Source organism: Shinella sp., assembly GCF_052438155.1.
In the GTDB taxonomy this organism is placed as follows: Bacteria; Pseudomonadota; Alphaproteobacteria; order Rhizobiales; family Rhizobiaceae; genus Shinella.
This window is the reverse complement of the sequence record NZ_JBQVPI010000010.1, coordinates 107,363-162,302: the sequence shown is the minus strand read 5'-3', so window position 1 is coordinate 162,302 and position 54,940 is coordinate 107,363. Positions and strand designations below refer to the sequence as shown.

The 54,940-nt window shown below is 63.8% G+C and carries 54 protein-coding genes (2 of these 54 cut by a window edge); 23 read left to right on the top strand and 31 right to left on the bottom strand.

The window, feature by feature from the left end; genetic code table 11:
* From ACT6VE_RS19390 to dnaJ, 3 genes are all read left to right on the top strand, one after another.
* A protein-coding gene (locus ACT6VE_RS19390; RefSeq protein WP_444800150.1) for a transglycosylase domain-containing protein crosses the window boundary here: on the top strand, nucleotides 1-1,355 show its 3' portion. Its footprint begins 877 nt before the window's first position; the window shows 1,355 of its 2,232 coding nt (coding positions 878-2,232); its start codon lies beyond the left edge, outside the window; its stop codon occupies nucleotides 1,353-1,355.
* A gap of 249 nt (nucleotides 1,356-1,604) precedes the next feature.
* A complete protein-coding gene (dnaK, locus tag ACT6VE_RS19385; protein WP_444800149.1) occupies nucleotides 1,605-3,515 on the top strand; it encodes a molecular chaperone DnaK in 1,911 nt (636 codons plus the stop codon).
* Nucleotides 3,516-3,750: 235 nt separating this feature from the next.
* Entirely contained in the window at nucleotides 3,751-4,878 is a 1,128-nt protein-coding gene (gene dnaJ, locus ACT6VE_RS19380) for a molecular chaperone DnaJ (RefSeq protein WP_444800148.1), read from the top strand.
* Between the two features lie 72 nt (nucleotides 4,879-4,950).
* Here dnaJ and ACT6VE_RS19375 read toward each other — a convergent pair whose 3' ends face one another.
* Together ACT6VE_RS19375 and ACT6VE_RS19370 are read right to left on the bottom strand one after the other, a co-directional pair.
* Nucleotides 4,951-5,823 carry a methylated-DNA--[protein]-cysteine S-methyltransferase gene (locus ACT6VE_RS19375; protein WP_069060433.1) on the bottom strand — a complete coding sequence of 291 codons (873 nt, stop codon included), beginning with the start codon at nucleotides 5,821-5,823 and terminating at the stop codon, nucleotides 4,951-4,953.
* 69 nt (nucleotides 5,824-5,892) lie between these two features.
* Nucleotides 5,893-6,393, bottom strand: coding sequence for a DUF2244 domain-containing protein (locus tag ACT6VE_RS19370; RefSeq protein ID WP_444800147.1), 501 nt, complete (start codon nucleotides 6,391-6,393; stop codon nucleotides 5,893-5,895).
* A gap of 75 nt (nucleotides 6,394-6,468) precedes the next feature.
* On the opposite strand from ACT6VE_RS19370, the gene nth reads away from it, so the two are divergent.
* Nucleotides 6,469-7,224, top strand: coding sequence for an endonuclease III (gene nth / locus ACT6VE_RS19365; protein ID WP_444800146.1), 756 nt, complete (start codon nucleotides 6,469-6,471; stop codon nucleotides 7,222-7,224).
* Here the strand turns inward: nth and ACT6VE_RS19360 are convergent.
* A complete protein-coding gene (locus ACT6VE_RS19360) occupies nucleotides 7,214-7,789 on the bottom strand; it encodes a TetR/AcrR family transcriptional regulator (protein ID WP_444800145.1) in 576 nt (191 codons plus the stop codon). The genes nth and ACT6VE_RS19360 overlap by 11 nt on opposite strands.
* Nucleotides 7,790-7,926: 137 nt before the next feature.
* On the opposite strand from ACT6VE_RS19360, the gene ACT6VE_RS19355 reads away from it, so the two are divergent.
* A complete protein-coding gene (locus tag ACT6VE_RS19355; protein WP_444800144.1) occupies nucleotides 7,927-8,352 on the top strand; it encodes a VOC family protein in 426 nt (141 codons plus the stop codon).
* Here ACT6VE_RS19355 and ACT6VE_RS19350 read toward each other — a convergent pair.
* Nucleotides 8,335-9,060: a sulfate transporter family protein gene (locus ACT6VE_RS19350; protein WP_444800143.1), complete on the bottom strand. Its 726-nt coding sequence runs from the start codon at nucleotides 9,058-9,060 to the stop codon at nucleotides 8,335-8,337. The two genes, ACT6VE_RS19355 and ACT6VE_RS19350, sit on opposite strands and share 18 nt — an antisense overlap.
* Nucleotides 9,061-9,316: 256 nt before the next feature.
* Here ACT6VE_RS19350 and ACT6VE_RS19345 point away from each other — a divergent pair, with 256 nt between their 5' ends.
* On the top strand, nucleotides 9,317-11,347 hold the full coding sequence (locus ACT6VE_RS19345) for a HAMP domain-containing methyl-accepting chemotaxis protein (protein ID WP_444800142.1): 2,031 nt from the start codon (nucleotides 9,317-9,319) through the stop codon (nucleotides 11,345-11,347).
* A 132-nt stretch (nucleotides 11,348-11,479) separates the two neighbouring features.
* Here ACT6VE_RS19345 and ACT6VE_RS19340 read toward each other — a convergent pair whose 3' ends face one another.
* A complete protein-coding gene (locus ACT6VE_RS19340; protein ID WP_444800141.1) occupies nucleotides 11,480-12,541 on the bottom strand; it encodes a lysine-2,3-aminomutase-like protein in 1,062 nt (353 codons plus the stop codon).
* A complete protein-coding gene (epmA, locus tag ACT6VE_RS19335) occupies nucleotides 12,538-13,602 on the bottom strand; it encodes an EF-P lysine aminoacylase EpmA (protein WP_444800140.1) in 1,065 nt (354 codons plus the stop codon). The genes ACT6VE_RS19340 and epmA overlap by 4 nt, the downstream gene beginning before the upstream one ends.
* 152 nt (nucleotides 13,603-13,754) lie before the next feature.
* On the opposite strand from epmA, the gene efp reads away from it, so the two are divergent.
* A complete protein-coding gene (efp, locus tag ACT6VE_RS19330) occupies nucleotides 13,755-14,324 on the top strand; it encodes an elongation factor P (RefSeq protein WP_444800139.1) in 570 nt (189 codons plus the stop codon).
* A gap of 123 nt (nucleotides 14,325-14,447) precedes the next feature.
* Complete coding sequence (locus ACT6VE_RS19325; RefSeq protein ID WP_444800138.1) at nucleotides 14,448-15,440, top strand: adenosine kinase; 993 nt, start codon at nucleotides 14,448-14,450, stop codon at nucleotides 15,438-15,440.
* Here ACT6VE_RS19325 and ACT6VE_RS19320 read toward each other — a convergent pair.
* Nucleotides 15,433-15,972: an SH3 domain-containing protein gene (locus ACT6VE_RS19320; RefSeq protein WP_444800137.1), complete on the bottom strand. Its 540-nt coding sequence runs from the start codon at nucleotides 15,970-15,972 to the stop codon at nucleotides 15,433-15,435. The two genes, ACT6VE_RS19325 and ACT6VE_RS19320, sit on opposite strands and share 8 nt — an antisense overlap.
* Nucleotides 15,973-16,153: 181 nt before the next feature.
* On the opposite strand from ACT6VE_RS19320, the gene ACT6VE_RS19315 reads away from it, so the two are divergent.
* A complete protein-coding gene (locus tag ACT6VE_RS19315; protein WP_444800136.1) occupies nucleotides 16,154-17,158 on the top strand; it encodes a 2-hydroxyacid dehydrogenase in 1,005 nt (334 codons plus the stop codon).
* 45 nt (nucleotides 17,159-17,203) lie between these two features.
* On the opposite strand, the gene ACT6VE_RS19310 is transcribed toward ACT6VE_RS19315, so the two are convergent.
* The 3 genes from ACT6VE_RS19310 to recF are packed head-to-tail and all read right to left on the bottom strand — an operon-like array spanning nucleotide 17,204 to nucleotide 19,562.
* The gene (locus tag ACT6VE_RS19310) at nucleotides 17,204-17,677 is read right to left on the bottom strand and encodes a GNAT family N-acetyltransferase (protein ID WP_444800135.1); all 474 of its coding nucleotides are present in this window, start codon (nucleotides 17,675-17,677) and stop codon (nucleotides 17,204-17,206) included.
* A complete protein-coding gene (moeB, locus tag ACT6VE_RS19305) occupies nucleotides 17,674-18,441 on the bottom strand; it encodes a molybdopterin-synthase adenylyltransferase MoeB (RefSeq protein ID WP_444800134.1) in 768 nt (255 codons plus the stop codon). The genes ACT6VE_RS19310 and moeB overlap by 4 nt, the downstream gene beginning before the upstream one ends.
* The gene (gene recF / locus ACT6VE_RS19300) at nucleotides 18,438-19,562 is read right to left on the bottom strand and encodes a DNA replication/repair protein RecF (protein WP_444800133.1); all 1,125 of its coding nucleotides are present in this window, start codon (nucleotides 19,560-19,562) and stop codon (nucleotides 18,438-18,440) included. The genes moeB and recF overlap by 4 nt, the downstream gene beginning before the upstream one ends.
* A 252-nt stretch (nucleotides 19,563-19,814) precedes the next feature.
* Between recF and ACT6VE_RS19295 the strand changes: the two genes are divergently transcribed.
* Nucleotides 19,815-20,492 (top strand): HAD family hydrolase, encoded by a 678-nt coding sequence (locus ACT6VE_RS19295; RefSeq protein WP_444800132.1) that lies wholly within the window; start codon nucleotides 19,815-19,817, stop codon nucleotides 20,490-20,492.
* A 25-nt stretch (nucleotides 20,493-20,517) separates the two neighbouring features.
* On the opposite strand, the gene ACT6VE_RS19290 is transcribed toward ACT6VE_RS19295, so the two are convergent.
* The 6 genes from ACT6VE_RS19290 to mepA form a co-directional block, all read right to left on the bottom strand.
* Nucleotides 20,518-21,153, bottom strand: a complete 636-nt coding sequence (locus ACT6VE_RS19290) for a 2,3-bisphosphoglycerate-dependent phosphoglycerate mutase (protein ID WP_444800131.1) — start codon at nucleotides 21,151-21,153, stop codon at nucleotides 20,518-20,520.
* 26 nt (nucleotides 21,154-21,179) lie between these two features.
* Complete coding sequence (gene dapB, locus ACT6VE_RS19285) at nucleotides 21,180-21,998, bottom strand: 4-hydroxy-tetrahydrodipicolinate reductase (RefSeq protein WP_444800130.1); 819 nt, start codon at nucleotides 21,996-21,998, stop codon at nucleotides 21,180-21,182.
* A gap of 98 nt (nucleotides 21,999-22,096) precedes the next feature.
* Nucleotides 22,097-23,890 (bottom strand): ABC transporter ATP-binding protein, encoded by a 1,794-nt coding sequence (locus ACT6VE_RS19280; protein ID WP_444800129.1) that lies wholly within the window; start codon nucleotides 23,888-23,890, stop codon nucleotides 22,097-22,099.
* A gap of 114 nt (nucleotides 23,891-24,004) precedes the next feature.
* Nucleotides 24,005-25,030, bottom strand: coding sequence for a glucokinase (locus ACT6VE_RS19275; protein ID WP_444800128.1), 1,026 nt, complete (start codon nucleotides 25,028-25,030; stop codon nucleotides 24,005-24,007).
* 63 nt (nucleotides 25,031-25,093) lie between these two features.
* Nucleotides 25,094-25,474 (bottom strand): methylglyoxal synthase, encoded by a 381-nt coding sequence (locus tag ACT6VE_RS19270; protein WP_444800127.1) that lies wholly within the window; start codon nucleotides 25,472-25,474, stop codon nucleotides 25,094-25,096.
* Nucleotides 25,475-25,557: 83 nt separating this feature from the next.
* Complete coding sequence (gene mepA / locus ACT6VE_RS19265; protein WP_444800126.1) at nucleotides 25,558-26,625, bottom strand: penicillin-insensitive murein endopeptidase; 1,068 nt, start codon at nucleotides 26,623-26,625, stop codon at nucleotides 25,558-25,560.
* 180 nt (nucleotides 26,626-26,805) lie between these two features.
* Between mepA and ACT6VE_RS19260 the strand changes: the two genes are divergently transcribed.
* The 5 genes from ACT6VE_RS19260 (at nucleotide 26,806) to ACT6VE_RS19240 (ending at nucleotide 33,720) form a co-directional block, all read left to right on the top strand.
* Entirely contained in the window at nucleotides 26,806-28,656 is a 1,851-nt protein-coding gene (locus ACT6VE_RS19260; RefSeq protein WP_444800125.1) for an extracellular solute-binding protein, read from the top strand.
* A gap of 235 nt (nucleotides 28,657-28,891) precedes the next feature.
* Complete coding sequence (locus tag ACT6VE_RS19255) at nucleotides 28,892-29,968, top strand: microcin C ABC transporter permease YejB (protein WP_444800124.1); 1,077 nt, start codon at nucleotides 28,892-28,894, stop codon at nucleotides 29,966-29,968.
* Nucleotides 29,968-31,107: an ABC transporter permease gene (locus tag ACT6VE_RS19250; RefSeq protein WP_444800123.1), complete on the top strand. Its 1,140-nt coding sequence runs from the start codon at nucleotides 29,968-29,970 to the stop codon at nucleotides 31,105-31,107. Before ACT6VE_RS19255 ends, ACT6VE_RS19250 begins: the two co-directional genes overlap by 1 nt.
* Nucleotides 31,104-32,738 carry an ABC transporter ATP-binding protein gene (locus tag ACT6VE_RS19245; protein ID WP_444800122.1) on the top strand — a complete coding sequence of 545 codons (1,635 nt, stop codon included), beginning with the start codon at nucleotides 31,104-31,106 and terminating at the stop codon, nucleotides 32,736-32,738. The genes ACT6VE_RS19250 and ACT6VE_RS19245 overlap by 4 nt, the downstream gene beginning before the upstream one ends.
* A gap of 25 nt (nucleotides 32,739-32,763) precedes the next feature.
* Nucleotides 32,764-33,720, top strand: coding sequence for a 2-hydroxyacid dehydrogenase (locus tag ACT6VE_RS19240; RefSeq protein WP_444800121.1), 957 nt, complete (start codon nucleotides 32,764-32,766; stop codon nucleotides 33,718-33,720).
* A gap of 59 nt (nucleotides 33,721-33,779) precedes the next feature.
* Here the strand turns inward: ACT6VE_RS19240 and ACT6VE_RS19235 are convergent, their stop codons facing one another.
* The 3 genes from ACT6VE_RS19235 to ACT6VE_RS19225 form a co-directional block, all read right to left on the bottom strand.
* Entirely contained in the window at nucleotides 33,780-34,634 is an 855-nt protein-coding gene (locus tag ACT6VE_RS19235; protein ID WP_444800120.1) for a C40 family peptidase, read from the bottom strand.
* Between the two features lie 24 nt (nucleotides 34,635-34,658).
* Nucleotides 34,659-35,009 (bottom strand): MarR family transcriptional regulator, encoded by a 351-nt coding sequence (locus tag ACT6VE_RS19230; RefSeq protein WP_444800119.1) that lies wholly within the window; start codon nucleotides 35,007-35,009, stop codon nucleotides 34,659-34,661.
* A gap of 123 nt (nucleotides 35,010-35,132) precedes the next feature.
* Nucleotides 35,133-36,524 carry a leucyl aminopeptidase family protein gene (locus tag ACT6VE_RS19225; protein WP_444800198.1) on the bottom strand — a complete coding sequence of 464 codons (1,392 nt, stop codon included), beginning with the start codon at nucleotides 36,522-36,524 and terminating at the stop codon, nucleotides 35,133-35,135.
* Between the two features lie 158 nt (nucleotides 36,525-36,682).
* On the opposite strand from ACT6VE_RS19225, the gene ACT6VE_RS19220 reads away from it, so the two are divergent.
* Nucleotides 36,683-37,498, top strand: a complete 816-nt coding sequence (locus ACT6VE_RS19220; protein ID WP_444800118.1) for a tetratricopeptide repeat protein — start codon at nucleotides 36,683-36,685, stop codon at nucleotides 37,496-37,498.
* A 77-nt stretch (nucleotides 37,499-37,575) separates the two neighbouring features.
* On the opposite strand, the gene ACT6VE_RS19215 is transcribed toward ACT6VE_RS19220, so the two are convergent.
* From ACT6VE_RS19215 to ACT6VE_RS19175, 9 genes are all read right to left on the bottom strand, one after another.
* Nucleotides 37,576-38,502 (bottom strand): type II secretion system F family protein, encoded by a 927-nt coding sequence (locus ACT6VE_RS19215; RefSeq protein ID WP_444800197.1) that lies wholly within the window; start codon nucleotides 38,500-38,502, stop codon nucleotides 37,576-37,578.
* Nucleotides 38,503-38,569: 67 nt separating this feature from the next.
* The gene (locus tag ACT6VE_RS19210; protein ID WP_444800117.1) at nucleotides 38,570-39,580 is read right to left on the bottom strand and encodes a type II secretion system F family protein; all 1,011 of its coding nucleotides are present in this window, start codon (nucleotides 39,578-39,580) and stop codon (nucleotides 38,570-38,572) included.
* An 18-nt stretch (nucleotides 39,581-39,598) separates the two neighbouring features.
* Nucleotides 39,599-41,071 carry a CpaF family protein gene (locus ACT6VE_RS19205; protein WP_444800116.1) on the bottom strand — a complete coding sequence of 491 codons (1,473 nt, stop codon included), beginning with the start codon at nucleotides 41,069-41,071 and terminating at the stop codon, nucleotides 39,599-39,601.
* 27 nt (nucleotides 41,072-41,098) lie between these two features.
* A complete protein-coding gene (locus ACT6VE_RS19200; protein WP_444800115.1) occupies nucleotides 41,099-42,382 on the bottom strand; it encodes an AAA family ATPase in 1,284 nt (427 codons plus the stop codon).
* Nucleotides 42,383-42,440: 58 nt separating this feature from the next.
* Nucleotides 42,441-43,112, bottom strand: a complete 672-nt coding sequence (locus ACT6VE_RS19195) for a CpaD family pilus assembly protein (RefSeq protein ID WP_444800114.1) — start codon at nucleotides 43,110-43,112, stop codon at nucleotides 42,441-42,443.
* A 59-nt stretch (nucleotides 43,113-43,171) separates the two neighbouring features.
* Nucleotides 43,172-44,710 (bottom strand): type II and III secretion system protein family protein, encoded by a 1,539-nt coding sequence (locus tag ACT6VE_RS19190; RefSeq protein ID WP_444800113.1) that lies wholly within the window; start codon nucleotides 44,708-44,710, stop codon nucleotides 43,172-43,174.
* Between the two features lie 22 nt (nucleotides 44,711-44,732).
* Nucleotides 44,733-45,542, bottom strand: coding sequence for a Flp pilus assembly protein CpaB (cpaB, locus tag ACT6VE_RS19185; RefSeq protein ID WP_444800112.1), 810 nt, complete (start codon nucleotides 45,540-45,542; stop codon nucleotides 44,733-44,735).
* 193 nt (nucleotides 45,543-45,735) lie between these two features.
* On the bottom strand, nucleotides 45,736-46,248 hold the full coding sequence (locus ACT6VE_RS19180; protein ID WP_444800111.1) for an A24 family peptidase: 513 nt from the start codon (nucleotides 46,246-46,248) through the stop codon (nucleotides 45,736-45,738).
* A 98-nt stretch (nucleotides 46,249-46,346) separates the two neighbouring features.
* Nucleotides 46,347-46,526: a Flp family type IVb pilin gene (locus ACT6VE_RS19175; RefSeq protein WP_444800110.1), complete on the bottom strand. Its 180-nt coding sequence runs from the start codon at nucleotides 46,524-46,526 to the stop codon at nucleotides 46,347-46,349.
* A gap of 428 nt (nucleotides 46,527-46,954) precedes the next feature.
* Here ACT6VE_RS19175 and ACT6VE_RS19170 point away from each other — a divergent pair, with 428 nt between their 5' ends.
* From ACT6VE_RS19170 to ACT6VE_RS19140, 7 genes are all read left to right on the top strand, one after another.
* Complete coding sequence (locus ACT6VE_RS19170; protein ID WP_150130056.1) at nucleotides 46,955-47,284, top strand: pilus assembly protein N-terminal domain-containing protein; 330 nt, start codon at nucleotides 46,955-46,957, stop codon at nucleotides 47,282-47,284.
* Between the two features lie 123 nt (nucleotides 47,285-47,407).
* Nucleotides 47,408-48,016, top strand: coding sequence for a TadE/TadG family type IV pilus assembly protein (locus ACT6VE_RS19165; protein WP_444800109.1), 609 nt, complete (start codon nucleotides 47,408-47,410; stop codon nucleotides 48,014-48,016).
* A complete protein-coding gene (locus tag ACT6VE_RS19160) occupies nucleotides 48,016-48,621 on the top strand; it encodes a TadE/TadG family type IV pilus assembly protein (protein WP_444800108.1) in 606 nt (201 codons plus the stop codon). Before ACT6VE_RS19165 ends, ACT6VE_RS19160 begins: the two co-directional genes overlap by 1 nt.
* 101 nt (nucleotides 48,622-48,722) lie before the next feature.
* Nucleotides 48,723-49,952, top strand: a complete 1,230-nt coding sequence (locus ACT6VE_RS19155; RefSeq protein ID WP_444800107.1) for a phosphopentomutase — start codon at nucleotides 48,723-48,725, stop codon at nucleotides 49,950-49,952.
* Nucleotides 49,953-49,960: 8 nt separating this feature from the next.
* Nucleotides 49,961-50,917 (top strand): adenosine deaminase, encoded by a 957-nt coding sequence (locus tag ACT6VE_RS19150; RefSeq protein ID WP_444800196.1) that lies wholly within the window; start codon nucleotides 49,961-49,963, stop codon nucleotides 50,915-50,917.
* A gap of 105 nt (nucleotides 50,918-51,022) precedes the next feature.
* Nucleotides 51,023-51,652, top strand: coding sequence for a uracil phosphoribosyltransferase (gene upp, locus ACT6VE_RS19145; RefSeq protein ID WP_160857956.1), 630 nt, complete (start codon nucleotides 51,023-51,025; stop codon nucleotides 51,650-51,652).
* Between the two features lie 124 nt (nucleotides 51,653-51,776).
* The gene (locus ACT6VE_RS19140; RefSeq protein ID WP_444800106.1) at nucleotides 51,777-52,313 is read left to right on the top strand and encodes a TIGR02281 family clan AA aspartic protease; all 537 of its coding nucleotides are present in this window, start codon (nucleotides 51,777-51,779) and stop codon (nucleotides 52,311-52,313) included.
* Here ACT6VE_RS19140 and deoA read toward each other — a convergent pair.
* The 3 genes in view from deoA to ACT6VE_RS19125 are tightly spaced (at most 1 nt apart) and all read right to left on the bottom strand, a layout consistent with a single transcriptional unit that may run on beyond the window.
* On the bottom strand, nucleotides 52,303-53,616 hold the full coding sequence (gene deoA, locus ACT6VE_RS19135; protein ID WP_444800105.1) for a thymidine phosphorylase: 1,314 nt from the start codon (nucleotides 53,614-53,616) through the stop codon (nucleotides 52,303-52,305). The two genes, ACT6VE_RS19140 and deoA, sit on opposite strands and share 11 nt — an antisense overlap.
* Nucleotide 53,617: 1 nt before the next feature.
* The gene (deoC, locus tag ACT6VE_RS19130) at nucleotides 53,618-54,376 is read right to left on the bottom strand and encodes a deoxyribose-phosphate aldolase (RefSeq protein WP_444800104.1); all 759 of its coding nucleotides are present in this window, start codon (nucleotides 54,374-54,376) and stop codon (nucleotides 53,618-53,620) included.
* A protein-coding gene (locus ACT6VE_RS19125; RefSeq protein ID WP_444800103.1) for a purine-nucleoside phosphorylase crosses the window boundary here: on the bottom strand, nucleotides 54,369-54,940 show its 3' portion. 241 nt of this gene lie beyond the right edge of the window; the window shows 572 of its 813 coding nt (coding positions 242-813); its start codon lies beyond the right edge, outside the window — the gene reads right to left on this strand; it ends in the stop codon at nucleotides 54,369-54,371. Before ACT6VE_RS19125 ends, deoC begins: the two co-directional genes overlap by 8 nt.

Here is a 54,940-nt window from a genome sequence, read left to right as displayed (position 1 = left end):
GCGCCATGCGGGAAGAAGGTTTCGTCACCGACACCGAAATCACCACCGCGATGTCGCAGACGCCGGCGCGCGCGAAAAGCTACTGGTCCGGCGCGCAGCACTATGCCGCCGACATGGTGATGGCGCAGCTTCCCGGCATGATCGGCGATATTACCGAAGACCTCATCATCGACACGACGATCGACCTCGATCTCGAAAAGAAGGCCGACGAGACGATCTCCGCGATGATCGACAAGGAAGGCGCCAAGTCGAACGCCTCGCAGGCCGCCCTCGTTTCGATCGACGGCACGGGCGCCATCCGTGCGCTGGTCGGCGGCCGCGACTATGCCGAAAGCCAGTTCGACCGCGCCTCCAAGGCCAAGCGCCAGCCGGGCTCCGCCTTCAAGCCCTTCGTCTATGCCGCAGCACTGGAAGCCGGCCGCTCGCCGCTTTCCGTGCGCAACGATGCGCCGGTGAAGATCGGCAAGTGGACGCCGGAAAACTACGACCAGAAATATCGCGGCGAAGTCACGTTGTCCTCCGCGCTTGCCAATTCGCTGAACACGATCGCCGCCCAGCTCGTCATGGAAGTGGGGCCGGACGAGGTCATAAAACTTGCGCGCCGGCTCGGCATCGAATCGGAGATGCAGTCGAATGCCTCGATCGCGCTCGGCACGTCCGAAGTGACGCTGGTCGAGCTGACGGCCGCCTATGCGCCCTTCATGAATGGCGGCTACAAGGCGACGCCGCACATCATCCGCCGCATTTCGACGGCCGAGGGCCGGGTGCTCTACGAAAACACCTACGACAACCCGCCCCGGGTGCTGGAGCCGAACATCGTTTCCCAGATGAACGGCATGATGATGCGCGTCATCACCGACGGCACCGGCAAGAACGCCCGCATTCCCGGCTGGCCGGCGGCTGGAAAATCCGGCACGACGCAATCCTTCCGCGACGCGCTCTTCGTCGGCTTTACCAGCAATCTGACGACCGGCGTGTGGTTCGGCAATGACGACGGCAAGTCGATGAAGAAGGTGACGGGCGGCGGGCTTCCCGCAAAGGCCTGGAGCCAGTTCATGATCGCTGCCCATGCCGGCCTCAACCCGTCGCCGCTGTTCGGCACGGCCGGCGGCGACCAGCCGGTGGTGGAGGGAACGCAGCCGGTGCCGGAAGAGGGCGGCGACCAGCTGTTCGACATCATCTCCCGCACGCTCGGCACCGATGGCGGCAACACCCGCGACGGGCAGGCCGTCGCCGCCGAACAGACCGGCGCGGTGCCCCTCGACGACGGTCTCGTTCCCCCCGCCGACGTGGGCGAGCAGCGGCAGACCGGCACGCGGCGCACGACCTTGCTTGACGTGCTTCTGGGTGGCTGAGAGCCTGTGCCCGCTTGACGCCCGTGAGCAAGGTCACCACATTACGTGCAGGAGTAAGTTTTCCATCTCAGACGCACTGATTTTGCGAGCTTTCTGGCTCGGCAATGTCTTGCAGTCGCCTAGAGTGCTCCTTATATACGCCGCAAGGCTTCGGGCTCACGTTCGAGCTTTCGAGAAGACCATACCATTAGGGGCTGCCAACAGAATGCCTGAATGGGTTCCGGCAGTTCGCTTCAAGGAGAGAATGACATGGCTAAAGTAATCGGTATCGACCTCGGGACGACCAATTCCTGCGTATCCGTCATGGACGGCAAGGACGCGAAGGTCATTGAAAATGCCGAAGGCGCGCGCACGACCCCGTCGATCGTCGCCTTCAACGATGATGGCGAGCGCCTGACCGGCCAGCCGGCGAAGCGCCAGGCCGTCACCAACCCGGAAAACACCCTGTTCGCAGTGAAGCGCCTCATCGGCCGCCGCTACGACGACAAGCTCGTCGAGAAGGACAAGGGTCTCGTTCCCTACACCATCGTCAAGGGCGACAATGGCGACGCCTGGGTCCAGGCCCAGGGCACCGGCTATTCCCCCTCGCAGATTTCCGCGATGATCCTTCAGAAGATGAAGGAAACCGCCGAATCCTATCTTGGCGAAAAAGTTACCCAGGCCGTCATAACGGTTCCGGCCTACTTCAACGACGCGCAGCGCCAGGCAACCAAGGATGCCGGCAGGATCGCCGGTCTTGAAGTTCTGCGCATCATCAACGAGCCGACGGCTGCGGCGCTTGCCTATGGCCTCGACAAGAAGGACGGCAAGACCATCGCCGTCTACGACCTTGGCGGTGGCACGTTCGACATCTCGGTCCTGGAAATCGGCGACGGCGTCTTCGAAGTGAAGTCGACCAACGGCGACACCTTCCTCGGCGGTGAAGATTTTGACATGCGCCTGGTCGAGTACCTGGCGGCCGAGTTCAAGAAGGACCAGGGCATCGACCTGAAGAACGACAAGCTCGCCCTTCAGCGCCTCAAGGAAGCTGCCGAAAAGGCCAAGATCGAGCTGTCCTCCTCGCAGCAGACCGAAATCAACCTGCCGTTCATCACGGCGGACGCTTCTGGTCCGAAGCACCTGACGATGAAGCTGACGCGCGCCAAGTTCGAAGCGCTCGTCGACGACCTCGTCCAGCGCACCGTTGCTCCGTGCAAGGCAGCCCTCAAGGATGCCGGCGTCACGGCGGCCGAGATCGACGAAGTCGTTCTGGTCGGCGGCATGAGCCGCATGCCGAAGGTGCAGGAAGTCGTCAAGCAGCTGTTCGGCAAGGAGCCGCACAAGGGCGTCAACCCGGATGAAGTGGTCGCCATGGGCGCCGCCATCCAGGCCGGCGTTCTGCAGGGCGACGTCAAGGACGTTCTGCTTCTCGACGTGACCCCGCTGTCGCTCGGCATCGAAACGCTGGGTGGCGTCTTCACCCGTCTGATCGAGCGCAACACGACGATCCCGACGAAGAAGTCGCAGACCTTCTCGACTGCCGAAGACAACCAGTCGGCCGTGACGATCCGCGTCTCGCAGGGCGAGCGTGAAATGGCGGCAGACAACAAGCTGCTCGGCCAGTTCGACCTCGTCGGCATTCCGCCGGCACCGCGCGGCATGCCGCAGATCGAAGTCACCTTCGACATCGACGCCAACGGCATCGTGCAGGTTTCGGCCAAGGACAAGGGCACCGGCAAGGAGCACCAGATCCGCATCCAGGCCTCTGGTGGCCTCTCCGACGCCGACATCGAGAAGATGGTGAAGGACGCCGAAGCCAACGCCGAGAACGACAAGAAGCGCCGTGAGGGCGTCGAGGCGAAGAACCAGGCCGAAAGCCTCGTGCATTCGTCGGAAAAGTCGCTCAAGGAATATGGCGACAAGGTCACGGCAGACGACCGCAAGGCCATCGAGGACGCAATTGCCGCCCTCAAGGCCGCGATCGAAACTTCCGAGCCGGACGCAGACGACATCAAGGCCAAGACCAACACGCTCATGGAAGCCTCCATGAAGCTCGGTCAGGCGATCTACGAGGCCCAGCAGGCCGAAGAGGCTGCCTCCTCGGGTGACGCCGGCGACAACGTCGTCGATGCCGACTACGAGGAAGTCAAGGACGAGGACGACCGCAAGAAGTCGGCCTGAGCCTCCTGAAAAGCCGGCCGCCGCAAGCGGCCGGTGTAACGGATAGCAAAAGGGCGGAAGTCAGCGCGAAGGGAACAAGGCCAAGATGATCACGCCCGTTCTAAGCGGTGACGATGTCCTGGCCTTTCCTTCGCCCCGGCTTCCGCCCTTTTGCGTGTGCGCTTTTCAAGCGCAGGCCAAGGCAAGCTTGCTCATCCATAACGACAAGACCAGTCCATGAAACGGACCTGACCGAATGGCAAAAGCTGATTTTTACGAGACGCTGGGTGTCTCCAAGACCGCCGACGAGAAGGAGCTGAAGAGCGCCTTCCGCAAGATGGCGATGAAATATCACCCGGACAAGAATCCGGGCGATGCCACTGCAGAGCAGACGTTCAAGCAGGTCAACGAAGCCTATGAGACGCTGAAGGACCCGCAGAAACGCGCGGCCTACGACCGTTACGGCCACGCTGCCTTCGAGCAGGGCGGCATGGGCGGCGGCGGCGGTGCTGGTTTCCAGGGCGGCGGCTTCTCCGACATCTTCGAAGACATTTTTGGCGAGATGATGGGCGGTGGTCGCCAGCGGCGTTCCGCCGGCGGGCGCGAGCGCGGCGGCGACCTGCGCTACAACATGGAAATCTCGCTGGAAGAGGCCTATGCCGGCAAGACGGCGCAGATCCGCGTGCCGACGTCGATTACCTGCGACGTCTGTACCGGAACGGGCGCAAAGCCCGGCACGAGCCCGAAAACCTGCGCCACCTGCCAGGGCTCCGGCCGCGTGCGGGCAGCCCAGGGCTTCTTCTCGATCGAACGCACCTGCCCGACCTGCCACGGCCGCGGCCAGACGATCAGCGACCCCTGCACCAAGTGCCACGGCCATGGCCGCGTCACGGAAGAGCGCTCGCTGTCGGTCAACATCCCCGCCGGCATCGAGGACGGCACGCGCATCCGGCTCTCCGGCGAAGGCGAGGCGGGCGCGCGTGGTGGTCCCGCGGGCGATCTCTACATCTTCCTGTCGGTGAAGCCGCACGAGTTCTTCCAGCGCGACGGGGCGGATCTCTACTGCACCGTGCCGATCTCGATGACGACGGCAGCCCTCGGCGGCACGTTCGACGTGGCGACGCTTGACAGCACGAAGTCCCGTGTCACCGTGCCGGAAGGCACGCAGGCCGGAAAGCAGTTCCGGCTGAAGGGCAAGGGCATGCCGGTTCTGCGTTCCGCGCAGGTCGGTGATCTCTATATCCAGATCCAGATCGAGACGCCGCAGAAGCTGACCAAGCGCCAGCGCGAACTGCTCAAGGAATTCGAGGAGATTTCCTCGAAGGACAACAACCCGGAATCCGCTGGCTTTTTCGCGCGGATGAAGGAGTTCTTCGAAGGCTGATGTCTTCGGAGCATTCAAACGAAAGCCGGGGTGGCAACACCCCGGCTTTTTTCATGTTTGCCGATGCCATCGTCAGGCCTTGCCTGATTCCCAGCCCAGCATGGCGCGCTTGCGCGTCAGGCCCCAATGGTAGCCGGTGAGGGCTCCGCTCTTGCCAAGCGCGCGGTGGCACGGCACCACGAAGGAAATGGGGTTGCGCCCGACGGCGGCACCCACGGCGCGCGAGGCGGTCGGCTGGCCGAGCTTTTGGGCGATCGACGAATAGGTGACGGCGCAGCCCATCGGAATGCGCAGCAGCGCCTCCCAGACCCGGACCTGGAAATCCGAGCCGATCAGCACGACGCGCAACGGTTCTTCCGCATTCCAGCGTTCCGGATCGAAGATACGCTCCGCATAGGGGGCCGTTGCCTCGCTGTCCTCGACATAGATGGCGTTCGGCCAGCGCGAGGACATGTCCTCGAAGGCGTCCATGCCGTCCGCCTCGTCGGTGAAGGCGAGGCCGGCAAGGCCGCGATCGGTGATCATGACGAGCGCGCCGCCGAAGGGCGAGGGGTGCAGGCCGTAGCGGATCGTAAGACCCGCGCCGCGCGCCTTCCACTCGCCGGGCGACATGGCCTCGTGCGTGACGAACAGATCGTGCAGCCGGCTCGGGCCGGAGAGGCCGACCTCGAAACTCGTTTCGAGCAGCGGCAGGTCCTCCTGGCGCAGCAGGCGCTTGGCATGATCGAGCGTCACGGCCTGCAGGAACGCCTTCGGCGAAAGTCCGGCCCAGCGCGTAAACGTCTTCTGCAATTGCGTCGGTGACTGATCGAGTCGGCCGGCAATGTCTTCCAGACCCGGCTGGTCGCGATAGTCCTCAGTGATCATCTCGATGACCCGGCGGACGGTCGCATAGTCGTCGCCCTCGGGCGTGATGTCGGTTTGCAAAGTCGCGGCAATGTTCATTGGTCTTCTCCTGTGCCGCCAGAAAAGCACGCCTGGGGCATGCTCGCCACCCGATTCCTGCCGGACTCACTAGTAGCCGCGTTTGACCCGGGCAAGCGCGCCGGAAAAGGCGGAGGCGAAGCGTTCGCGATCGTCAAGGGGCAGGAACGTACCGACATCGGTCTCGCGGCCGTCGCCGCTGACATGCATGGCGGTGATGCCGATCTTCGGCTTGCGCGAGACAAGGAAGCGCGCCCAGAACGGATTGAAGACGTGTTCGGTCTCGCGGCCCGACGGGCTGATCTTGCGGATGGAGATGTTGGTGCGCGAGAGCGACACGACCTCGCGCGCCTTTGCCGCCCGGTTGTTCAGCCAGAAGGCGCCGAACAGGATGCCGAAATCGAGGCCGAAGAACAGCATGACGGGCCAGGCGCCGGAAATCAGGAAGACGGCCATATGGGCAAGGGTGAGCGCGCCCGCGATGATGAAGAATATGCGGTGTCCATTCCGCCCCAGCGAGCGATAGGGGTGGAGTTCCGCGGAGAAGACCGGCAGGTCGTTCATCGTCATGTCGGCGTTGCCTTGCGTCATGACTGACGATTATAGAGCATGTTGCGCAAAAGTGTGCAGCGGTTTTGCGATAACAACATGCGGCGATAGAGCATCATGGACAACGGGAAGATCAAAAAGAAAGCGCCGCCCCGCCGCAAGGCACCGGCGCGGCCGAAGAGCCTCTATTCGCAGGACGAGCTGAAGGAGATTTTCCGGCGCTTCTCCATCCAGCGGCCTGAGCCGAAGGGCGAGCTGGAACACGTCAATCCGTTCACGCTGGTCGTCGCCGTGGCACTCTCCGCGCAGGCGACGGATGCCGGCGTCAACAAGGCGACGCGCGCGCTCTTTGCCATTGCCGACACGCCGGAAAAGATGCTGGCTCTCGGCGAAGAGAAGGTTCGCGACTACGTCAAGACGATCGGGCTCTACCGCAACAAGGCGAAGAACGTCATCGCGCTCAGCCAGATGCTGATCGAGCGCTTCGGCGGCGAGGTGCCGCGCACGCGGGAAGAGCTCATTATGTTGCCGGGCGTCGGCCGCAAGACGGCGAATGTCGTGCTCTCCATGGCCTTCGGGCAGGCGACGATGGCAGTCGACACACATATCTTCCGCATCGCCAACCGCCTGCTGCTGGCGCCCGGCAAAACGCCGGACGAGGTGGAGGATCGGCTGATCCGCCTCATCCCTGACGAATACCTCTACCATGCGCACCATTGGCTGATCCTGCACGGACGCTACTGTTGCAAGGCGCGCAAGCCGGAATGCGAGCGCTGCGTCATTGCCGATCTCTGTCGGTCGCCGGAAAAGTCCTGCGACGTGCCGGCGCCCCTGGTGGAGCTCCCGGCGCAGCTCTACGGCCCTACGCCCTGACGAGGCCGTCGAGCAGGTCGGCGATCGCGCTTTCATAGATCGTGCGGTCCGCCCCCGCCTCGATGGCGATCGCCGCGCGGTCGAAGGCGGCGGAGAGCATTTCCGTCAGCGCCTGGAGTGTTGCGGTATTTGCTCCTGCTCCAAGGAAGTCCGATAGGCCTGCCTTCAGCGTCGCTTCGGCATTCTGCCGGTCGATCGCAACGACGCTTTCCAGCCCGAGCACCGCCGGCGCTTCGAGCAGGAGCAGGCGTGTGCGGCCAGGCTTGATCATGGCGTCGAAATAGGCCGATGCACCGAGAAGGAGTGCCTCCCGCGGTGAGGTGCTCCGCACCGCTCCCTCTTCGATGTGGGCCGCCACGGCTTCGCCTTCGCGTTCAAGCACCGCACGAAAAAGCGCTCTCTTGTCCTCGAAATGATGGTAGAGCGCGCCGCGTGTCACGCCCGCTTCCGCCACGATGTCGGGCGTGGCGGTCTCCGCATAGCCCTTTTCCACGAAAAGTCGTCGCGCCGCCTCGATCAAAGCGAGGCGTGTTGCCTCGGTGCGTTCCTTGTTGCTGCGTGCCATTCTTTCTCTTTACATACAAACTGAACGTATGTTAAATGATAAAACATACAAACTGCATGTTTGTTTTGAAGGCAATTCCAGCAAAGGTGTGAAGCAGTTTTGCGTTTGGACTTGCAGGAAACAAGAAAGGGAAAGAGATGAAAACCACCGCCTACTATCCCGTGATCATGACAGACGACGTGGCCGGCACCGCCGCCTTCTACGAGACCCATTTCAAGTTCGAAGCCCTCTTCGACAGCGGTTGGTACATCCATCTCCAGTCCAGGGAAGACGAGAAGGTGACGCTCGCCGTGCTCGACGGCGCGCATTCGACGATCCCGGCGGTCGGTCGCGGCAAGGTCTCAGGCCTGCTGTTGAACTTCGAGGTGGAGGATGTCGATGCCGTCTACGACGCTCTGCGCGCCGCGCGCCTCCCGATCCTGCTCGATCTCCGCGACGAGGATTTCGGCCAGCGCCATTTCATCACGGCTGATCCCAACGGCGTGCTGATCGATGTCATCAAGCCGATCCCGCCGAAGGGCGAGTATGTCGCGCTCTACGAAGCGTCAGTTCTGCCGCAGTGAGAAGCCCGGATCCTTGCGGCTCAAGGCCTTGTGGAGATGCACCATGAGGCCGGCGGCGAAGAGCGGCGTCAACAGGTTGACGATGGGGATGGCGAGGAACGCCGCGACGAGCAGGCCGGCCAGAAGAACCGTGGAGGCGTGTTTGGCCCGAAACAGCCGCGCTTCCGCAGGGGTACGATAGCGCATCGCCGCGAACTCGAAAAATTCCCGGCCGAGCAGGTAGCCGTTGACCAGGAAGAAGGCGACGAGATTGACGCCTGGAATGAACAACAGGAACAGTGCGATGAGGTTGCCGAGGATGACGATACCGAGGAATTTGATCGATCCCGCAATCGCCTGGCCCAGTGGCAACGCCGTACCCGGCGCTTCCGTGGGATAATCGCGCTTCTCGATGACGTCCGCGACATCGTCGAGGAAGAGGCCGGCGATAAGCGCCGTCACCGGCGCCAGCAGGAGGGCAAGGCCAAGCGCCAGGCCGAGGCTGGCGATGATGCCGAAGACGAAGGTGAGCCAGCCGGCCCATTCCGGCAGATCGGGCATCACCGCACCCTGCAGCCACGGCCACGCGAAGGCGACAAAACTCTCCCGCAGGCCGAACCAGATAGCAACGAGGGCGAGAAGCGTGAGCCCGATGACCTTCCAGAAGACGCCCCGCGTCTCCGGGGCGAAGAGATTGCCAAGCGAGAGCCGGGCAGCGTTGAAGATCATCGGAAACTCCTTTTCGCCTACAGCGCCGCGCGTCATTGATGACGGCAAAGGTCGCTCTCGTGCTTTTGACTCCGTGCATACCCCCGTAAACCGATTCCGATTTACGGGGGTATGCGGCAGGCATGTAGGGTGTGGAAAAGCGCCCGGCAAGGCAGGAGGTCACGACCGGCTATTAAGCCTGCGTTAAACGACCGCGCCTAGACTCGCCCGCACACGCACGAAGCTGTGTCGCGCCCAAGAAAATCAGGGAACTGTCATGCGCAATGTCCGGATCAGCAGGCTTCTGCCTGCGCTCTTCGTCCTCATGGTTGTCCTGGGCGCGCTGCAAGGCATCGTTGCCTTCCGCTCGCTCTCGACGATGACCGGCCATATCGAGCGTATCGGCGCGGAACGCATGCCGCAGATGAGCAGCATCCTGCAACTCAGCCACGCCTTTTCCGAACTTCACGCGACCTATTCCGAACACCTGCTGTCGATGGATCCGGACGAGATCGGCCGCATCGAGGCGCGCATCAAGGAGCGTGCCGACGCCTTCGCCGGCATGGTCGATAGTTACGCCGCCGCCAACAGCGGCGACCCGGCGACGGCCACCGAGATCGATGGCATCAAGGCGACGCTGAAGACCTATATCGACGAATCCGCAAAACTCATCCAGTTCTCGGCCATTGGCGCCAAGGGGCCGGCGCTGGAGGCCTACAAGGGCCCGATGCAGGCGAGCGCCGACGCGATCACCGCCTCGCTCAACGATCTCGTCGCCAGCACCCAGAAGGTGACGGAAGAGACGATCCTTTCGGCGCGCGGCGAGGAAGGCTCCGCCTTCGCGCTAACCTGGGCGTCGCTCGCCGTCACGATGGGCATTGCGATCGCCGCGATCTTCCTCGTCAACCGCCGCGTGGTAAAACCGCTCAACGGCCTTGCCGGCGCAATGAAGCGGCTGGCCGAGGGCGATACCGCCGTCGCCATTCCGCATGCCGACCGCAAGGACGAGATCGGCGAGATGGCCGGCACCGTCGCCGTCTTCCGTGACAATGCCGCCGATCGCCAGCGCCTGGAACGCCGCAGCGAGGACGACCGCCATCGGGCGGACGGCGAGCGCCAGGCCCGCGAGGCGGAGCGCACCCGCGACAGCGGCCGCGTGCAGGAGGCCGTTGCGAGCCTTGCCGACGCGCTTGGCAAGCTTGCTGCCGGCGACATGACCTGCCGCATCGAGCAGCCTTTCGATGGCGATCTCGATCGACTGCGCGAGGACTTCAACGCGTCCGTCTCGCGCCTTAGCGACGCGCTGCGCGAAGTCGGCGAGAATGCCCGGGCGATCGACGCCGGTGCGAGCCAGATCCGGGCCGCCGCCGATGACCTGTCGCGACGCACCGAGCAACAGGCGGCCTCGGTCGAGCAAACTGCAGCTGCACTCGAAGAGATCACCACGACCGTCAAGGATTCGACCAAGCGGGCGGAAGAGGCCGGCGCACTCGTTGGCCGCACACGCTCGGGCGCCGAAAAATCCGGCGAGATCGTGCGCCGCGCCGTTTCGGCCATGCAGGAAATCCAGAAATCGTCGAGCGAGATCACCAGCATCATCGGTGTCATCGACGATATCGCCTTCCAGACGAACCTGCTTGCGCTGAATGCCGGCGTGGAAGCGGCGCGCGCGGGCGAGGCCGGCAAGGGCTTTGCCGTCGTTGCACAGGAGGTGCGCGAGCTTGCCCAGCGCTCGGCCAAGGCCGCCAAGGAAATCAAGACGCTGATCAACACGTCCGGCGAACAGGTGCGCACCGGCGTGTCGCTCGTCGGCGATACGGGCCGCTCGCTCCAGACCATCGTCACCGAGGTGCAGGAGATCAACAGCCACGTGCAGGCGATCGTCGAGGCCGCGCGCGAACAATCGACCGGCCTCCAGGAAATCAACACCGCCGTCAACGCGATGGATCAGGGCACCCAGAAGAATGCCGCAATGGTCGAGGAAACGACGGCGGCAAGCCACGGCCTCGCCTCGGAAGTGCAGGCGCTGAATGCGTTGATCGGCCGCTTCAACGTCGGCGGCAGCACGGCGACCGGTCGCAGCAGGCAGGCGCCCCACCTCCACGTGGTGCCCTCCACCCCCGCGGCACCGCCCATTGCGCCAGCGCCAGCCCTTGTCCGCAAGTCGCCCGGCCAATGGAACGTCAAGCCGGCCGGCAGCGGTGCGCGCCCGGTCAGTTCGCCGGCGCTCGCGCTCAGCGAAAAGCTGGCCGGCGCGCTCGGCGTCCGCCAGGACAAGGGGCCGGATGGCGATTGGGAAGAGTTTTGAGACGCGGCAATCAGGGGCGCCGTCTCGACTGACACCAAAGGGGCAGAAATCTCTCCTCCGTCATGCTCGGGTCAGGCCCGAGGACGACGTTGAGAGTGTAGAAAAGTCCGCGCAAAAAGCTCCACGACGGGGTTACGCCCCGCCGTCTTCCGGCGGATAAAGATGTGTCTCTCCTCGGAAATCGCGCACGCGAAAACACCCCTCATCCGCCTCTTCGACAGCAAGCGAATCCGCCCTTACCTTGCCGTGTCCACCGGGAATATCGAGGATGTAGGTCGGCTGGCAGAGGCCGGAGACGCGGCCGCGCAGGCTTTCGACCAGCGCCCGGCCTTCGGCGAGCGTCAGGCGGAAATGGGACGTGCCGGGCGCAAGGTCGGGGTGGTGCAGGTAGTAGGGTTTGATGCGGTTCTCGACGAAGATGCGCATCAATTCCGCCAGCACCGCCGCGTCGTCGTTGATGCCCTTCAGAAGTACCGTCTGGCTGATCATCACGATGCCGGCGTCGACGACACGGGCGACGGCGGCACGGGCTTCCACAGTGAATTCGCGTGGGTGGTTGGCGTGGAGCGCCATATAGGTCGTCTTGCCGGAGGCTTTCAGCGCGGCGACGAGGGCGGCGTCGATGCGCGCGGGATCGACCACGGGCACGCGGGTGTGGAAACGCACGATTTTCACATGCGCGATCGCGGCCAGCCGTTCCATGATGGCGTGCAGGCGGCGCGGGGAGAGCACCAGCGGGTCGCCGCCGGTCAGGATCACTTCCCAGATCTCCGGTCGCTCCGCGATATAGGCGATGGCCGTATCGAGCGCCTTGCCGGACAACGTGCCGAGGCCTTCCGGCCCGACCATTTCGCGGCGGAAGCAGAAGCGGCAATAGACCGGGCAGACATGCACCGCTTTCAGCAGCACGCGATCCGGATAGCGATGCACGATGCCCTCGACGGGGCTGTGCGCGAGGTCGCCGATCGGGTCGGCGCGCTCTTCCGGCAGCGTCGCCAGTTCGGCAGCATCGGGGATGAACTGCAGGGCGATCGGGTCGAGCGGATCGGTGGCATCGATCAGCGAGACGAGCGACGGCGTGACGGCGACGGCATAGCGCTCGGCAACGGCGGCGGCATCGGCGCGCTTCTCTTCGGCAATGAGGCCGGCGTCGACGAGTTCGGCCACCGTCGTCAGGCTGCGCGCGACCGTCATGGCGCCGTCTCCGCAACGGGCGCCCAGATCACCTGGTCGATACGCGAAGCCCCGGTCGTCAGCATCACCAGCCGGTCGAAGCCGAGCGCGATGCCGCTCGCCTCCGGCATGATGGCAAGGGCGGCCAAAAAGTCCTCGTCGAGCGGATAGGTCTCGCCGTAGACGCGCGCCTTTTCCGCCATTTCAAGTTCGAACCGCCGGCGCTGTTCCGCCGCATCCGTCAACTCACCAAAGGCGTTGGCCAGTTCCACGCCGCAAGCATAGAGCTCGAAGCGCTCGGCAACGCGGCGGTCATGCGGTGCAGGCCGCGCGAGAGCGGCTTCCGCCATCGGATATTCGCACAGGATGGTGGCGCGGTCGAAGCCGAGTTCCGGCTCCACCTTTTCCACCAGCACGCGGCTGAACAGGTCGGCCCAGGTGTCGTCCTCCGCAACGCGCAGACCCGCTGCCTGCATGGCAAAGGCCAGGCGCTGCCGGTCCGTCGCGCCATCGGGATTGATAGAGCCAAGCAGGTCGATGCCGGCATGGCGCTGGAAGGCCTCCGCCACCGTCAGCCGTTCCGGCGCAAGCGTGGGGTCGCAGGTCGCGCCGCGGTAGGTCAGCAATGGAGTTCCCGCCACCTCGGCGGCAAGCGCCAGCATTTCTGCGCAATCCGCCATCAGCGCGTCATAGGTCTCACCCGCCCGGTACCATTCCAGCATGGTGAATTCCGGGTGGTGCAGCGGCCCGCGCTCGCGATTGCGGTAGACATGGGCGAAGCAGGCGATGCGCGGCTCGCCGGCGGCCAGAATCTTCTTGCAGGCGAATTCCGGCGAGGTGTGCAGGTAAAGCGGGGTCAGGGCACCGGAATGGCCGATCGCGGTGGTCTCGAAAGCGTGCAGATGCGCCTCGTTGCCGGGCGAGACCTGCAGCGTCGCCGTATCCACCTCGATAAAATCGCGGCTGCCAAACCAGCCGCGCAGCGCCGCCTGGATGCGGTTTCGCGCCATCAGGAACGGCCGGCGGTCAGCATGGACGTCGGGCGTCCACCAGGGTGAAGGTTTTGGGCTTGTGGCACGCATGTGACAGGTTTCTTCGGCCATACCGGCGGACAGACTGGTCTTTTGCCGGAATATAGAGTAGTTGCGGCCCCGAAACCGCTTTTTTATCGCTCGGGGAAGACGTCTCTAGGCGGTCCTCTACGACGCGATCCATCCAGTTACAAGGAAGACTTATGGTAAAGATCATCGCCTCTTCCGTCCGCAAGGGCAATGTCCTCGAGGTCGAAGGCAAGCTCTATGTCGTGCTGACGGCGCAGAACTTCCACCCGGGCAAGGGCACGCCGGTCACCCAGGTCGACATGCGCCGCATCTCCGACGGCGTGAAGGTTTCCGAACGCTACCGCACGACCGAACAGGTCGAGCGTGCTTTCGTCGAGGATAGCGAGCACAACTTCCTCTACCAGGACGGTGACGGCTTCCACTTCATGAACCCGCAGAGCTATGACCAGCTCACCATGTCGGTCGCGGACATTGGCGACCTGAAGGACTATCTCCAGGAAGGCATGACGGTCGTGCTGTCGGTTTACGAGGGTGTGGCGATCGCCATCGACCTGCCGCGCCATGTGACGCTCGAGATCATGGAGACCGAGCCGGTCGTCAAGGGCCAGACCGCATCGTCCTCCTACAAGCCGGCGATCCTGTCGAACGGCATCCGCACGCTGGTGCCGCCGCACATCTCGGCCGGCACGCGCGTCGTCATCGCGACGGAAGACGGTTCCTACGTGGAACGCGCCAAGGATTGATCCGTTGCTTACGGATACAGAAAGCCGCCTGCCGGAAACGGTGAGGCGGCTTTTTTCTTTCAACTTGCGGAAAATCCGTTAAGACCAAATCCCGGCTCTTACTAACGGATACGGGAATCCCGCATGACCAAATTTGACGTGCTGACGGTTGGCAATGCCATCGTCGACATCATTGCGCGCTGCGACGAAAACTTCATCACGGACAACGGCATCATCAAGGGGGCGATGAACCTCATCGACGCCGAGCGCGCCGAACTGCTTTATTCCCGCATGGGCCCGGCACTCGAAGCCTCCGGCGGCAGCGCCGGCAATACCGCCTCGGGTGTCGCGAGCTTCGGTGGCCGCGCCGCCTATTTCGGCAAGATCGCCAAGGACCAGCTTGGCGATATCTTCATCCACGACATCCGCGCCCAGGGCGTGCATTTCGAGACCAAGCCGCTTGCCGGTCCGCCGCCGACCGCCCGTTCGATGATTTTCGTCACGCCCGATGGCGAGCGCTCGATGAACACCTATCTCGGCGCCTGCGTCGAGCTCGGACCGGAAGACGTCGAAGAGCATGTCGTGGCCGAGGCCAAGGTCACATATTTCGAAGGCTATCTGTGGGATCCGCCGCGCGCCAAGGATGCGATCCGCGAATGCGCCCGCATCGCCCATGCCCATGGCCGCGAAGTGTCGATGACGCTCTCCGACAGTTTTTGCGTGCACCGCTATCGCAGCGAATTCCTGGATCTCATGCGTTCCGGCACCGTCGACATCGTGTTCGCCAACAAGGCGGAAGCCTTGGCGCTCTACGAGACGGAGGATTTCGAGGAGGCGCTGACCCGCATCGCTGAGGATTGCCGTCTGGCGGCCGTGACGATGAGCGAGGAAGGCTCGGTCATCCTGACGAAGGGCGAGCGCATCAAGGTGGAGGCGATCAGCATTCCGAGCGTCGTCGACACGACGGGCGCGGGCGATCTCTATGCCGCCGGCTTCCTCTACGGCTATACGGCCGGGCGCTCGCTTGCCGATTGCGGCAAGCTCGGCAGCCTTGCGGCTGGTCTCGTCATCCAGCAGGTCGGACCCCGTCCGCTGCTGTCGCTGGCGGACGAAGCGAAGAAGGTCGGCCTTATTTAAAGGCCTCGCCGGGATAGGCGCCCCAGATCTCGTTCTGCGAGACCCAGCCCGCCGTGCCGTCCACTTCGGCACGGCACCAGTCGCCGTTGCATTCGCCGACCTTGACGACGACGCCCGGCTGGATTTTGGCGATAAGCGTCGAGTTCGGCATGCCTTCGCGGCGCATGTTCACATAGATGCTTTCGCCCTTGCCGCGCATCCATGGCGCGGTCACGGCGGTGCGCTCGCCGGAGAGCAGCGCCTGGTTGACCCAGCCTTCCGTGCCGTCGGCATCGCGGATGCGGCGCCAGTTATCATATTCCTGGATGATTTCGACCGGCACGCCGGACTTGAGATAACGCCAGGCCACGGCATAATCGACGCTGGGGCCGACGCGCAGGTTGACGCTCTTCGCCTTGAGGCTGACGAAGCGCGGCAGCGGCAGGCCGCTCGGCCCCTTGGACGCCTGGGCATGGGCGGACTGAAGGCCCGCAACCGAAACGAGGATGCCCGCAAGGGCGACAAGACTGAGACGAACGACAAGGTTACGCATGGAGAACCCGCACAAAACTGAAGAGGGCATCGGGCTGCCGAACCGGTCAGCGGTGGCAAATCGCGGGGACCGCTATTTGGGCGGATTGTCTTCGCGACCGGGTCTGGTAGAAAATGCCCCTGATGAAGCAATCCTTGCCCAACTTGGTTAAGGACCCGTCAACAGGACGCTGGAACATCCCATGACCCAGAAGAAAAAACCGAAGGTCTATATCACCCGCCGCCTGCCCGAGGTCGTGGAGACCCGGATGCGCGAACTGTTCGACGCGGAACTCAACATCGACGACACGCCGCGCACTCAGCCCGAACTCGTCGCCGCCGTGAAATCGGCGGACGTCCTGGTGCCGACGCTGACCGACCGGATCGACGCCGCGCTCATCGAGCAGGCTGGACCTCAGCTGAAATTGATCGCCTGCTTTTCCAACGGCGTCGACAATGTCGACGTGGAAGCGGCCGCCCGGCGCGGCATCACCGTCACCAACACGCCGAACGTCCTGACCGAAGACACCGCCGACATGACGATGGCGCTCATCCTCGCAGTCCCTCGCCGGCTTGCGGAAGGTGCGCGCATCCTGACGGATCGGAGGGGCGAATGGGCCGGCTGGTCGCCGACCTGGATGCTCGGCCGGCGCATCTGGGGCAAGCGGCTCGGCATCGTCGGCATGGGCCGCATCGGCACCGCCGTCGCCAAGCGCGCCAAGGCCTTCGGCCTGTCCATCCACTACCACAACCGCCACCGCGTGCGCCCGGACACGGAAGACGCGCTGGAAGCGACCTATTGGGACAGCCTCGACCAGATGCTCGCCCGCGTCGATATCGTCTCGGTCAACTGCCCCTCGACACCGGCGACCTACCACCTGCTGTCCGCCCGCCGGCTCGAGCTGATGCAGCCGTCGAGCTACATCGTCAACACGGCGCGCGGCGGCATCATTGACGAAACGGCACTGATCAAGTGCCTGCGCGAGGGCAAGATTGCCGGCGCCGGCCTCGACGTGTTCGAGAACGAGCCGGCGGTCAATCCGAAGCTCTTGAAGCTCGCTACCGAGGGCAAGGTCGTCCTGTTGCCGCATATGAGCTCGGCGACGCTCGAAGGCCGCATCGACATGGGCGAGAAGGTGGTGATCAACATCCGCACCTTCTTCGACGGCCACCGCCCGCCGGATCGCGTGCTGCCGAGCCGGGTCTAAAGCAGTTCCAGCCGAAGCGGCATCGCTTCGGCGTCGGGAAATGCTTTAAGCGAGTGTCTTGCGCATCTCGATCGAGGTGGGGCGGCTAAAACCGGGATGGGCATTTTCGGCCGTCCTGACGAAGCCCCACCGCGCAAAGGCGGCATGATTTTCGACAAGTTCGATGCGCGTCTCGAGGCGAAGCACCGGCAGATGCTGTTCGCGGGCCAGCGCCTCCGCTGTTTCCAGCAACAGCCGCCCGATGCCCCTGCCTTGAAAGGCCGGCCTGACCGCAAGCTTGCCGATGTAGAGCGATTCGATCTCCGGACGGCAGAAGATGCAGCCGAGCAGCGTTTCGCCTTGCAGAGCCACAGAGGCGATTTCCACGCGCGCCTTGGCGGCGAGCGAGGCTGCTGTCATCCGGTGTGCGGAAGACGGCGGATCGATGATGCCGTCCATGTAGGCGAAGGCGTCAAGGATGAGCGACAGCAGATCATCCCAGCGGCCGAAATCAGGATCGATCCGGATGATCTCCGTCATGCGCCAGTGGTTCGCCGCCGGGCATATTTCAGCGTCTCGAAGCGAGCGGCGAGGCCGTCATAGAGCATCAGGCGGCCGACCAGCGGCTCTCCGGCGCCGGTGACGAGCTTGATCACCTCCATTGCCATCAGCGTGCCGATGACGCCCGTCAGCGCGCCGACAATGCCGGCTTCCGCGCAGGCCGGCACGACGCCCGGCGGCGGGGCGGACGGGAAAAGATCGCGGTAGCCGGGGTTAAGGCGGCCATCCGCGGATTGCTCATAGGGCTTCAGCACGGTCAGCGAGCCATCGAACCGGCCGACGGCGCCGGTGACGAGCGGGATGCGCGCGGCTTCGGCCGCGTCGGCGGAGGCATAGCGCGTGTCGAAATTGTCTGAACCGTCGACAAGCATGTCGTATCCGGCAAGCAGCGAGGCAGCGTTCGCCCCCGTCAGGCGCTCGGCGACGCCGCTAAAGCGCACATGCGGATTGAGGCGGGTGACGGCGGTCTCGGCGCTGGCGATCTTTGCGATGCCGATGCTGGCTGTGTCGTGGATGATCTGGCGCTGGAGATTGGAAAGCGACACCGTGTCGTCGTCCAGCACGCCGATATGGCCGATGCCGGCGGCGGCGAGATACTGGATGACGGGTGCGCCGAGGCCGCCGGCGCCGATGATCAGCACGTTCGCCTGCTTGAGCTTCTGCTGGCCTGCGCCGCCGATTTCGGCGAGCACGATATGGCGGCGATAGCGGTCGATCTCTGCAGCGCTCAGGGGATCGGTCATGTCACAATACCTCCATTCGAGACGGTGAGAAACTGCGCGCGCTCGCCGAGCGCGTCGAACATCGACCGGTCGGTGCCGGTCATGAATGACTGGCCGCCGAGCGCATCGACGCGGTCGAACAGGGCGGCGCGCCGGCCCTCGTCGAGATGGGCAGCGATCTCGTCGAGCAGCAGCACCGGGGCATGGCCGGTCATGCCGCCGACGAGGCCGGCATGGGCGAGGATGAGGCCGACGAGCAGCGCCTTCTGCTCGCCCGTGGAGCAGCGCTCGGCCTCCATGTCCTTCTCGCGGTGGCGAATGAGGAGGTCGGCGCGGTGCGGGCCGTCCAGCGTGCGGCCGGCGGCCGCGTCGCGGTAGCGCCCGCTTCGCAGCATGTCGAGATAGATGTCTTCGATCTCGTAGGCCGGTCGTTGCCATTCCTCGTCGAGAAAGCCGGAAAGCCGCATCGTTGCGGAGGGGAACGGGCCATCGTCGCGCGCCGCCTCCACGAGACCGGAAAGCAGGCCGACGAGTTCGTGGCGGGCATGCGCCATGGCGATGCCGAGTTCGGCCATCTGCTTTTCTAGCGCCGTCAGCCAGGCGGGATCGGGCCGTGGTTCGGAGAGCAGCCGGTTGCGGCCGCGCATGGCCTTTTCGAAATCCGCCGCACGCCGGCCGTGTTCGGGATCGAGCGACAACACGAGCCGGTCGAGGAAGCGGCGTCGGTCGGCGGAGGGGCCGGTGAACAGGCCGTCCATGGAGGGCGTCAGCCATACTACGCGCAGATGGTCGAGCAACTCGTCGACGGTGCGGACCGGCGTGCCGTTCAACCGGAGTTTTCGCGCCTGTCCCTCGTCGCCGCCTTCCGTGCCTGTGCCGATATCGACCTCGTCCATCATGCCGTCGAGCGTCGCGAAGACGGAGAAGCCGGCCTCGGCACCAGCGCGCACGACATCGCCATAAGCGGCGCGGCGCAGGCCGCGGCCGGGGGAGAGCAGGGAGACTGCTTCCATGAGATTGGTCTTGCCTGCACCGTTCTGTCCGGTCAGCACGACATGCCGGCCGTCGAGCGGCAGCGACAGGCCCGCATAGTTGCGGAAATCCGTGAGCTTCAGGCGGGAGAGGAAAACCTTGTGCGGCATGGGGCCAGAGCTAGAGCATTTTTCCGCCAAGGGGAATCACCTCCCGGCGCATAAATCGGGCAACAACAGAAAGATGCGGCAACCTGTCGAGCCGCATCAGGGCATAGATGGGTGTTGCGCACGGCGAAGGCAAATGCAGCTCGACGGACACGATGGCGTGAGAGTGGTTGCCTGTGCAGCCGGGAGGGGGTAATCGAAAGATCCCGCCCGCGCTTTCCGCATCCTCCCCTCTTGAGCCCGCAGGTCATCGCCTTGTCTTCTTCCGCTCGCCCCGTTTTCGACCGCACCTTCTCCGCCTTCCTCTTCGACATGGACGGCACGATCATCAACTCCATTCCGGCGACGGAGCGGGTGTGGAGCAACTGGGCGCGGAAACACGGTCTCGACGTCGCGACCTTCCTGCCGACCATGCATGGCGTGCGCGGCATCGATACGATCACGCGCCTCGGCCTGCCGGGCGTCGACCCGATTGCGGAAGCGAAGGAGGTCGAGCAGCAGGAGATGGATGACGTCGAGGGCATCGTGCCGATTTCCGGCGCGATCGATTTTCTGAAGTCGCTTCCGGTCGGCCGCTGGGGCATCGTGACCTCCGCGCCGGTGGCGCTCGCCCGCCGCCGCCTTGCCGCAACCGGCATCCCGTTGCCGGAAGTCATCGTGACGGCCGATGACGTGACCAAGGGCAAGCCGGCGCCGGATGGCTACCGGTTGGGCGCACAGAAGCTGGGGTTTGATTCGGCCGATTGCCTGGTTTTCGAAGATGTGCCGGCCGGAATTCTCGCTGGCGAAGGGGCAGGCGCCCATGTCGTCGTCATGACGGCGACGCACCATCACCCAATCGAAACGGGCCATCCGCTGCTGCAAAACTACGATGGCGTGAGCGCCGAGCAGGACGCCGACGGCAAGCTCAGGCTGTTGCGCGCCGCAGGCTGAGCCACGGCGCGCGACGTTTGAAGGTTTAGTGCGCGCCGGACATGTCGCCGAGCACGTCCTTCGATGCGACCGTGGAATCGGCGTTCAGCGTGTAGACCATCGGCACGCCGGTCGCGAGGTTGAGCTTCAGGATCTCGTCCTTCGTCAGCTTGTCGAGCACCATGACGAGCGCGCGCAGCGAATTGCCGTGCGCGGCGACGAGCACCTTTTCGCCGCGCAGCACGCGGGGCAGGATTTCCGTGAGATAATACGGCCAGACGCGGGCGCCGGTGTCGCGCAGGCTCTCGCCGCCCGGCGGCGGTACGTCGTAGGAACGGCGCCAGATATGGACCTGCTCCTCGCCCCACTTTTCGCGGGCATCGTCCTTGTTCAGGCCGGAAAGGTCGCCGTAGTCGCGCTCGTTCAGCGCCTGGTCGCGGATCGTCTCGAGGCCCTGCTGGCCGATCTCGTCGAGAATGAGCGTCAGCGTCTTCTGGGCGCGGGAGAGGTCCGACGTGAATGCGATGTCAAACTTGATGCCGGTCTCGGCAATCGCCTTGCCGCCGGTCTTGGCCTCCTCGACGCCGAGAGCCGTCAGGTCCGGATCACGCCAGCCGGTGAAGAGATTTTTCAGGTTCCATTCGCTCTGGCCGTGGCGAACGAGGACGAGGGTTCCGCTCATATGGTCTGTCTCCCGAGTGTTGGATTTCAGTTGAGCCCGAGCACGTCGAGCATGGAATAGAGGCCGGGCTTTTTGTCGCGCGCCCAGAGTGCTGCCTGTACCGCGCCGCGTGCAAAAATCGAGCGGTCGGTCGCGCTGTGCGACAGCGTCACCATCTCGCCTTCGCCGGCGATCATCACCGAGTGGTCGCCGATGACCGAGCCGCCGCGCAGCGTCGCAAAGCCGATCGTGCCGGCAGGGCGCGGGCCGGTATGGCCGTCGCGCACGCGCACGGAATTCTCGGCAAGCGCAATACCGCGGCCCTTGGCGGCGGCATTGCCGAGCAGCAGGGCGGTGCCGGAGGGTGCATCCACCTTGTGCTTGTGGTGCATTTCCAGCACTTCGATGTCCCAGTCGGTGGGGCCAAGCGCCCGCGCGGCGGTTTCCGTCAGCACGCCGAGCAGGTTGACGCCGAGGCTCATATTGCCGGACTTGACGATACGGGCATGGCGGGCGGCGGTCTTGATCTTCTCGTCATCCGCGGCCGAGCAGCCGGTGGTGCCGATCACATGCACGATGCGCGCCTGGGCGGCGAGGCCGGAAAATTCGATGGATGCTGCCGGTGCGGTAAAGTCGAGCACGCCTTCCGCCGCGACAAAAGCTTCCAGCGGCTTGTCGGTCACCGGAACGCCGATCGGGCCGAGGCCTGCCAGTTCCCCCGCATCACGACCGATGAAGGGCGAGCCCTCGCGTTCGATCGCGGCAAACAGCTCCGCACCCTCGATGGCGTGGATCGTCCGGATCAGCGTCTGGCCCATGCGGCCCGCAGCGCCCACGACGACCAGCTTCATTGCGTTGCCGCTCATTGTCCCGTCCCTACTGTCTGGAGCGCATACACGCTCCTTACTCTTGTTTTCACGCAATCCCGAACGCAAAACCGCTCAACGCTTTTGCTGGAACTGCTCTACTTGCCGGTGATGCCTGCCGGTGCCTGGAGGCTGTTGAGGCGAGCGTAAAGGCCGTTGTCGCGGCCCGCAAGCGCCTCATGCGAGCCCTCTTCGGCGACCTTGCCGTCCTGCATCACGATGATCTTGTCGGCGCGCACGACGGTCGACAGCCGGTGCGCGATGACGACGACGGTACGTCCGCTCATCGCTTCGTCCAGCGCCTTCTGCACGGCCTGTTCCGATTCGGTGTCGAGCGCCGAGGTCGCTTCGTCGAGCAGCAGGATCGGCGCATTGCGCACCAGCGCGCGGGCGATCGACAGCCGCTGGCGCTGGCCGCCGGAGAGCGTCACGCCGTTTTCGCCGACAGGCGTCTCGTAGCCGAGCGGTTGGGCGAGAATGAAATCATGCGCATAGGCGTGGCGCGCGGCTTCCTCGATGTCCGCGTCCGTCGCGTCCGGGCGGCCGTAGCGGATGTTGTCGCGGATCGTGCCTTCGAACAGATAGGGCTGCTGCGAAACATAGGCGATGGCGTTGCGCAGCGATTGCTTGGTGACATGGGCGATGTCCTGCCCGTCGATCAGGATCTCGCCCTCTACCGGATCGTAGAAGCGCGGAATGAGGCTGATCACCGTCGACTTGCCGGCGCCGGACGGGCCGACGAGCGCGGTCGTCTTGCCACCCTCGGCGGTGAAGGTCACGCCCTTCAGGATCGTCTCGGTCTCCGAATAGCCGAAGCGCACATTCTGGAAGGTGATCGTGGCATTGGTGATTTCGAGCGGTTTCGCATCTGGCCGGTCGGCCTGGCGCGGCTGCAGATCGAGGATCTCGTAGATCATCCGTGCGTTCACGACCGCGCGTTCCATCGAGACCTGCAGGCGAGCAAGGCGCTTGGCCGGGTCATAGGCCATCAGCAGCGCCGTCACGAAGGAGAAGAAGGCGCCCGGCAGCACGCCGCCATAGATCGAGCGGTAGGCCGCATAGCCGAGCACGCCGGAAATGGCAAAGCCGGCAAAGGTTTCGGTCATCGGCGCGGTGCGCTCGGTCAGCCGCGCGATGCGGTTGGAGCGGCTCTCGGCCCGGCCGATAATGTCCTCGACCTTGGCCGTGAGCTGGCCCTCCATAGTGAAGGCCTTGACGATGGCGATGCCCTGGATGGTTTCCTGCATGGCGCCGAGAACGTGGCTGTTCAACTCGACGGATTCGCGTGTCGCGCTACGCAGGCGCCTGGAAACATAACGCAGGCCGTAGATTAGCGGCGGCGCGATGACGAAGACGATGAGCGTCAGCAGCCAGTCCTTGGAGATCATCACGCCGATGAGGGCGACGAGGGTCAGGAAGTCGCGGGCGACGGAGGTCACCGTCATGTTGAGCACGTCGCGGATGCCCGTGACGTTCTGGCTGATCTGGGCGGCAAGGTAGGCCGAGCGCGACTCGTTGAAAAAGCCGACGCTGAGCGCCATCAGGTGCGAATAGAGGCGTCGCTGGTAACGCGCGACGATGTTGTTGCCGATCTTCGACAGGATGACGGCCTGGAAATAGGTGGCAAAGCCGCGCAGCACGAAGGCAATGAAGATCGAGACGCAGATGATGGCGACGAGGTCGGCGCGCTTGTTGGCGAAGGCCTCGTTGACGACGGCTTCCATGATCCAGGCGGTAAAGCCGGTCGTGCCGGCAACCACGGCCAGGCAAAGAATGGCGATCACATAGCCGCGGACGTGCTCGCGGCCATTTTCGGCGATGATGCGCTTGAGCACGGTGGCGACGGTGTCGGAGCTGACATGTGGGCGCTCGGTTCGACTCTTATCGGCCAATAGTCTGACTTTCCTGCACGGTCTCGACCGGCGTGAGCCGGTCTGTTGGCCGCTCTATAGGACGCCGGTCCCTCTTTGGCGAGTCCGTGGCGGCGTGAAGCGCTGCCCGGTGTCTCACCTTTTCCAGTGGCGTCCCTCGGTTGCAACACCAAAACGGTCCGGCATGCGGGCGAAGGCGGCAAGCCCGGCAAGGGCTGCGACCGGGTGGGTGACCACATAGGTCGGGATGGATTTCAGCAGCGCATTGTGCGGGGCCTTGTCCTCGAAGGCGGCGCGGAATTCCGGTCCGCGCAGTGCGGGCAGGATTTTTTGCGAGATGCCGCCGGCGAGGAACACGCCGCCCTTGGCCATGAAGATCATCGCCATGTCGCCGGCGACGCGGCCGAGATAGGTTGAAAACAGCGAGACGGTCTCGATCGCCGCGCGGTCCTGCTGCGCCAGCGCCTTCGCGGTCACGTCGGCGGGGGTTTCCAGTGGCGCATCGACGCCGTCGGCTGCGGAGACGGCGCGATAAATGTTCATGATGCCGCGCCCGCACAGCAGCTGTTCGGCGGAAATGCGGCCCTCGATCGGCTCGAGGAAGGGCCAGATCTGGTAGTCGCGCTCGCTGCGCGGGCCGACATCCACATGGCCGCCTTCGCCCGGGACCGGGAACCAGGTGTGGCGGGCATGGACAAGGCCGGCGACGCCAAGCCCGGTGCCGGGGCCGAGCACGGTGCGCGAGGCGGCGTTGCGCTCGATGCCGGGGCCGATTTTTTCGCGGTCGCCCTCGCCGAGCGAGGCGATGGCAAGCGCCTGCGCTTCGAAATCGTTGACGAGCAGCACGTCCTCGAAGCCGAGATTAGCGATCATGTCACGCGGCCGTACCACCCAGGGGCAGTTGGTTAGCGGAACCTCGTCGCCCTCGATCGGGCCGGCAAGCGCCAGGATCGCCGAGCGCGGCTGGACCGAGCTCTTGTCGAGGATGCATTGCTGGAGCGCATCGTCGATATTGGCAAAGTCGGCGGTCTGGACGATCGGGAACTGTTTCGGCTCGGCGAAGACGTCGACCAGCAGCGCGAAACGCGCATTGGTGCCGCCGATATCGCCGACGAGGATGGGGAAGGGGAGGTTCGTTTCGTTGTCGCTCGGCCTTGCCATCAAGCTGTCCCGTTCTTTTCGCGTGGATGTGCTGCTTTTCGCTATCTGCGGCAGAGGTTGCCGTCAATCGCCGGCAAAGTCGAGCAGGTGTTCGGCCGTGGCGCGGTTCAGCGCCATCGGAATGTCATAGACGATGGCCAGCCGCATCAGCGCCTTGACGTCCACGTCGTGCGGCATGGGGGTGAGCGGATCGACGAAGAAGACCAGGAGGTCGACCTCGCCTGTCGCAATCAGCGCGCCGATCTGCTGGTCGCCGCCGAGCGGGCCGCTCTTAAGCCGGGTCACGTCGAGGCTGGGACAGGCTTCCAGCACCCGGCCGCCGGTCGTGCCGGTGGCGACGATTCTTGCCTGCGCCAGCACCTTTTCGTTCTGCAGCGCGAAGGCTGCCATGTCGTCCTTCTTCTCGTCATGCGCGATGAGCGCGATGCATTTCTGGCGCGACATGGGCGTTCCCCGAAGGTTTTAAATCGATTTGAACGCCTTATACAAAAGCGGCGGAGCCTTGAAAAGCCCCGCCGCCGGATCGCCTATTGAAACGGCCGTGGAATCGGGATCGGCACGATGGCGGGCAGCGTGGTGTCGGCGGCAATGACCGATTCGATCGTGCGGCCTGCACTTCCGCCACCGCTGGAGAAGGCGAGCGCCGTCGAGGTGCCGCCATTGCCCTGATAGGTCACCTCCTGCTCGGAGGCCGGCGAGGCGCCGGCAAGCACCGTGCCGCAGGCCTTCGGCAGATCCGAGAGCTTGAGGTACCAGGGCTTGACGGGCTTGGCGTCCTTCTTCGGTTTGGGCTTTGTCCAGGGCTCCTTGGTGAACCACCAGTCAAGCGAGGCATCGCAGCCATCGCCGGCCGCTACCTTCGCCTGCGGCTTGCAGCCCGCGACCCCTTCCGGGCATTTGATGCGGATGTGGAAGTGCTCATCATGGCCGTAGATCGGCCGCACCTTGCCGAGCAGCGAACGGTCGCCCTGCCAGGTGTCGCAGAGCTTCTTCTTGATCGCCGGATTGACGAAGACGCGTTCGACCTGCGGATAGCTCGCCGCCTTCATGACGAGGCGGGCATGGGTGGATGTCCAGCGCCGCGAATCGACGGTCAGGAACTTGCTCTTGTCGAGCATCGAGGTGAAGGGCAGTTCGTCGCGCTCCTGCGCGGACAGCCGCCGGTCGGGCATCGGCGTGAACCAGATGTCGGCATCGAGACCGACCTGATGCGAGGCATGGCCCGACAGCATCGGTCCACCGCGCGGCTGCGAAATATCGCCGAGCAAAAGCCCCGGCCAACCGAGTTGCTGGGCATCCTGGGAGAATTCTTCCAGAAGCGCGATCATCTGCGGATGGCCCCAGCGCCGGTTGCGCGACAGGCGCATCGCCTGCCAGGCCGGGCCGTCCGTCGGGATCGCCACCGCACCGGCAATACAGCCCTTGGCATAGGAGCCATAGGAGGCCGTCGCCATCTTGGCCGGCAGCCGTTTTGATCCGAAAAGCTCCTTGGCGGGCCGTTCCTCGGCAGCCAGTGGCTGGGCAAGTGCGGTCAGCGCAAGGCCGGCGGCGATCAGGCAGGTGGTCAGGCGGGAAATCAGGGTATGCACGGGCATTGTCCGGTCTCGAAGTCGCAATCGTTGCGAAAGGTTAAAGGATCATCCTTTCGCGGAAGTGAATCGGTGCCCCGAATAGGCGCGGCAAAAACAGCCGCTTTGATGGCAGGCCTGTCATTTGCCCGGATTTTGCCTATTCTCTGCTGCAAGCTCCGGCGAAATCACGGAAAGGGAATTGGCATGCATTCAGCCTTCGGGAGAACCTTGTTCACGGCGGCACTGGCTTTATCGCTGGCGGTCGCGACCGGCACGAAGGCCCAGGAAGCGAAAGATCCGGTCTGGCGCAGCGGCATCTCGACGATCGGCGAGCTGAAGCATCCGAACGGTTTTGAGCGCTTCGATTACGTCAATCCCGATGCACCGAAGGGCGGCGAGCTGAAGCTTTCCGAAACCGGCACCTACGACACATTCAACCCGATCCTTTCGAAGGGCGAAGCGGCGACTGCCGTGACATCGCTCGTTTTCGATACGCTGCTGAAATCCGCCGAGGACGAGATCACCGCCTCCTACGGCCTGCTCGCCGAGGGCGTTTCCTACCCGGACGACATTTCGTCTGCCACCTTCCGGCTCCGCGCCGAGGCGAAGTGGGCGGACGGCAAGCCGGTGACGTCGGAGGATGTGGTCTATTCCTTCGACATGGTGAAGGAGCACAATCCGCTTTTCGCCAACTACTATCGCCATGTAGTGTCAGCCGAAAAAACCGGCGAGCGTGATATTACCTTCCACTTCGACGAGAAGAACAACCGCGAACTGCCGAACATTCTTGGCCAGTTTCCGATCATTCCCAAGCACTGGTGGGAAGGTCAGGACGGCAAGGGCAACAAGCGTGATATCAGCAAGACGACGCTGGAGCCGGTTATGGGCTCCGGGCCGTACAAGATTGCGTCATTTCAGGCCGGCGGTTCCATCCGCTTCGAGCGACGAGACGACTACTGGGGCAAGGACCTCAATGTGAATGTCGGTCAGCACAATTTCGGCACGATCACCTACACGTTCTTCAACGACAAGACAGTTGAGTTCGAGGCTTTCCGCGGCGGCAACGTCGACTTCTACCGAGACAACAGCGCTAGCAATTGGGCGACTCGCTATGATTTTCCGGCCGTGAAGGATGGCCGCGTGGTGCGCGAGGCGATCGAGAATCCGCTACGTGCCACCGGCATCATGCAGGCCTTCGTGCCGAACCTGCGCCGCGACAAATTCAAGGACCAGAAGGTGCGTGAGGCACTGAACTACGCCTTCGACTTCGAAGATCTGAACCGCAACCTCGCCCACAATGCCTACCAGCGCGTCGACAGCTACTTCTGGAACACCGAGCTTGCCTCCTCCGGCCTGCCCGAGGGCCGCGAGAAGGAGATTCTGGATGAACTGAAGGACAAGGTTCCCGCCGCCGTCTTCACCACGCCCTACACCAACCCCGTCAATGGCGATACGCAGAAGGTGCGCGAAAACCTGCGCAAGGCACTCGCCCTCTTTAAGGAGGCCGGCTACGAGCTGAAGGGAAATAAGCTGGTGAATTCGAAGACCGGCGAGCCTTTCGGCTTCGAGATTCTTCTTTCCAGCCCCTCCTTCGAGCGCACGGTCTCGCCCTTCGTCAACAGCGTGAAGAAGATCGGCATCGATGCCCGCATGCGCACCGTCGACGCCTCGCAATACACCAACCGCGTCCGAAGCTTCGATTATGACATGATCTATGGCATCTGGGCGCAGACCCTGGTGCCGGGCAACGAACAGAGCGACTACTGGGGCTCCGCCTCGGTCGACCAGCCGGGTTCGAAGAACTATGCCGGCATTGCCGATCCGGCAATCGACGACCTGATCAAGAAAATCATCTTCGCGTCTGACCGGGACGAGCTGATCGCGACGACCCGTGCGCTAGACCGCGTGCTGCTGGCGCATCACTACGTCATACCGCTTTTCTACTCCAAGGCGCAGCGCGTCGCCTACTGGAACCACCTGACCCATCCGCAGGAGCTGCCCTATTACGGCACGGGCTTTCCGGATGTCTGGTGGTCGAAAAATGCCGCGAAATGAGCCGGGGCTTGCGCCGCAAGGCCGGCTGGGCTCCATATAGCGACGACGAATCACCCTCGCCGCGCGTCGGCGGGGCCTGCCGGTCTGCGGAACATGCAACGGCGAAACGGGAAGGGTTGGGCTTGACCGACTGGACATCCACGCGGCGTGCGAAAGCACATCCGACACGAGTGCGAAGCGGTTTTGCGCCCGAGATTGCACGAGGCCGGCGACAGATGCTGGCGGGGATCCGCTGATGGGTGCCTATATCCTACGTCGCCTCCTGCTGATGATCCCGACGATCCTCGGCATCATGGCGATTTCCTTCGCCATCGTGCAGTTCGCGCCGGGTGGCCCGGTTGAGCAGGTGATCTCCGACCTGACCAGCCAGAGCTCTGGCGACCGGCTTTCCGGCGGCGGCGAAATGCTGCAGAGTACCGGCCAGGATGGTGCCTACCGCGGCTCTCAGGGGCTTGATCCGGAATTCATCGCCAAGCTGGAAAAGCAGTTCGGTTTCGACAAGCCGCCGCTCGAACGCTTCGTCACGATGATGTGGGATTATCTCCGCTTCGATTTCGGCGAGAGCTTCTTCCGCAACACCTCCGTGATCGACCTTATCGCCCAGAAGATGCCGGTCTCCATCTCGCTCGGCGTCTGGATCCTCATCCTGTCCTACGCGATTTCCATTCCGCTCGGCATCCACAAGGCGGTGAAGGACGGGTCGGCCTTTGACGTGTGGACGTCCGGCATCATCATCGTCGGCTATGCGGTGCCGAGCTTCCTCTTCGGCATCCTGCTGATCGTGCTTTTTGCCGGCGGCTCGTTCTTCGACTGGTTTCCGCTGCGCGGCATTGTCTCGGACAATTTCGACAGCCTCGCCTGGTGGCAGAAGCCGCTCGACTATTTGTGGCACATGACCCTGCCGCTGATCACGCTGCTGCTCTCGGCTTTCGCCACGACGACGCTTCTGACGAAAAACTCCTTCATCGACGAGATCAAGAAGCAATACGTCACGACAGCGCGCGCCAAGGGCCTGACCGAGAACCAGGTGCTCTATGGTCACGTCTTTCGCAACGCCATGCTGATCATCATCGCCGGTTTCCCCGGCGCCTTCATCTCGGCCTTCTTCACCGGATCGCTGCTCATCGAATACATCTTCTCGCTCGATGGCCTTGGCCGCCTCGGCTATGAATCCATCATGAAGCGGGACTATCCCATCGTCTTCGCCACGCTCTTCATCTTTTCGCTGATGGGCCTCGTCGTCAGTCTCATTTCCGACCTTCTCTATACCTGGGTCGATCCGCGCATCGATTTCGAGCGGAGGGATGTGTGATGAGTGCCGTTACCGATGCAAAACCCGTAGCACCGTCGCGCAAGGGCTTGCTCAATCCGACCAATCTGCGTCGCTGGGAAAACTTCAAGGCGAACCGCCGCGGCTACTGGTCGCTCTGGATCTTCCTCGTCATCTTCGTCCTGAGCCTGTTTGCCGAGTTCATCGCCAATGACCGGCCGATCATGGCGTCCTATAAGGGCGAACTGCTCTTCCCCGTGGTCATCGACTATCCGGAAGAGAAGTTCGGCGGCTTCCTGGCGGAAACGGACTACTCCTCGGATTTCATCAAGGAAGAAATCAATGCGAACGGCTGGATGATCTGGCCGCCGATCCGCTATTCCTACAGCACGACTAATTCCAACATTCCCCGTTCCGCGCCGACCAAGCCGTTCTGGCTGATGGATGAGGCAGAGCGTTGCTCCGGTTATCCGGGCGGCGCAGCGGACCCGAACTGCAATTGGAACAGCCTCAACTGGCTCGGCACCGATGATCAGGCGCGCGACGTGCTCGCCCGCGCGATCTACGGGTTTCGCATCTCGGTGCTGTTCGGCCTGGCGCTCACCATTGCCTCGGCCATCGTCGGGGTCACGGCCGGCGCCATACAGGGCTATTTCGGCGGCTGGACCGATCTCCTGCTGCAGCGCGTCATCGAAATCTGGTCTTCGATGCCTGTGCTCTACATCCTGCTGATCATCGCCTCGATCCTGCCGCCCGGCTTCTGGATCCTGCTCGGCATCATGCTGCTGTTTTCCTGGGTCGGCTTTGTCGGCGTGGTGCGCGCGGAATTCCTGCGCGCCCGTAATTTCGAATATGTGCGCGCGGCGCGTGCGCTCGGTGTCGGCAACATCACGATCATGGTCCGGCATCTCCTGCCAAACGCGATGGTCGCGACGCTGACCTTCCTGCCGTTCATCCTCTCCGGCTCGATCACCACGCTCACCTCGCTCGACTTCCTGGGCCTTGGCATGCCGCCTGGCGCGCCGTCGCTGGGTGAACTGATCGCGCAGGGCAAGAACAATCTCCAGGCCCCGTGGCTCGGCTTCACCGCTTTCGCCGTCATGTCCATCATGCTGTCGCTGTTGATCTTCGTCGGCGAAGCGACGCGTGACGCCTTTGATCCGAGGAAGACCTTCCGGTGAGCGCTCCCGAAAACATCCTCTCCGTCCGCGATCTCTCGGTCGCCTTCCACCAGGGCGGCAACACGTCGACCGCGGTCGACCATGTCTCCTTCGACATCCGTCGCGGCGAGGTCGTGGCGCTGGTCGGTGAATCCGGCTCGGGCAAGTCGGTGACGGCCAATTCGATCCTGCGGCTGCTGCCCTATCCCGCCGCAAGCCACCCCTCCGGCGAGATCGTCTTCAACGGCAAGGACCTGCTGAAGGCCTCCGACGCCGAGTTGCGCAACGTGCGCGGCAACGACGTCACGATGATCTTCCAGGAGCCGATGACCTCGCTCAACCCGCTGCATTCAATCGAGCGGCAGATCGGCGAGATCCTCGAACTGCACCAGGGCATCGAGGGCGCCGCCGCCCGCACCCGTATTCTCGAACTGCTCAATCAGGTCGGCATCCGCGAGCCGGAAAAGCGGCTGGCCGCCTATCCGCACGAGCTGTCCGGCGGCCAGCGCCAGCGTGTCATGATCGCCATGGCGCTCGCCAACCGCCCGGAACTGCTGATCGCCGACGAGCCGACCACCGCGCTCGACGTTACCGTGCAGGCGCAGATCCTGGCGCTCTTGAAAAACCTCAAGGAAGAGCACGGCATGTCCATGCTCTTCATCACCCACGATCTCGGTATCGTCAAAAAATTTGCCGACCGGGTCTGCGTGATGACCAAGGGCAAGATCGTCGAGACCGGTCCGGTGGAGGAAATCTTCTCCAACCCGCAGCATGCCTATACGCGCCACCTGCTCGCCTCCGAGCCGAAGGGCCTGCCGCGGCCGGGCGATGACAGCCAGCCGATCATCATGGAAGCGGAGGACGTCAAGGTCTGGTTCCCGATCAAGGCGGGTTTCCTGCGCCGCGTCGTGGATCATGTGAAGGCGGTGGATGGCATCGATCTCAAGCTGCGTGCCGGCCATACGCTCGGCGTGGTCGGCGAATCCGGCTCCGGCAAGACGACGCTCGGCCTTGCGCTGACCCGGCTTATCGCATCGAAGGGCCGCATCGCCTTTGTCGGCCAGGACATTGCCGGCCACTCCTTCGGCGAGATGCGGCCGCTGCGGCGGCGCATGCAGATCGTCTTCCAGGATCCCTTCGGCTCGCTGTCGCCGCGCATGTCGGTCGCCGACATCGTGGCGGAAGGCTTGAAGATCCACGAGCCCTCGCTGTCGGAGGCCGAGCGCGACCACCGCGTCGCCTCTGCGCTGGAAGAAACCGGGCTCGACCCGACGACCCGCTGGCGTTATCCGCATGAATTTTCCGGCGGCCAGCGCCAGCGCATCGCGATCGCCCGCGCCATGGTGCTGAAGCCGGAATTCGTCATGCTCGACGAGCCGACCTCCGCACTCGACATGAGCGTGCAGGCCCAGGTCGTCGAGCTGCTGCGCGATCTCCAGGTGAAGCACAATCTCGCCTATCTCTTCATCAGCCACGACCTGAAGGTCGTGCGCGCGCTTGCCAATGACATCATCGTCATGCGCGGCGGGCGCGTAGTGGAGAAGGGCTCGGCGAAGGACGTCATCGAGCGGCCGAGCGAGGCCTATACCAAGGCGCTGATGGCCGCTGCCTTCAATCTCGAGGCCGTCAGAAGCGAGACAATCAGCCAATAGTCGGCAGCCAATAGCAGGAAACAGCATGACGAAAAGCCCGGTCATCATCGATCTGAAATTCGATCAGGAACAGGTCGCAGCAGCCCTCAAGGGCGCCTTTCCCGATCGCGAGGTGATCAACCTGTTGCATCCGGCAAGCCGCAAGCGCGATCTCTCCGGCATCGACTATGCCGTGGTGTGGAAGCCGGGCGCCGATCTCTTTTCGCGTGCAAAGGACCTCAAGGTCGTCTTCTCCGGCGGCGCAGGCGTCGATCATGTGCTGACGCTGCCCGGCCTGCCGGACGTTCCGCTCGTCCGTTTCGTCGACGAGACGCTGACGACGCGCATGAGCGAATGGATCGTCATGCAGTGCCTGCTGCACCTGCGCCAGCACCAGGCCTACGAGGCGCAACGCCAGACACGCGTCTGGCGCGAGCTCGTTCAGCCGGAGGCCAAGGAACTCACCGTCGGCGTCATGGGTTTCGGCGTGCTCGGGCAGGATGCGGCGGCGAAGCTGAAGGCGCTCGGCTTCAACGTCATCGGCTGGTCGCGCAGCCGCAAGCAGGTCGATGGTTTCGAGACCTTCGATGCGAGCGGCCTCGACGCATTCCTTGCGAAAACGGATATCCTCGTCGGCCTGTTGCCGCTGACGCCCGACACCAAGGGCATCTTCAACACCGGTCTCTTCACCCGTCTCAGCCGCAAGGGGCCGTTCGGTGCTCCGGTCTTCATCAATGCCGGCCGTGGCGGCAGCCAGGTGGAAGCGGATATCGTCGCCAGCCTTAATGACGGCACGCTGCGCGGCGCCTCGCTCGATGTCTTCCAACAGGAACCGCTGCCGCTCGAAAGCCCGCTCTGGTCGATGGACAAGGTGTTCATTACGCCCCACGCCGCCGCCGCCTCGGACGTCGCGGCGCTCTTTCGCCACGTCGCCGGCCAGATCGAACGGCTCGAAAGCGGCAAGCCGCTGGAGTATCTGGTCGATCGCAGCGCGGGATACTGAGGACATACCTTCTCGGCCGGTGATGCCGGGTCGAGGCCGACATCATGGAAGGTTTTGGATCAGGGCCGCCGGTAACCCGTCGGCTGCTGATAAAGCCAACCGATACGCTCGATGGCCGCATCCAGGCCCTCTCGCGCCACGCTCATCGTGTGGCCGTTGGCGTGGAGGATGGTTTTTTCGTCTTCCATGATCGCCACATGGCCCTTCCAGAAGACCAAGTCGCCGCGACGCAGCGCATCGCGTTCGATCCGCGTGCCGAGGCCGGCAGCCTGCATGTCGGAATCGCGCGGTGCCGTCCGGCCCGTCATCATCATCGACAGCTGCACGAGAGCCGAGCAATCGAGGCCGAAGCCGGAGCGCCCGCCCCAGAGATAGGGCGTTTCGAGGAAACGGGAAGCGATGGCGACATAGTCGTCGCCTGCCGTCTCGCCGACGGCCAGGCAATGGCCGGCGACGACGGACTGCCCACTCACCAGCGTGAGATATCGCGTGCCGCGCGTTTCGCTTTCACCGATGACCGTTAGCCGGCTTCCAATCGACAGGGCAAAGGCGGCGGGCGTTTTGAGGTCAGGGCCGGAATAGGCGAAGGTGCGCGGCACCGCGACGACGTGGGTCGCGGCGGCGTTGCCTACATCGAGTGCCGTGTCCGGCAGATAGCCGACATAACCGTCGAAATCGGACTTAACCCAGGCCCAGCCATCCGCCCGGTCGAGAACGCGCACGACTTCGCCGAACAGCAGTTCCGTATCGATGCCGGCGCTGCTCTCCGGCCGGGGACGAAGGGCGGCGACGGGCAGGACCACACGCGCCGGCGTGCCTGTCACGTAGCGGTCTGCCGTGACGGTGCCGCGCAGGGCTTCGTCGGCGAGATCCGGACGGTAGGCGTTGAGGCGGCGGTCGGGCAGGGCGTTCATCGGTCTGGTCCTAGGGTATTTGGCTCAGGTGGTCTGGGCGCGGCCCCGGGCGATGATGAGATCGCCCAGGCGTTCGAGATAGAGCGCGCCATCCACGGTACGCTTGATGACGACATTGCGGCGATCGCGGTCGTCGCGCGTGCGGGTGACGAGGCCGAGTTCGCCCATCGTGTCGAGCGCGCGGGTGATGACCGGCTTGGTGACGCCGAGTTTGGACGCCAGCCCGCGCACCGTATGCGGCGGCGGCACGAGGTAGATTTCAAGCAGGATGGCGAGCTGGCGCAGCGTCAGGTCACGACCATCCTGCTGCACCTGCTGCGACGTCACCTCGTGCCAGAGGCCGAGCGCCTGCGATGGGGTCAGATCGAGCGGCACGGCGCCTCCGGGCCTGAAAAGCCTGTCCGCCTTCCACGAAGGCGGTCCAGACCTGTTGTCCCGCATTTGCGTTAGCGTTTCGTTACGCTACCGTATCGTTTACCCGAAGGGAAGCGGCTCGTGTCAGGCGGTCGCCTTGCGCAGATGGTGGTAGAGCGCGCGGATCGCCTGCGCCTCGCCGCCGACCGGTGAATGCGGCCGCTCGGCCTGCGCCCAGCCATAGATGTCGAAATGCGCCCAATGCTTGTTGCGCGTGACGAAACGCTTCAGGAAGAGCGCTGCCGTGATCGAGCCCGCCATGCCGCCGGAAGGGGCGTTGGTGAGGTCGGCGATACGGGCGGACACGTCCTTGTCGTAGCCCATATAGAGCGGCATGCGCCACATCGGGTCGTCGACGGTCAGGCTCGCCTCGGTGAGATCATGGGCAAGGTCGTCGTCGTCGGTGAAGAACGGCGGCAGGTCCGGCCCGAGCGCTACGCGGGCAGCCCCGGTCAATGTTGCCATGTCGATGATGAGATCGGCATCCTCCTCGTCGGCATAGGCGAGCGCGTCGGCAAGAATCAGGCGGCCTTCGGCGTCGGTATTGTCGATCTGCACGGTCAGGCCCTTGCGGCTCCTGTAGATGTCACCGGGGCGGAAGGCGTTGGCGGAGATCGAGTTTTCGACGACGGGAACCAGCACGCGCAGGTCCACCTTCAGCTTGGCGTCCATGATCATCAGCGCAAGGCCCATGACGTTGGCCGCACCGCCCATGTCCTTCTTCATGAGAAGCATGGAGGAGGCAGGCTTGATGTCGAGGCCGCCGGTGTCGAAGGTAACGCCCTTGCCGACGAGCGTCACGCGCTTGTGGCCCTTCTTTCCCCAGCGCAGTTCGAGCAGGCGCGGTGCCTGCGCCGAGGCGCGGCCGACCGTGTGGACCAGCGGGAAGTTCTCCTTGAGCAGGTCGTCGCCGGTGATGACGGAGACCTTGGCCTTGTAGTGTTCGCCGAGCGCGCGGAAAACGTCTTCCATCGCTTCCGGGCCCATGTCGTTGGTCGGGGTGTTGATGAGGTCGCGGGCAAGGAAGACGCCGGCAAGCTGGCGCTTGATGTCCGTGGCGTCGGCGTCGCTCGGAATGAGCAGCGTCGGCGCCTCCGAGGTCGAGGCCTTGTAGCGCTCGAAGCGGTAGCTGCCGAGGCCGTAGCCGAGCGCCAGGCGGTTTGCCGTCAGCGGCGCGGTCTCGATATGCCAGTCGCCGGCCGGCAGCGCACGGGCGAGCTTGCCCGTCAGGAAAGGGGCATCGGAGGGGTTCTTGCCGAGGCCAAACAGGGCGCCGCCGAGATGGCCTTCCGCCGTGGGTACCATCAGGAGTGCGCCGGTTTCCGCCTTGAAGCCGGCCCGCTTGGCCCAGTCGAGCGCGATCGGATCGATCGTCCCGGTTTCGATATGGGCGGGCGTGATGGCGAAGATCGGCAGCGTCTTGCCGTTCTTCGTGTTGAAGGGAGAGGGCCGGTCGATGAACTGGAAGGGGGCCATGTCGGAACCTTTGGGCAAGCGTTGGAGCAAATCCAGCGGATGTGCTCTCGAATCGGGCAATTAACACTCTGTTAGGGTTAACAGATTATTGCTTGAGCGGAGATTGCGGCGTGATTCCTAACCGCCGCGACATGCGGAAATCGCTTCGGGGACTCAAAATGGCCGCTTCCGTCACACATTCATCGCTTCGTTCGCGGTTTTTGCGCGGTGCTGCCCTTGTTGCCATCGCCACGATGGTGGCGGGCTGCGCGGGCAAGAGCAACCTCACCACCGGCTCCATCCCGAAATTGTCGAAGCCGGTCGGCGAGATGAACGCGACGGAGCTGCGCGGTGCCGCTGATACGATCGGCCGCGCCTATGAGAAGAACCCGAAGGACCGCGCCGTCGGCATGAACTATGCCAACGTGCTGCGCATGAACGGACGCAACGACCAGGCGCTTGCCGTCATGCAGCAGGTGGCCATCAACAATCCGAACGACCGCACCGTGCTTGCGGCCTATGGCAAGGCACAGGCTGCCGCCGGCCAGCTCGAGCAGGCGTTGAACACCATCCTGCGCGCCCAGACGCCGGACCGGCCGGACTGGCGGCTGAAATCGGCGGAAGGCGCGATCCTCGATCAGCTCGGCCGCGCCGGCGATGCCCGGGAGCGCTATCGCGAGGCGCTCGACATCAACCCGAACGAATCCTCGATTCTCTCCAATCTCGGCATGTCCTACCTGCTGGCCAGGGATCTGAAGACCGCCGAGACCTACCTGCGCAACGCGGCAGCCCAGCCGGGCGCCGACAGCAGCGTACGCCAGAACCTCGCGCTTGCGATCGGCCTGCAGGGTCGTTTCCAGGAGGCGGAAACCATTGCCCGACAGGAGCTGACCGCCGAACAGGCCGAGGCGAACGTCACCTATCTGCGTTCCATGCTGACGCAGCAGAATTCCTGGAAGAAGCTCGCCGCCGACGACAGCGGCAACACGAACTGACCTGAAGTGCCTCCCAAGCACAAACTTAGCCCCGGCCGATAGTCTCGACCGGGGCTTTTTCGTGAGTGCTGGTCGGGTCAGAACCGGTCGGAGACCTGGATGCCGGCCGGGCCGAGAATGACGGCGACCAGTACGGGCAGGAAGAACAGGATCATCGGCACGGTGAGCTTCGGGGGAAGGGCGGCCGCCTTCTTTTCCGCCTCGTTCATGCGCTGGTCGCGGCATTCCTGCGCAAGAACGCGTAGCGCCTGGGCGAGCGGCGTGCCGTAGCGTTCCGCCTGGATCAGCGCCTGTGTGACGGACTTGACCGTGTCGAGGCCGGTGCGCGTGCCGAGGTTTTCATAGGCCGCGCGCCGTTCCTGAAGAAAGGAGAGTTCCGCCGTCGTCAGCACCAGCTCTTCGGCAAGCTCCGGCGATGCCATGGCGATTTCGTCGGCCACGCGCTTGAAGGCGACTTCGATGGAAATACCCGATTCCACGCAGATCAGCATCAGGTCCAGCGCATCGGGCCAGGACCGGCGGATCGATTTCTGGCGCTTGCCCACCTGGTTGGAGACGAAGATGTTCGGCGCGTAGAAGCCGATATAGGCGATCACCACCGTTGCCAGGACCCGCATCGGGAACGGTTTGTCGCCGAGAAAGCCGAGGTAGAAGATATAGAAGGCGCCGACGGCGAAAAAGACGAAGGGCAGCACGAAACGCGCGAAGAGGAAGACGTTGAGCGCGTTCTGGGAACGATAGCCGGCCTGGCGCAACCGGTTCATCGTGTTGGCATCGACCAGCGCCCCGCGCAGGTTAAGCCGGTCGACGACGCGGCGCACCGAGACGTTATGCTGCGCGCGCAGCGATGCCTTGCTCTGCACGCCCTCGGCATTCAGCCGCGCCCGTTCGCGCGCCCGCATCTGGTCGCGTTCGAGCGAGACGGACTTCATGCGCTTTTCGAGGTCGCTGCGGTCGAAATAGGGGGCCGCCAGCGTGTAGAAGGTCGCGAGAACCGCGACCATCACGAAGGCCGGCAGCAGGACGGCGGGGTCTGTAAGCGTTGCGACGAGATCGGACACGCGTGCCCCCCTAGATGTCGAAATTGATCATGTTGCGCATGACCATGATGCCGATGGACATCCAGAAGGCCGAAAGGCCGAGGATGAGGTGGCCGCGCGAATCCGTGAACAGGATCATGATGTAGTCGGGCGAGGTGAGGTAAACGAGGGTGGCGACGATGAAGGGCAGTGCGCCGATGATCGCGGCCGAGGCCTTTGCTTCCATCGACAGCGCGGCGACCTTGGAGCGCATCTTGCGCCGCTCGCGCAGCACGCGGGACAGATTGCCGAGCGCTTCGGAGAGGTTGCCGCCGGCCTGGCTCTGGATGGCGATGACGATGGCGAAGAAATTCACCTCCTGCAACGGAATGCTGGTGAACATGCGCGCGCAGGCCTCCGGCACGCTGAGGCCGACCTGCTGGGATTCCACGATCCGTCGGAACTCCGTCTTCACCGGTTCCTGGCCCTCCGCGGCGATCAGGCGTAGCGCATCGGTCAGCGGCAGGCCGGATTTGATGGAACGGACCATCACGTCCAGCGAGTTGGGGAATTCCTCCAGAAACTTGTTCAGCCGCCGCTTGACCAGGAAGCCCACGACCCAGCGCGGAAAACCGGCCGCCGCAATGAAGGCGATGCCCAGGCAAACGAGGATGTCGACACCGGCGAGAAAGCTGAGCACGAGGGTAAAAAAGCCGAACAGGGCGCTGAACAGGTAGAATTGCGTGACGCTGATGGAATGACCGGTCTGGCCGAGTTTCCCTTTCAGCGATGTGGCTGCCCGCTTGGTCTGGTCCTGCTGCTTCTTTTCGAGATCCTTCAGCGAATCCTGCACCGATTTGCGGCGCTTCGACATTTCCTGCATGCGGTCGCGGGCTGCCTTCGCCTTGGACTGGTCGGTTTCCGCCGACTGCACCCGCCGCACACGGCTTTCGGTCTTCTTCGCCGCCTCGATGCGCGAGAAGAGAATGCCATAGGCAAGGCCAGCGGTGGAGAGCGCCGCCAATGCGAAGATCGCCACGATGGTGATATCCAGTCCGAACATCCGCGCCCCGCCTGCCCCTTACGGCTTTTCCATTGCGTCGAGCGTGGCCGCCAGGCGCTTGTCCTCGTTGAAATATCGCGCGCGATCCCAGAAATGCGGCTTGCCGATGCCCGTGCCCGAATGTTTGCCGATGATGCGGCCGTTGGCGTCCTCGCCGTCCATTTCGAAACGCATCAGGTCCTGGGTGACGATGACGTCGCCTTCCATGCCGACCACTTCCGTGATGTGGGTGATGCGGCGCGAACCGTCGCGCAGGCGCGAGGCCTGGATGATGATATCGATGGAGCCGGCGATGATTTCGCGCACCGTCTTGGCCGGCAGCGTATAGCCGCCCATGGCGATCATCGATTCCATGCGGGAAAGGCATTCGCGCGGCGTGTTGGCGTGGATCGTGCCCATCGAGCCGTCATGGCCGGTGTTCATCGCCTGGAGAAGATCGAACACTTCCGGTCCGCGCACTTCGCCGACGATGATGCGTTCGGGGCGCATACGCAGGCAGTTCTTGATGAGATCGCGCATGGTGATCTCGCCTTCGCCTTCGATATTCGGCGGGCGGGTTTCGAGACGCACGACATGCGGCTGCTGCAGCTGGAGTTCGGCCGAATCTTCGCAGGTGATGACGCGCTCGTCCCGGTCGATATAGTTGGTGAGGCAGTTGAGCAGCGTGGTCTTGCCCGAGCCGGTGCCGCCGGAAATGACGAGATTGCAGCGCACGCGGCCGATGATCTGGAGCAGCGTCGCGCCCTCGGGCGTGATCGAGCCGAACCGGACCAACTGGTCGAGCGTCAGCTTGTCCTTCTTGAACTTGCGGATGGTGAGCGCGGTGCCGTCGATGGCAAGCGGCGGGGCGATGACGTTGACGCGCGAGCCGTCCGGCAGGCGCGCGTCGCAGATCGGGCTTGATTCGTCGACGCGACGGCCGACCTGGCTGACGATGCGCTGGCAGATCGAGAGGAGCTGCGCATTGTCGCGGAAGCGGATTTCCGATTCCTGCACCTTGCCGGCGACTTCGATATAGGTCTTGCCGGCCCCGTTCACCATGATGTCGGCGATGTCGTCGCGCGCCAGCAGCGGCTCCAGCGGACCGTAGCCGAGAACGTCGTTGCAGATGTCGTCGAGCAATTCTTCCTGCTCGGAGATCGACATCGCGAAGTTCTTGATCGTGATGATGTCGTTGACGATGTCGCGGATTTCTTCGCGTGCGCTTTCGGTGTCGAGCTTGGCGAGCTGCGACAGGTCGATCGTGTCGATGAGCGCGGAGAAGACCTGGCTCTTCGTGTCGTAATAGTCTTCCGTGCGGGGCGTGCGTCGACGGGCCTGGGTCGCCGGTGCCGCGGAGGGCGGCGGGGCCGGCTCGTAAACGGGTTGCGCGGCCGACGCCGTGGCGACCGGCCGTTCTGCCGTCAAGGTCGAGGCGGCCGCATGCACGGCCGGGGTCGTCTGACCCATGCCGCTCTTGCCGGAACCTTCATTGCCGCGTTTGCCGAACATGCCACTTCATCCAGTCTGTTGCGTCGCTTACTTGCGTCCGAGCAGCCCCAGCATCTTGCCGAGGCCGGCCTTCTTGGGTTTCTTGATCGTCGCGCGGCCCGTTACGATATGGGCGAGCTGCGCGAAGGTTTCCGCCGTCGGCGACTTGCGATCCATCTCCGCGATCATGCGGCCGCTGTTGGCGGCGGTGCCGAAGAGCTGGGCGTCGAAGGGGATGATCGCGACCGGCTCGATGCCGAGCGGCTCGCAGAAATCGCTGGGTGAAATCTCCGGCCGCTTCGGCAGGCCGACCTGGTTGAGCACCAGATGCGGCGGCTTGTCGTTCGGCCGAAGCTTCTTCAGCGCATCGAGCATATTTTTCGCGTTGCGCAGGTTGGCGAGATCAGGCGTGGCCGTGATGACAAGTTCGTCCACCTCGGACAGCAGCGTGCGCGTCCATTCCGACCAGGCATGCGGCACGTCGAGCACCGACACCGGCGCGCTGCGCTGCAGCACTTCCATGATCGGCTGGAACGAGCCGCGCTCGAGATCGTAGGCCCGGTCGAGCATCGAGGGCGCCGCAAGCAGCGAGAGATGGTCGGAGCACTTCGTCAGCAGGCGATCGAGAAACACCTCGTCGAGCCGCTCCGGCGCATAGATCGCCTCGGAAATGCCCTGCGGCGGGTCCTGGTCGAAATCGATGTTGGCGGTGCCGTAGGGCAGGTCGAGGTCGGCGAGGATGACTTCGGTCTGGAACAGGTTGGAAATGTCGAAGGCGCAATTGTGCGCAATCGTCGAGGAGCCGCAGCCGCCCTTGGCACCGATGAAGGCGATGGTGCGGCCGAGCGGCTCGGCATCCGGATCGATGAAGATCGCAGCCATGGCATTCAGCACCTCGGCCATGCCGACGGGACCGACCATGTATTCGGAGATGCCGTTGCGGATGAGATCACGGTAGAGCGGGATGTCGTTGTAGCGGCCGATGATGACGACCTTGGTGCTCGGATCGCAGACCTCGGCGAGAGGCGCCAGTTCCTCCATGATACCGTGCGGTTCCGTCGAGGTTTCGAGGATCAGCAGGTTCGGTGTCGGCGCGGAGGCGAACATGTTGGCCGCCGCCGCGATGCTCGCGCTCGAGATGCGGAGGCTCGCCTTGGACATGCGACGATCCTGGCTGCAACGCTCCATGGTGCGCAGCATCGCCTCGCTTTCGCAGAAGGCGTGCACGGAGATGCGCGGCAGCGGGCGCAAGGCCTCAAGCTCGGTCGGCCGGACAGCCTCGTCCATGTGCTCCTCGGCGGGCCGCTCAATGGTGTAGTTGATCGTGCTCATCGTCATGTCCGTTGCTGGTGCCCGGCGGACCGGATGGATAGCTGCTTTCCAATGTCGTTCATCGCAGTAGCGGCTGCCCGTTCTCGCGGTAGTCCTGAATCACGATAGTGCGCTGCTCCGCATCGATCGGCGTCATGCCGCGCGGCTGAACGAGATCCATCGGGTTTGCGATTTGCGCGGCAAGGTTGGCCTGCGTGGCGCAGCCGAAATTGTGGTAATTCCGGTTTTCCATCGTGTTCGCAACGAGGTCTTCCGGCCAAGTGCCGCAGGGACCGGCCTTCGCCGTGATCGCGAAGAAGACGAGGCGCACCGGCGCGGCATCGCCATAGCCGCTCGCATCATAGCTCGTCTCGATCAGCCGGTCGCGCTTTATGCCGGCGGCCGTCAGGGTCGCGCGGATGTCCTTGCTCAGATAGTTTGCGGTCGCAGCATTGGACGAGCCGCGCGGCAGCATGATCTGCACGGCCCCGGTCGACTTGGCGGCACGATCGGCGGCAAAGCCGCGAATATTGTCGCGCATCGCAAAGGTCAGCTGCCGGTCGCCGGTGGCGATGGGAAGGTCCATCGTCTGGGCGGTTTCCGTCAGCACGATCGGATGGCGCGTGCGATAATCGTCCGGAATGGAGCCGGTCGCATTCTTGTCCGGGTTGGTGCCGCAACCCGAAAGCGCTGCAGTGGAAAGGGCGAGCATCGCGGCGAGTGCTGCGCGTGCCGGCAGGGTCTTGTGCATGAAGCGCATCCTTGCAGGGAGGGGCGTGTGGCTGTTCGTGTCGCGCATCTCTCTCCCCGTCATTTGTAGATGAAGCCGATGGAGCCGTGGTAATTGCCCGAGGGCATCGCCTCTTCCTTGCGGCCGTAGATCTTGTTCACCTTGCCGAGGAAGAAGCTCGCGGCATCGTTGGTCGCATTGAAATTGTCGTCCGGGCGGGAAATCGCGCTACGTGCAACCGGGCGCACCAGGTAGGGCGTCGCGATGATGACCATTTCGGTCTCGTTGCGTATGAAATCCTTAGAGCGGAAGAGCGTGCCGAAGATCGGGAGCTTCGACAGGCCCGGCAGGCCGGACATCGCCTGGCGGATGTCATCCTTGACGAGGCCGGCGATGACGATGGAGCCACCCGAAGGCAGTTCGACGCTGGTCGTCGCCTCGCGGCGGCGGATGCCGACCACGGTCAGGGCGGGGATGTCGTTGTTAGCGAGGGAGGTCGTGGAGCCCTCGAAGGTCGGCTCTGAAACCTCTGTCTCGATCCGCAGGCTGATTCGACCGGGCGACAGGACGACCGGACGGAAATTCAGTCGGATGCCGTATTCGACCTGGGTGAGCTCCCGACCGACGGTTCTCCTCTTCGTTTCTTCATCGATGTCGATCGATTGCCCGGTCGGAATGCGGAATTCACCACCGACATAGAAGCGGGCTTCCTCGCCGGAGATGGCTGTCAGGCTCGGTTCGGCAAGCGTGCGCATGACGCCGGCCTGCTCCATCGCGCTCATATTGCTTGCGATGCTCAACCCGCCCACGGCTCCGCTAAAGGCTCCATTCGAGAACCAGTCGGCAGCACCACCGAGATTGGTCGGATTGCGGAAGTTAATACCACCGCTCGATCCTCCCATCGCGCCATTAAAGCCAAGCTGCTTCAGCACCTGGCGGCTGACCTCGGCGACCGTGACCTTCAGCGTCACCTGGTCTTCGCCGTCGATCTTCAGCATGTTGACGACCTGCGAACGCTGGCGCGATTCGCCGAAGATGGCGGCGTCGCCATTGTTGCCCTGGGCGACGACCGTGCGGGTCGTCGCTTCACCGCCCCGCAGGAAGATTTCCGCCAGCCGAACGGCCTGGGCGGAATCCTGCGGCGTGCGCACGGTGCCGTTCAGCACGATGTTGTCCGAGATGATTTCGACCTGGATGTCGGAATCGGCAATGAAGCGCCGCAGATTGGCCTGGAGGCCGTCGATGTCGCGTTCGACGGTGAGGTCGATGCTGATGATTTCCTCGCCATTCGGTCCGAAGACGAAGATGTTGGTCTGGCCCACTTCCTTGCCGAACAGGTAGATGCGCCGCGATGTCCGCGTCACGGCATCCGCCTTGCCGGGATCGGCGACGAGGATGTCGTGCGCGTCGGTCGGCAGATCGACGACGATCGCCTTGTTGAGGCCGAGCTTGACGGACTTGCGCGCACCCGGGCCGCTGTTGTCGATGCGGATGATCGTGGCGGTTGCCGCTTGTGCGGGTGCGATGGCCGTGCCGCCGACAAGGGCCACGGGCATGCCCGAAAACGCCAGGCAGAAGCTCAATCCGCCGGCGACAGAGGTCCGAAAAGTTCTGGTCATACCAAACACGGTCAGCTCCTGATCACTTCTGGGCTGCGGATGTGCCGCCGCTAACGATTTCACCGGTCTTGATCACCTGGACCAGGGGCATGCCGTCGCTGCCGCTCAACAGGTAGTCGGCCGCACCCGTGTCGGCTTCCTGGGCGTCGGCGACGCTGCGTAGCGCCAGCGAGAGCCGTTCGGCCATCTGCTGCGCAACGGTGATCACCTTGGTCTGGTCCGGCGTCAGTTCGAGCGTGGCGGTGGTGCCGATGGCCGATTTGGATCCATCCGGATTTTCCTGGATCTGCTGGTCGATCGCGAGCACACGAACATTGGTGAGCACGGTTTCCGTGAGATAGGAGTTGGTCTCGCTCTTGCGCACCATGATCACGTCGACACGGTCGTTCGGCAGGATGAAGCCGCCGGCGCCTGTCGCCACGGAGATCTCCGTCGCGACCGCGCGTTTGCCGGAGGGCAGAAGCGAAGACATGATGCGGTTGCTCGAATCGGCGATCTTTTCCTGACGGATCGGTTCGCCGTTGAAGATCGGCATGCGGGCGATCGAGCCGTCGAGGCTTTCCAAGGCGTCCGGCCGGTTCTGGTCCGTGATGAAGCCTTCGACGACCGAGCCCTGCGGCCAGGCGGTCCAGGCCATGACTTCGGGATTGAGCCGCGCGCCGACAGGCAGGCTTTCCTTGGCGACCAGCACGTTGATGGAGGGCTCGCGCTCGACCACGGGATCCGACTGGATGATCGTGGGGCCACCGCTGGCGAGCTGCAGGGCCAGCAGGCCCGCAACACCAGCCGAAACGACGGCCACTGCCAGAATAATGATTCGCGCCGGTTTCATGTGGGTTTCCTGGACTGCGGACTCTTCTATCCGCCCACATTGACCGGCAATGGTGTAATTATGGTTAATAACCACCTTACGGCTATGGTTAACGCCAGGTTTCGCCATGCACGCGAAACGCAGGAAGACGCCGGACGCGATCTCGCGCCAGCGTGTGTCTTACGCAGCAATTCAGCGGCTGGGCGACGTCGCGTCAGCCCAACTTGCCGAGAGCGGCCATCATGAGGGGGGAAGAGGCATAGGTGGCGAAGGCGGCTGCGCCGATCGCGATGCCGTAGGGCACCTTTCCGCCTTCCAGCAGGTGGTTCGGCACGGGCAGGCGCGATACGAGGATGGTGTTTGCGTTTGAACGCAGCGCGAGGATGCCGAGCGTCAGCACGCCGCCGAAGAACGACACGCAGACGAGAAAATCGAACAGCGACATCGACAGGCCGAACCAGACGGCACTGGCCGTCAGAAGCTTGGCATCACCCCCACCCATGATGTTGAAGGCGAAGAGGGCAAAGCAGGCGGCGAAGACGAGAAGGCCGGCGGCCAGATGCATGGCGATATCGGTCAGGCCGAGGCCGGCAAGCGGCGCGACGATGACAAAGGCGGCGAGAAGGATCGCCGGCACGCGGTTCGGGATCGTCATCGTGAAAAGATCGGTGAAGGCGGCGAGCGCCAGGCACAGCGGGAAGACCACGAAAATCAGAGCCTGCGTCATGCCGATTGCCTCCGGTGGTTGTTCTGGCGGTGTCCGGAACGATGAAGCCGCCTTCCGATGGATGGCGGCTTCATTTTCAGGAAACGATGTCCCTGGACTTACGGGGTCTGCGAGCCCGAGAGCTTGGTGTTCAGGAAGTTGAACTGAGCGTTCAGGCCTTTGCCGAGTGCGGTTGCACCGCTGATGAGGGCAACGGAAATCAGGGCAGCGATCAGGCCGTATTCGATGGCGGTTGCGCCAGATTCGTCCTTCATAAGGCGAGCGAAAATCTTGGTCATGGTATTCTCCTAGCTCCACGATGTTGGTTCAGCACGTCCGCCAACTGTTTCCGTTGTTCGGATGAATGCAACCTACAAGCAGTCGATTTCCATCGGCTTAAAGAAATGGGTTAATGCGACCCTAACGCCAACCTACCGGATGTATGGTCAACAACAGGTAAAGCGCCTTACGCGCGCGTATACAGCGCGTGCTTTCCGGTATTCCGGCCCGTATTCTCGGCTGATCGGGCTTGTCGCGGTTTTCCGATCACTTCGGATATATCTGCAATGCGAGCGAGTGACTTAAGGCTTCATTCACCATTCACGGCGATGCTGTTGATGATTGTTTGCCGGGATGAGTGTTTATGGGACGCGACGGGACCTTCGTTAAGGGTGCGCTGAGGTTTGCCACTGCCGCATTCGTGGTGGGCGCGACGGCCGTCGGCGCCATGGCCGAAGAGCCGCTCATGCGCGTCTACATGGACCATGCCCGTGTGCTGCGGCTCGACCGCCCCGTCAGCAAGGTCATCATCGGCAATGCCGAGGTCGCCGATGCGACCGTGGCCGACGCGCGCACCATCGTCCTGACAGGCCGCAGTTTCGGAACGACCAATCTGGTTCTTCTCGACGCCGACGGAAACGCGATCATCGACGAGCGTATTCTCGTGTCGATCGACGAAGGCAACACCGTACGCGTCTTCCGGCAGACCGACAGGTCGGTGCTGTCCTGCACGCCGAACTGCGAGGAACACTCTACCCGCGCCGCTACGGGCGGCTGACGACCTGTTTCGCTTCGGTCGTCCGAATGTGGGAAACGGTTCAATTCTTCGGCCTCGCACACACGAAAAATAAACGGTCTGCCGTCTACTCTCGCCGTGTCCAGCATTTGGGAACGGATCGCGATGTCGCTCGATCAAGACACAACAGTTCGCCGACGGCCGATGAAGGGTCTGCTCGGTCGCTTCTTCGCTCGCCGCGACGGCGCGACGGCGATCGAATTCACCATCCTCACGCTGCCTTTTTTCCTTATCGTCTTCGCCTCGATCGAAACGTTCGTCGCCTTTTCTGCCGAGCAGCTCCTTGCCAGCGCGACCGATACCATGGCGCGCAAGATCCGCACCGGCGAGATCACCTACAATCTCGGCAAAACCTCGAACATGACCAAGGAGCAGTTCCGCGCGGCTTTCTGCCAGGAAATCGCCATCATGCTGAAGTGCTCGGCGGACGAGCTGAAGGCGCCCAACAAGCTCTGGCTGGACGTGCGCAGTTTCAAGACTTTCGCGGAAATTCCGAAATCGGTTCCCCTGACGGGCAAGGACCTCGATACGACCGCGTTCCAGTTTGCCCCGGGCGGCAAGAAGTCGATCAACATCGTGCGTGCCTACTATCGCTGGGATATCATTACGGACGTCATCCGCCCCTATCTCTCCACCATCAAGTCCGCTGACGGCACCAAGCAGAACTACCTGATGGTCTCGACCGCCGTTATCCAGAACGAGGACTATCCGTGATGCGTACGGTCTTTTCGCCTGTGCTCGCCGGCAAGAGGGTGGCCTTGCAAGGACGCAGCCTGCTGCGCCGCTTCGGCCGGGACCGGCATGGGGCGGGCGCCATCGAGTTCGCAATCGTTGCGCCCCTTTTGATCATGGCCTATGTCAGCGCGTTTGAAATTTCCGTCGGCATCAACATGGCGAGCAAGGTCAGTCGTGCGGCCAGCACGGTTTCCGATCTGCTGACGCAAGACGATGCGACGACGGCGGACACGTTGGACAAGATGAAAGAGGTTACCAAGCGCGTCATCGCACCCTTCCAGCAGGCCGACGGATACACGCTGAAGATCACCGGCGTCGCCGTCGACAAAGACGGCAAGGCGACCGTCGCATGGTCGCGTGATCAGGCCAAGGGGGAGCCCTATACCAAGGGAACGGCCGTGGCCTTGCCGAGCAACATTCAGGGTGCCAAGGACCTGTTCTTCGTGCGCACGGAGTTGGCGGTACCCTATACCATATTGCTCATGGCCCCCAATCTCTCGTCCAGGCTCAACTCGTTCCCGCTCGGCAAGACGAGTTATTTCGCCCTGCGCAGAGGCAAGACGATCGCCTGCTCGGGTTGCTGAGCCAAGCAGGCATGTCCGCCGATTTCGCTTGAACCTCTCGCCGCGCCTGTGTCATGTCACGCAGTCCATCCGCCGTTCCGGCGACATGCGATAGGTGATCCATGGCGCGAGCCTTCCTTTTCGTTCTCGACTCCTTCGGTATCGGCGGCGGGCCGGATGCGGACACGTTCGGCGACCTTGGGGCGGACACGCTCGGCCATATTGCGGAATTCTGCGCAGCCGGCGCGGGCGACCGGCCTGGTCTCAGGCAAGGACCGCTGAAGCTTCCCAACATGTCGGCGCTCGGCCTTCTGCACGCCGCCCGCGCCGCCACCGGCCGCTTTCCGGACGGCATGGACGTGCCGCAACGCGTCTTCGGCTATCATGGGGCGGCGAGCGAAGTCTCGAACGGCAAGGACACGCCGTCCGGCCATTGGGAGATCGCCGGCACGCCCGTCACCTTCGACTGGGGCTACTTTCCGGCGGAGGGCGATGCCTTCGAGCCGGAGTTGATCGACGCGATCTGCACGGCCGGCAATGTGCCGGGCATCCTCGGCAATTGCCATGCGTCCGGCACGGATATCATCGCCCGGTTTGGCCTGGAGCATCGGCGCACCGGCAAGCCGATCTGCTACACCTCCTCCGACTCGGTCTTCCAGATCGCCGCGCATGAAGGCTCCTTCGGCCTCGACCGGCTGCTCGCCTTCTGCGAGACCGTGCGAAAAATCCTCGACGAGCGGCCGGGCGGACGTATCGGCCGGGTCATCGCGCGCCCATTCGCAGGCGAAACGCCGGAAACGTTCGAGCGCACCGGCAACCGGCGCGACTATTCCGTGCCGCCGCCGGAGCCGACGCTGCTCGATCGGCTGACGGACGCCGGTCGCACCGTGCACGCCGTCGGCAAGATCGGCGACATCTTTGCCCATCAGGGCATCGGCACGCTCACCAAGGCGAACGGCAACATGGCGCTGTTCGACGCGACACTCCGCGTCATGGACGAAGCCAAGGACGGCGACCTCGTCTTCACCAATTTCGTCGATTTCGACATGCTCTACGGCCACCGGCGTGATGTGCCCGGTTATGCCGCCGCCCTCGAAGCCTTCGACCGGCGCCTGCCGGAGGTGGACCGCAAGCTGAGACCCGGCGATGTCGTCATCCTGACGGCGGACCATGGCTGCGACCCGACCTGGCGCGGCACGGACCACACGCGCGAGCGCGTGCCGATCCTGAGCTTCGGCCCGGGCATCCGCTCGCGCCTCCTTGAAACCCGCAAAACTTTCGCCGATATCGGCGAAAGTATCGCCCGCCATCTCGGCATCCCGCCAGGCCCGCACGGAAGGAGCTTTTTGTGACGAAAACCATGCCCAAGGCGGAACTGCACTGCCATATAGAGGGTGCGACACCACCGGCGCTGGCCCTGGCGCAAGCCGAGCGCTACGGCATCGACACCTCCGCCTTCATCCGCGACGGCCAATATGCCTGGCAGGATTTCACCAGCTTCGTGCAGAGCTACGATGCGACGGCCAATCTCTTCCGGACGGAAGAAGATTACGCGCTGCTCGCCGAAACCTATCTCACCGAGATCGCGGAAGCCGGCGCCATCTACAGCGAGCTGATCGTCTCGCCCGACCAGGGCGATGCCGTCGGCATCGGGGCGGATGCCTATGTCCGCGGCCTTGCCGAAGGCGCCGAACGCGCCAAGGCGAAGACCGGCATCGAGACGCGTCTTCTCATCGTCGGCATCCGCCATTTCGGCCCGGAACGGGTGGTGAAGGCGGCGGAATATGCCGCGCGCCGGCCGCATCCGCTGATTACCGGCTTCAATCTTGCCGGCGAGGAGCGTCTGCACCGTGTCGCCGATTTCACGCGCGCCTTCGACATCGCTCGCGACGCCGGCCTCGGCATCACCATCCATGCCGGCGAGCTTTCCGGCGCCTTCAGCGTGCGCGATGCGCTCGACCATGTGCGGCCCTCGCGCATCAGCCATGGCGTGCGTGCCATCGAGGATGCGGATCTGGTGACGCGGCTGGCGGACGAAGGCGTGGTGCTCGAAGTTTGCCCTGGCTCGAATGTCGCGCTGGAGGTTTTTCCGGATTTCGAACGCCACCCGCTGCGGGCACTCCACGAGGCCGGCGTGCGTGTCACCCTCAATTCCGACGATCCGCCGTTCTTCCACACCTCGCTCGCCCGCGAATACGAGGTCGCGTCGACCATCATGGGTTTCAGCGATGCGGACATTCTCGGCATGACGCGGACCGCCATCGAAGCGGCTTTCGTTGACGAACCGACGCGGCAAAGGCTGCTTTCGGCTCTTTGAGGCGCAAGCCGGCTGGGGATGTTGCCTGCGGCCGGCTGTCTTCTCTTGCGGGCCTCTGCCGTTCCGTGGAAAAAGAAGCGTTCATATTATTTGGGAAGGTTGGCCATGGACGGCGTCACAGTCATCGATCACCCGCTCGTGCAGCACAAGCTGACCATCATGCGCAAGAAGGAAACGTCGACCGGCAGTTTCCGTCGCCTGCTGCGCGAGATCTCCACGCTGCTCTGTTACGAGGTCACGCGCGACCTGGAACTGACCACCGAGCGCATCCAGACGCCGCTCGAAGAGATCGACGCGCCGGTGCTGGAAGGCAAGAAGCTGGTCTTCGCCTCCATCCTGCGTGCCGGCAACGGCCTGCTGGAAGGCATGCTGGAACTGGTACCCTCCGCCCGTGTCTCCCATATCGGCGTCTATCGCGACCACGAGACGCTGGAGGCTGTCGAATATTTCTTCAAGGCGCCGGACAGCATCGACGAACGTCTGGTCATCGTCGTCGACCCGATGCTGGCGACCGGTAATTCGGCGATTGCCGCCATCGACACGCTGAAAAGCCGCGGTGCAACGAACATCCGCTTCCTCTGCCTGCTCGCCGCCCCGGAAGGCATCAAGAGTTTTCGCGCGCACCATCCGGACGTGCCGGTCTACACCGCCTCCATCGACCGCCAGCTCAACGAGAAGGGCTATATCGTGCCCGGCCTCGGCGATGCGGGCGACCGCATGTACGGCACCAAGTGAGCCGTTAACCGGCTCTTTACCAAGTCAATCGAAGATCGTGGAGAGGGGCGCCGTCGAGCGCCCCTTTTGCCGTCCGTTAGCCGGATGCGTGTTATTTCGGGACAGATCTTTCGGAGACCTGTCCATGTCCGTCCGCAGCCTTGCCTTTGTCGCCGGTGCCGTGATTGTCACCGCCGCCTTCGTGCCCGACGTCGCGAAGCGCTATCTCGAATCGACAGGCGACAACCCCGCCGCGAAGGTCGAGACGGTCGCCGTCCCGACGGGGCAGGGTGCTGCGCGCTATACCGGCAACCGCAGCGCCGTGATCGATGCGGATCCGAGCGGCCATTTCACGGGCGTCTTCGCCATCAACGGCCGCAAGGAAGAGGGCCTCGTCGATACCGGCGCCAGCATGGTTGCCATCAACGTCTCGACGGCGCAGCGCATCGGCATCGATCGCGCCAATCTCGATTTCCGCTATGCCGTCGATACGGCAAACGGCAAGGCACGCGCCGCCTATATCCGCCTGGACAAGATCGAAATCGGCCCGGTGAAGATCGAGAATGTCGGCGCCATGGTGCTGGACGACAAGGCGCTCTCCGGCACGCTGATCGGCATGAGTTTCTTGAAGGTACTGTCGTCCTACAAGGTCGAGGACGGCAAGCTGCACCTCACGCGCTGATGCGCTTGAGGATATCGGGCGCCGGCGCGGGCGCGTCCGGCCCGATCCGGTAGAGAGCGCCGAGGCGCGCCACGCCGCGTGCCGCATCCGCTTCATTTGCCGCATGCACGCGACCGATCTCGTCGCCCTTTTCCACCCTCATGCCGAGGGGCAGCAAACGGTCGAAGCCGACGCGATGATCGATCGCGTCATCCGGGCGGCTGCGGCCGCCACCGAGTTCGATGACGGCAAGACCGATGCCGCGGGTCTCGCATGAAACAAGATAGCCGGCTTCTGGAGCTATTACGGCGCGGACAACGGGTGCCGAAGCCAGATAGGCCTCCGGCCGCTCCATGAGGTCGGCAGGGCCGCCAAGCGCCTGCACCATGCGGCCGAATGTTTCCGCTGCCGCACCGCTGGAAAGTGCCTGTGCAGCCTTCGTTTCAGCCGCCGCCAAGTCCTTTTCCAACCCGGACAGCACCAGCATTTCCGCCACAAAGGCGAGCACGACGTGCTCCAGCCGGCTGCCGGCTTTTTCGCCCCTGAGAAAGGCGATGCAATTGGTGATCTCGACGGCATTGCCGGCGGCGTCGGCCAGTGGCTGGTTCATGTCGGTGATGAGGGCGGAGGTTTTGACGCCGGCGCCATTCGCCACCTCGACCAGCGAGCGGGCAAGCGTCTCGGCTTCGGAGATTTCCGTCATGAAGGCGCCGTTGCCGACCTTCACGTCGAGCACCAGCGATTGCAGCCCGGCGGCGAGTTTCTTCGAGAGAATGGAGGCGGTGATCAGCGGCACGGAATCGACCGTCGCCGTCACGTCGCGGATCGCGTAGATGCGCTTGTCGGCGGGCGCGAGGTCCGCTGTCTGGCCGATGATCGCGCAGCCGACATCCTTCACCGTGCGGCGGAAAAGATCGGCGGACGGCATGATCGTATAGCCGGGGATCGATTCCAGCTTGTCGAGCGTGCCGCCGGTATGGCCAAGCCCCCGGCCGGAAATCATCGGCACGGCAAGCCCACAGGCCGCCGCGATCGGCGCCAGCATCAGCGAGACATTGTCGCCGACGCCGCCGGTGGAATGTTTGTCGGCGATCGGCCGGTCGATGCCCGACCAGTCGAGCACATCGCCCGAATCCCGCATGGCAAGCGTCAGCGCCACGGTCTCGTCGCGTGCCATGCCCTTGAACCAGACGGCCATGGCAAAGGCCGCCACCTGCCCCTCGGAGACGCTGCCATCCGTCACGCCGGCAACAAAACGAGCGATCTCCTCACGGCTGAGAGGGTCGCCGCTCCGCTTGCGGCGGATCGTCTCCTGCGGGAGCATTTTAGTAGCTCGCCGGCGCAGACGGCGCGGACTGGCCGCCGAGCACGGAGAGAATGTCGCCGAGCAGGCCGGAGGCGCCGAAGCGGAAGGTCTTTGGCGTCGCCCAGCCTTCGCCGAGGATGGAGGCAGCAAGTGCCAGATATTCGCCGGCATCCGTCACGGTGCGCACGCCACCCGCCGGCTTGAAGCCGACCGGCTTGCCGCTGGTCTTGATGGCATTCAGCATGATCGCGGCGGCCTGCAATGTCGCGTTGACGGAAACCTTGCCGGTCGAGGTCTTGATGAAGTCGGCACCGGCGGCAATCGCGAGGTCAGAGGCCTCGCGGATCAACGCCGGGTCTTTGAGCTCGCCGGTTTCCAGAATGGTCTTGAGAATGACGGGCGGCGTGCAGGCTGCTTTTATGGCTTTCACCATCTCCGTCACGGCCGCTTCGTCACCGGTAATGAAGTCGCGGTAGGGTATGACGAGGTCGATCTCGTCGGCGCCATCGGCGATCGCCTGTTTCGTCTCCGCCAGCACATCGGCAACTGCCAGTTCGCCGGAGGGGAAGTTGACGACGGTCGCGATCTTCACCGCATGACCCTTGCCGAGAATGCCGCGCGCCTGCGCGACGAAGCGCGGCCAGATGCAGATGGCAGCCGTAGGGCCGAAGGGCGTCTGCGCCTGCGCGCAGAGTTTTTCGATCGCGGCTGCGTCGCAATCGTCCGTAAGATCGGTCAGGTCGAGCAGCGAGAGTGCCCTTTTCGCCGTGTCATGCATGGTCGTTGCCTCCGCCCGCGATCATTTCGGCGAGAATGGCGGCAAGCCGCTTTCCGCCGATCGGGGCCATGTCCTTGGTTTCGTGATGGCTGAGTTCGCCGCCTGTCATGCCTGCGCCGAAATTGGTGATGACCGAGGCCGCCGCGACCTTGAGGCCAAGATGCCGGGCGATCAGCACCTCCGGCACGGTCGACATGCCGACGGCATCCGCGCCGAAGACACGCGCCATGCGGATTTCCGCCGGGGTCTCGAAGTTCGGGCCGGAGAACCACATGTAGACGCCGGAGGACAGCGGGATATCGAGCGTCTTGGCTGCTGCATCCATGCGGGCGGCGAGGTCCGCGTCATAGGCATTGGTCATGCCGACGAAGCGGTCGTCGCTGTCGATGCCGATCAACGGGTTGGCGCCGGAAAAGTTGATGTGGTCGGAAATCCGCATCACTGAGCCTGGCGGCATGTCCTCGCGCACGGACCCTGCCGAATTGGTGAGGATCAGCGAGGTGACGCCGAGGCCCTTCAGCACCTCGATCGGCGTGCGCATGGCATTGGCATCGCCGTTTTCAT

What these genes read in the sequence shown, in the direction of transcription:
- ACT6VE_RS19205 (WP_444800116.1), bottom strand. Translation starts at nt 41,071, where the DNA reads ATGTTCGGCAAACGCGGCAATGAAGGTTCCGGCAAGAGCGGCATGGGT.
- upp (WP_160857956.1), top strand. Translation starts at nt 51,023, where the DNA reads ATGGACGGCGTCACAGTCATCGATCACCCGCTCGTGCAGCACAAGCTG.
- ACT6VE_RS19325 (WP_444800138.1), top strand. Translation starts at nt 14,448, where the DNA reads ATGACCAAATTTGACGTGCTGACGGTTGGCAATGCCATCGTCGACATC.
- ACT6VE_RS19150 (WP_444800196.1), top strand. Translation starts at nt 49,961, where the DNA reads ATGCCCAAGGCGGAACTGCACTGCCATATAGAGGGTGCGACACCACCG.
- epmA (WP_444800140.1), bottom strand. Translation starts at nt 13,602, where the DNA reads ATGCGTGCCACAAGCCCAAAACCTTCACCCTGGTGGACGCCCGACGTC.
- ACT6VE_RS19290 (WP_444800131.1), bottom strand. Translation starts at nt 21,153, where the DNA reads ATGAGCGGAACCCTCGTCCTCGTTCGCCACGGCCAGAGCGAATGGAAC.
- ACT6VE_RS19270 (WP_444800127.1), bottom strand. Translation starts at nt 25,474, where the DNA reads ATGTCGCGCCAGAAATGCATCGCGCTCATCGCGCATGACGAGAAGAAG.
- ACT6VE_RS19195 (WP_444800114.1), bottom strand. Translation starts at nt 43,112, where the DNA reads ATGCACAAGACCCTGCCGGCACGCGCAGCACTCGCCGCGATGCTCGCC.
- recF (WP_444800133.1), bottom strand. Translation starts at nt 19,562, where the DNA reads ATGCCGCACAAGGTTTTCCTCTCCCGCCTGAAGCTCACGGATTTCCGC.
- ACT6VE_RS19155 (WP_444800107.1), top strand. Translation starts at nt 48,723, where the DNA reads ATGGCGCGAGCCTTCCTTTTCGTTCTCGACTCCTTCGGTATCGGCGGC.
- ACT6VE_RS19320 (WP_444800137.1), bottom strand. Translation starts at nt 15,972, where the DNA reads ATGCGTAACCTTGTCGTTCGTCTCAGTCTTGTCGCCCTTGCGGGCATC.
- ACT6VE_RS19375 (WP_069060433.1), bottom strand. Translation starts at nt 5,823, where the DNA reads ATGAACATTGCCGCGACTTTGCAAACCGACATCACGCCCGAGGGCGAC.
- ACT6VE_RS19340 (WP_444800141.1), bottom strand. Translation starts at nt 12,541, where the DNA reads ATGACGGTCGCGCGCAGCCTGACGACGGTGGCCGAACTCGTCGACGCC.
- ACT6VE_RS19350 (WP_444800143.1), bottom strand. Translation starts at nt 9,060, where the DNA reads ATGATCTTCAACGCTGCCCGGCTCTCGCTTGGCAATCTCTTCGCCCCG.
- ACT6VE_RS19160 (WP_444800108.1), top strand. Translation starts at nt 48,016, where the DNA reads ATGCGTACGGTCTTTTCGCCTGTGCTCGCCGGCAAGAGGGTGGCCTTG.
- nth (WP_444800146.1), top strand. Translation starts at nt 6,469, where the DNA reads ATGGACAACGGGAAGATCAAAAAGAAAGCGCCGCCCCGCCGCAAGGCA.
- ACT6VE_RS19225 (WP_444800198.1), bottom strand. Translation starts at nt 36,524, where the DNA reads ATGGCCCCCTTCCAGTTCATCGACCGGCCCTCTCCCTTCAACACGAAG.
- ACT6VE_RS19200 (WP_444800115.1), bottom strand. Translation starts at nt 42,382, where the DNA reads ATGAGCACGATCAACTACACCATTGAGCGGCCCGCCGAGGAGCACATG.
- dnaK (WP_444800149.1), top strand. Translation starts at nt 1,605, where the DNA reads ATGGCTAAAGTAATCGGTATCGACCTCGGGACGACCAATTCCTGCGTA.
- deoC (WP_444800104.1), bottom strand. Translation starts at nt 54,376, where the DNA reads ATGCATGACACGGCGAAAAGGGCACTCTCGCTGCTCGACCTGACCGAT.
- ACT6VE_RS19215 (WP_444800197.1), bottom strand. Translation starts at nt 38,502, where the DNA reads ATGGTCGCGGTTCTCGCGACCTTCTACACGCTGGCGGCCCCCTATTTC.
- cpaB (WP_444800112.1), bottom strand. Translation starts at nt 45,542, where the DNA reads ATGAAACCGGCGCGAATCATTATTCTGGCAGTGGCCGTCGTTTCGGCT.
- efp (WP_444800139.1), top strand. Translation starts at nt 13,755, where the DNA reads ATGGTAAAGATCATCGCCTCTTCCGTCCGCAAGGGCAATGTCCTCGAG.
- ACT6VE_RS19210 (WP_444800117.1), bottom strand. Translation starts at nt 39,580, where the DNA reads ATGTTCGGACTGGATATCACCATCGTGGCGATCTTCGCATTGGCGGCG.
- ACT6VE_RS19180 (WP_444800111.1), bottom strand. Translation starts at nt 46,248, where the DNA reads ATGACGCAGGCTCTGATTTTCGTGGTCTTCCCGCTGTGCCTGGCGCTC.
- ACT6VE_RS19190 (WP_444800113.1), bottom strand. Translation starts at nt 44,710, where the DNA reads ATGACCAGAACTTTTCGGACCTCTGTCGCCGGCGGATTGAGCTTCTGC.
- ACT6VE_RS19260 (WP_444800125.1), top strand. Translation starts at nt 26,806, where the DNA reads ATGCATTCAGCCTTCGGGAGAACCTTGTTCACGGCGGCACTGGCTTTA.
- deoA (WP_444800105.1), bottom strand. Translation starts at nt 53,616, where the DNA reads ATGCTCCCGCAGGAGACGATCCGCCGCAAGCGGAGCGGCGACCCTCTC.
- ACT6VE_RS19240 (WP_444800121.1), top strand. Translation starts at nt 32,764, where the DNA reads ATGACGAAAAGCCCGGTCATCATCGATCTGAAATTCGATCAGGAACAG.
- ACT6VE_RS19255 (WP_444800124.1), top strand. Translation starts at nt 28,892, where the DNA reads ATGGGTGCCTATATCCTACGTCGCCTCCTGCTGATGATCCCGACGATC.
- ACT6VE_RS19140 (WP_444800106.1), top strand. Translation starts at nt 51,777, where the DNA reads ATGTCCGTCCGCAGCCTTGCCTTTGTCGCCGGTGCCGTGATTGTCACC.
- ACT6VE_RS19370 (WP_444800147.1), bottom strand. Translation starts at nt 6,393, where the DNA reads ATGACGCAAGGCAACGCCGACATGACGATGAACGACCTGCCGGTCTTC.
- moeB (WP_444800134.1), bottom strand. Translation starts at nt 18,441, where the DNA reads ATGACCGATCCCCTGAGCGCTGCAGAGATCGACCGCTATCGCCGCCAT.
- ACT6VE_RS19235 (WP_444800120.1), bottom strand. Translation starts at nt 34,634, where the DNA reads ATGAACGCCCTGCCCGACCGCCGCCTCAACGCCTACCGTCCGGATCTC.
- ACT6VE_RS19310 (WP_444800135.1), bottom strand. Translation starts at nt 17,677, where the DNA reads ATGACGGAGATCATCCGGATCGATCCTGATTTCGGCCGCTGGGATGAT.
- ACT6VE_RS19175 (WP_444800110.1), bottom strand. Translation starts at nt 46,526, where the DNA reads ATGACCAAGATTTTCGCTCGCCTTATGAAGGACGAATCTGGCGCAACC.
- ACT6VE_RS19220 (WP_444800118.1), top strand. Translation starts at nt 36,683, where the DNA reads ATGGCCGCTTCCGTCACACATTCATCGCTTCGTTCGCGGTTTTTGCGC.
- mepA (WP_444800126.1), bottom strand. Translation starts at nt 26,625, where the DNA reads ATGCCCGTGCATACCCTGATTTCCCGCCTGACCACCTGCCTGATCGCC.
- ACT6VE_RS19275 (WP_444800128.1), bottom strand. Translation starts at nt 25,030, where the DNA reads ATGGCAAGGCCGAGCGACAACGAAACGAACCTCCCCTTCCCCATCCTC.
- ACT6VE_RS19165 (WP_444800109.1), top strand. Translation starts at nt 47,408, where the DNA reads ATGTCGCTCGATCAAGACACAACAGTTCGCCGACGGCCGATGAAGGGT.
- ACT6VE_RS19360 (WP_444800145.1), bottom strand. Translation starts at nt 7,789, where the DNA reads ATGGCACGCAGCAACAAGGAACGCACCGAGGCAACACGCCTCGCTTTG.
- ACT6VE_RS19170 (WP_150130056.1), top strand. Translation starts at nt 46,955, where the DNA reads ATGGCCGAAGAGCCGCTCATGCGCGTCTACATGGACCATGCCCGTGTG.
- dapB (WP_444800130.1), bottom strand. Translation starts at nt 21,998, where the DNA reads ATGAGCGGCAACGCAATGAAGCTGGTCGTCGTGGGCGCTGCGGGCCGC.
- ACT6VE_RS19345 (WP_444800142.1), top strand. Translation starts at nt 9,317, where the DNA reads ATGCGCAATGTCCGGATCAGCAGGCTTCTGCCTGCGCTCTTCGTCCTC.
- ACT6VE_RS19250 (WP_444800123.1), top strand. Translation starts at nt 29,968, where the DNA reads ATGAGTGCCGTTACCGATGCAAAACCCGTAGCACCGTCGCGCAAGGGC.
- ACT6VE_RS19315 (WP_444800136.1), top strand. Translation starts at nt 16,154, where the DNA reads ATGACCCAGAAGAAAAAACCGAAGGTCTATATCACCCGCCGCCTGCCC.
- dnaJ (WP_444800148.1), top strand. Translation starts at nt 3,751, where the DNA reads ATGGCAAAAGCTGATTTTTACGAGACGCTGGGTGTCTCCAAGACCGCC.
- ACT6VE_RS19355 (WP_444800144.1), top strand. Translation starts at nt 7,927, where the DNA reads ATGAAAACCACCGCCTACTATCCCGTGATCATGACAGACGACGTGGCC.